Source organism: Plantactinospora sp. B24E8 (assembly GCF_039871735.1).
Lineage (GTDB): Bacteria > Actinomycetota > Actinomycetes > Mycobacteriales > Micromonosporaceae > Plantactinospora.
In genome coordinates, this window is sequence record NZ_JBDPMH010000001.1 from 739,829 (window position 1) to 795,925 (window position 56,097).

Below are 56,097 nucleotides of genomic sequence, written 5' to 3' on the forward strand. Positions count from 1 at the left end.
CGTCGCGTCGAGCACCGACGAGCCGAGCGCCGGCCGCTCGTCGGCCCGGAACGACTCCATGTCCTCCGGCACGGTCGGCATCGGCAGCCCGGCCAGCCGCAGCGAGACGATCGGCGCGACCGTGGTGAGCGTGGTCAGCACCACGACCGCGACCGCCGCCGCGTGCTCCGGCCGTACGTCGAGCAGCAGCACGGTGGCGGTGACCAGCGTGCCCGTCCCGGCGGCGACGACCGTGCCGACGAAAAACGGGTGCCGGTGCACGATCGCCACCGTCAGCATGGCGTGGAAGGTCAGGGTGGCCAGGCCGAGGGCGAGGGGGCCGGCCCCGACCGGCCAGCCGGGGTGCGGCGGCAGCGCGGTCACCCCGGCTGCCAGCGCGGCGACCAGGCCGGCGGCGGAACAGACGGCCGCCGACTCGACGTCGGCGTACGCCCGGGCCAGTGCGCCGGCGGCGAGCAGCAGCGTCACCGCGACAACCCCGGCGGCGATCGCCGACTGCGGCCGCCCGGCCAGCCCGGCGAGCAGCAGCAGGGTGGCCCCGGTCAACAGCAACGCGGCCGTGACCAGGCCGAGCCGGCGGCCCACCCGGGGTCGCCAGGCACCCCGCCGGCTCTGGGCGGCGCTGGCGATCGCGTCGACCACGTCGTCGAAGAGCAGTGGGGCCTGATAGCTCGGGCGGGACGTCAGCTGCAGGATCTCGCCGTCGGCGATGGTGCTGGCGGCGACGGTCAGCCCCGGTGACAGTGCCGGCCCGCCGACGCGGGACAGCACCCAGCCGGTGCCGTCCGTCCCGGACTGCGGTGCCGCGCGGGCCAGCCGGACCAGTTGCGGGATCAGTTCGGCCAGGGTGCAGTGCACCGGCAGTCCGACGTCCATCCGGGCCCGGGGGGCGACGACGGTGACCCGGCGTAGTCCGGATACCGGTGCGGTCGCCGGGCCGGGCGGCGGCGGGTTCACGTCGATCGGGTCAGCCGGTCGGCGGCGGCGATCAGCGGCGCGAACCGTTCCTCGGTCGTCCTGGCCAGTCGCTCCTGGGCGTTGTTGACCGCCTCGGTGACCAGCGCCCCCACCTCCTGCGGACCGTGGCGGCGGAGCACCGCGGGATCGAAGGAGACGTCGGTGACCCGGCCGGTGCCGCGTACGGTCACCACCACCTCGTTGCCCCGGGAGGCGCCCCTGATGAGCAGTTGGCTGACCGCCTGCCGGATCCGGTCCGCCTCGTGCCGCTGCTGCTCCAGCCGGGCCAGGGTGGTCGCGATCTCGTCCGGCAGTCCGGTGTCGCCGGGTGTCCCGTTCATCGACGTGCCTCCGAACTCATCCGACGGGCAGCGGTGTGGCGGCCGCGCTGGTGGTGAACAGCGTGGCCAGGGTGTTGCTGAGCTGGTTACGCGTCGCGTCGGACGCGGACTGGGCCTGCTGTTTGGCCGAGAGGGCCGCCTGGACCGCCTTCAGGATCGCCAGGACCACCATGATCTTGTTCCACGGCGACGGCATCGCCCGGGCCCGGGCGATCTCCTGGGCCATCGTCTGGATGATGGAGTTGGCCTGCTGGGCGAAGCTCTGCCGCTGCTGCTGGACCTGGTTGGTGGCCTGGGTCAGCGCCGCCGCCGCGCCGTTCAGCCGTCGGCTCTCCTGCTCCAGCGCCACCCGCAACACATTGACCAGCAGGTTGTTGAGGTTGGTGGTGTCCTGGTCGGTGCGGGCGTACGCCTGCCCGAACCAGTTCTGGCCCAGTTGGGTCACGGTCCGCCGGGCGTCGTCGGCGGCGGTGGTGATCTGGGTGGCGCACCGGTCGCACTCGGTCGCCCGGTTCCGCAACGCCGCCGGATTTCCCGTGACATCTTTCGTTGCCTCGGCCAGCAAGAGGAAGCCGGCCTGGATTATCGCCGTCACCTGACCTGTGTCCATCGCCCCGCCTCCGTTTCCCGGCGAGCGTAGTGCCGCTCCCGGGATGCGGCCGACGGCAAAATTACCCACCACGACCCGGCGGGGTCCGCCGCAGACTGCGGGGATGGGTTACCCGTCCCTGCCGGCCGGCCGCCGGGTGGTCGCCCCGGAACCGCCGAGCGGCGAGATCGTCCTGGAGTCGCCGCCCGGCCTGGTCAAGGGCAGTGCGCAGGCGATGATGCACCTGCTGTTCATGGTGCCGATGATGCTCGGCATGGGCGCCATGTCGTTCGTCTACATCGGACGGGCCGGCGGGCCGATGACGTACCTGTTCGGCGGGCTGTTCGCACTGGTCATGATCGGCATGATCGTGATGGCGCTGGCCGGCGGCCGGCAGGCCACCAAAACGAAGATCAACGAGGAGCGCCGGGACTACCAGCGCTACCTCACCGGGCTGCGCCGCAAGGTGCGGGACGTGGCGGAACGGCAGCGCGCCGCCCTCGGCTTCGACCACCTCGACCCCACCGACCTCTGGACCCTCGTCGACGGTCCCCGACTCTGGGAACGGCGCCGCTCCGACCCGGAGTTCGGCCAGGTACGGATCGGGGTCGGGCCGCAACGACTGGCCACCCCGCTGCGTTCGCCGCAGACCGTGCCACTGGAGGACCTCGACCCGGTCTCCTCCGCCGCACTGCGACACTTCATCCGGGCGTACTCGACGGTGTCCGACCTGCCGGTGGCGATCTCGCTGCGCGGCTTCGCCCGGATCGGCGTCAGCGGCACCCGGACCCGGACTCGCGACCTGGTCCGCGCGCTGCTCGCCCAGGCGGCGACCCTGCACTCCCCGGCCGACCTGCGGATCGGGTTCTGCCTCGCGGCCGACCGGGTCGCCGACTGGGACTGGGCCAAGTGGCTGCCGCACGCCCAACACGGCACCGACCGCGACGCCGTCGGGCCGGTCCGGCTGGTCGCCGGCGACCTCGACGAACTCGCCGAACGGTTCGGTGCCGACCTCGGCACCCGCCCGGCGTTCACCCGGCAGACCGGGACGGGCTCCGACCAGCCGCACCTGCTGGTCGTGGTCGACGCCGGGCGGACCGCCGGCACCACCCGGCTCGCCCCGGAGAACGGCCTGCACGGCGTCACCCTCGTCGAGATCGTCGACGCCCCGCCCGACGAACCGGTCCCGGACACGCTGCTGCTGCACGTGACCGAGGAGCGGCTCGGCATGCTCGTCGAGGCCGCCGCCGGGCCGAGCCTCAGCTTCCTCGGCCGGCCGGACCGGCTCGACACCGCCGGCGTCGAAGCCCTGGCCCGGGCCCTGGCACCCCGCCACCACAGCACCGCGCCGGCCCAGGAGACCCCGCTGTCCAGCACCTTCGGGCTGGCCGTACTGCTCGGGCTCGGCGACCCGCGCGACACCGACCCGGCGCTCACCTGGCGACCCCGGCCGGCCCGGGACCGGCTGCGGGTGCCGCTCGGCCTCGACCCGTACGGCCGGCCGGTCGAACTCGACCTCAAGGAGTCGGCCGAGGGCGGGATGGGACCGCACGGGCTGGTCATCGGGGCCACCGGCTCCGGCAAGAGCGAACTGCTGCGTACCCTGGTCACCGGGCTGGCGGTGACCCACTCCTCGGAGACCCTGAACCTCGCCCTGATCGACTTCAAGGGCGGCGCGACCTTCGCCGGGATGACCCGACTGCCGCACACCTGCGCGGTGATCACCAACCTCTCCGACGACCTGGCGCTGGTCGACCGGATGGCCGACGCGATCAACGGCGAACTCGTCCGCCGGCAGGAACTGCTCCGCTCCGCCGGCAACTTCGCCTCGGTCCGGGACTACCAGCGGGCCCGGGAGTCCGGCACCGACCTGCCGCCGCTGCCGGTCCTCCTGGTGATCATCGACGAGTTCAGCGAACTGCTGACCAGCCGACCCGAGTTCATCGACCTCTTCGTGCAGATCGGCCGGCTCGGCCGCAGCCTCGCGGTGCACCTGCTGCTCGCCTCGCAGCGGCTGGAGGAGGGCCGGCTGCGCGGGCTGGAGGCGCACCTGTCGTACCGGATCGGGCTGCGGACCTTCTCCGCCTCGGAGAGCCGGGCGGTGCTCGGCGCACCCGACGCGTACCACCTGCCGGCGGTGCCCGGCTCGGCGTACCTGAAGACCGACACCGACACCCTGCGACGGTTCAAGAGCGCGTACGTCTCCGGCGACCTGCCGCCCCGGGTCAGCGGCCTGGCGCCGACCGCCGTACCGGGCCGGCAGGTGCTGCCGTTCACCCTGGTCCGGGTGGCGTCGGTGGCCCCGCCGGTGCCACCGGCCCCGCCCGTACCGCCGCTGCCGGCCGGGGCTCCGGTCTCGCCGGCTCCCGGCGGCACCGGCGAGACCGCGATGGCCGCGATGCTCTCCCGGCTCACCGGCGCCGGGCCGGCCGCGCACCAGATCTGGCTGCCGCCGCTGGCCGAACCGCCGACCCTCGACCAGCTCCTGCCCCCGCTGGCGGTCGACCCGGAACGCGGGCTCTGCCCGTCCGGGTGGGCCGGCAACGGTGGGCTGGTGGTCCCGGTCGGGATCGTGGACAAGCCGTTCGAACAGCGCCGGGACCAGCTCTGGTTCGACCTCACCGGAGCCGGCGGCAACGTCCTGGTGATCGGCGCCCCGCAGAGCGGCAAGAGCACCCTGCTGCGCGGCCTGGTCGGCGCGCTCGCCCTCACCCACACCCCGCGCGAGGTGCAGTTCTTCCTTCTCGACATGGGTGGCGGCGCGCTCGGCCCGGTGGCCGGCCTGCCGCACGTCAGTGGTCACGCGGTACGCCGGGACGCCGAGCGGTGCCGGCGGATGGTCGCCGAGGTCGCCACCCTGCTCGGCGAGCGTGAACAGTTCTTCGCCGAGCACGGCATCGACTCGGCCGCCACCTTCCGGCAACGGCGCGCCGAGTTCACCGAGAGCGCCGACGGGCGGGAGTTCGGGGACGTCTTCCTGGTCGTCGACGACTGGGCCACCCTCAAGCAGGAGTACGAGTACCTCCAGGACCAGATCGTCCGGCTGGCCACCCGGGGGCTCGGCTTCGGCATCCACGTGGTGGTCGCCACCACCTGGTGGCTGAACCTGCCCGCCCCGCTGCGGGACGCCCTCGGCACCCGGGTGGAGCTGCGGCTCGGCGAGCCCGGCGACTCGATGCTGCACCGGCGCGCCGCGCAGAACGTGCCGACCGACCGGCCGGGACGCGGGATCACCCCGGACGGGCTGCACCTGCTCTCCGCACTGCCCCGGATCGACGGCGACCCGCGGGCGGCCACCCTCGGCACCGGAACCCTGGAGCTGGTCGGTCGGGTCCTCGAGGCCTGGCCGTACCCGCCCGCCCCACCGGTACGACTGCTGCCCCGCCTGGTGCCGGTGCAGCGACTCGACCCGGCGTACGCGGCACCGGGCCGGTCCGTGCCGCTCGGTCTCGCCGAGGCGGACCTGGCCCCGGTCAGCCTCGACTTCGACAGCGAACCGCACTTCCTGGCCTTCGCCGACGTGGAGAGCGGCAAGACGGCGCTGCTCCGGGCGATCGCCCACGGCGTGGCCCGGCGCTACACCCCGGCCGAGGCCCGGATCATCCTGGTCGACTACCGGCGCGGACTGCTCGACGTGGTCGGCCCGGAGCACCTGCTCGGCTACGCCGGCTCGGAACCGGTGCTCACGGAAATGGTCAACGACGTGGCGACCGCGATGGGGCAGCGGATGCCGGGGCCGGACGTCACCCCGGAGCGGCTGCGCCGCCGGGACTGGTGGACCGGGCGAGAACTGTTCCTGATCGTCGACGACTACGAGCTGGTCGCGGTGCCGGGACGGCTCACCCACCCGCTCGGGCCGTTGCTGGAGTACCTGCCGCACGCCCGGGACATCGGTCTGCACCTGGTCATCGCGCGGGGCAGCGGCGGCGCGTCCCGGGCGCTGTTCGACCCGATCCTGCAACGGATCAGGGAACTCGGCTCACCGGGACTGGTGATGTCCGGCAGCCGCGACGAGGGGCCGCTGCTCGGCGACATCCGGCCCGGACCACAGCCGCCCGGCCGGGGCGTGCTGGTCCGCCGTCGTACCGGCCCGATGACGGTCCAGGTCGGCTGGACGCCGCCGGTCGAGTGACCCGGCCGGGGCTCCGGCGATGTGGGTAGCGGCGATGTGGGTAAAAGTGCCGTGGGGCGGTGCTCCGGTTTTCCCTAACCTGGCGTACGACGAGGAGGAGCATCGATGGCTAACCAGGGTTTCCAGCTCGACCAGGTGGTCATCAAGACCACTGCCGCCAAGTTCGACGAGACGGCGACGAACATCCGGGGTCTGATGGGCCGGCTCAGCGCCGACCTGAACGGTCTGGTCGGGTCCGCGCAGAACTTCAACGGCGCCGCCCGGCTCGCCTTCGACACCAGCTTCCAGGCGCTGAACGAGCGGATCATGCGGGCCCAGACACAGCTCACCGCGATCGGCGAGGCGTTCAACAAGGTCATGAACGAGCACGACGCGCTCTCCAACACCCAGCAGAGCGACATCATGCGGGTGGCCCAACTCGCGGTGCAGAGCCCGATCATCAGCGGGCTCAACAACAACTGATCCGCCGGTCGAGAGGACGGAACGACGATGACAACGCAGGGCGGGGTGCCGTCGGCCGGCACCGTGGCGATGCGCTTCGAGGCGGTCAACGCCGCCGGCGGCAGCATGTTCACCTACTCGAAGGGGATCGACGAGGCACTTCAGGCGCTGCACACCGCGTTGCAGCCGGTCCGGGAGACCTGGTACCTCTCGGGCAGCGCGTCGGGACTGGAGGCGCAACTGGCCGAGGAGGCGCTGCGCGCCACGCTCGCCGAGATGAGCGAGATCATCACGAACCTCGGTGGTGTGCTGCAGAACGCGGCCGCACAGGCGGCGGCGCTGGACAGGTCCCTCGGGGGGCAGATGCCCGGGGTGGCCGCCGGTGGGGCGAATCGTTGAGCCACGCCCACCTGACCCGGTTCGGGTGTAGGCGCCTACGACACGAGGGGAAACCATGGCCGCCGACTCCTTCGCGGTGGACCTGCGTTCGCTGACCGAATTCGCCGAGGAACTGGCCACCCAGCTCGCCGGCATGGTGCAGCCGCTCGGTCAGCTCGACGCGCTGACCGAGCGGGAACTGCGGCTCGGCGCGTTCGTCGAGGCGCAGTCCCTCGGTCAGCACCATGGCGTCGCGGTCGCCGACCTGCACCACCTGGTCACCCAGGCGCGGGACGCGATCGACTTCGCCAGAGAGGTCACCGCCATGGTCAACGACGCCTACCAGCGGTACGACGCCGGGGTGACCAGCGCCGTGCAGAGCGTGGGCGGCGTGCTCCACACGACCGGCGGCGCCGTCACCGGCACCGTGCACGGGGTGGGCGGCGTGGTGCCGGCGGTGGGCGGGATCATCGCCGGCCTCGCCGCGCCGCTCAGCGGTCCGGGCACCGGGGAGGGGCAGGTCTGACCGGCATGCGACCGAGGACCGACTTCACGCCGTACAGCCACGGGCAGCTCTACCAGATGCTGCACCACGGCGACGAGACGACCGTGCGCACGGTGGCGGAGTCCTGGGACGGTGTCGGCGCCCGGCTGCACGAGCAGGCGACCAGCCTCGAACGCCGGCTCGCCCGGTTCCGCCAGCAGTGGCAGGGCGGGGCCGCCGAGCAGTACCAGACGATGATCGCCGACCTGAGCGCCGGACTGCGGCGGATCGGCGACGCCGCGTTCGCCATGCGCGACGTCGCGTACGACGTGGGTGACGCCCTGAAGCGGGCCAAGGCGCAGATGCCGCCCCCGGTCGAGGTGCCCGAACTCTCCACCGTGACCGTGGCGCTGGCCACCACACCACTGCGGACGGACGCGTTCACCTCCGTGACGCAGGTCGCCGAGCTGCGGCAGCGCCAGACCGACGCCGCCGCCGAACTGCACCGGTACGAGCAGGCGGCCCGCGCCGCGGGGACGGCCCACGCCAGGGCGGTGGCGGTGATGAACGCCCTCGCCGTCGAGTACGTCGCCGCCGGTGACCGGATCCCGGTGCCGCCCGAGGGGGGTGACCAGACCGGAGGACCCGGCGGTGAGCCAGTACCCGGGGAGGCCGCCGGGGTGGCCGGTGGACCGGACTCAGAGAAGGGCGGCGGGCGGCCGGTCTTCGGGGCCATGTTCACCGCCGGGGTCGCCGCCGCCGCGGCGGCCGCCGCCGGTCGGCTCGGCAACCGGGCCACGCCGGCCGTACCCGGCTGGGCGAAGAAGAAGGAGAGTGACGGCGACCGGGCCGGTGCCGGGGCGACACCGTCCGGCTCCGGCGTCGCCGGGCTGGGCCGGAGCCTGGGCGGCATCGGCGGTGGTGGCGGTGTTCCGGTCGGAGGTGGGGGCGGTGGTGGCCCGGCAGCGCCGGCCCCGACGGCGCACGGCGGTCTCTCCGGGGCCGGCGCGGCGGCCGGATCGGCGGCCGCGGCGTTTCGTACGGCGGCCGGCGCGGCAGGGTTGGGCGCCGGCATGACGCCGATGATGCCGATGATGCCCATGATGCCGTTCGCACCGACGGGCGGGGACGCGGGTGCCCGCCGGGTGCCGCCGTGGCTGACCGAGACCGAGGAGGTCTGGGGCGAGTCGGCGGTGGTCACCCCGCCGGTGCTCGGCGCGGACCCGTCGGAGGAGACGCACCCGCCGGTGGACTTCCCGTACTGACCGCGGAACAGCGGATCGTCAGGTGGAGGTGGACGATGAGAGTCGAGGGTGGCACCGAGGTCTTCCAGGTGCGGTCAGCCGAGCTCGGTACGGCGGCGACGAGGGCACTGCCGGAGCAGGTCGCCGTACTCGGGAACGCCCGGCTTACGCTGCTGTCCCAGACGGTGCCGGCGGAGTGGCTCGGCCGGTTGGCAGGCGCCCAGCAGGCTGCCACCGCGCACGCCGGCACCATCGCCACGAGTCTGCGGCAGCTCGCGGCCGCGACGACCGAACTCGAGGGCATCGTCACCCGGATCCAGGCCACCGCCTCCGGTGCCCACCGGTACGACGACGAGCAGGCCAGGAAGCATCAGGAGCAGGGCCAGCGGGTTGCCCAGGCGGGTGGGGTCACCAGTGACGCCACCGGAACGGTCGAGGGTATCGCCGGCCGGGACGCGGACAACCGTACGAGGGTCCGGTCCGTGCTGGAGGCCGCCGAGACGGAGCGGGCCCGGGTCGCCGCGGAGCGGGCGGCGCTGCTGGAGCAGCCGCCGAGGAACCTGGCTCAGCACGACGCGGCCGTCGGCGTGCTCGACGAGGAGCTCAAGCAGCTTGATGGGCGGATCAACGCCTACCAGCGGATGCTCGACAGCGATACGAAGATCCTCGCCTTCGACCCGGCCGGGAACGGGCGGGCGATCGGCCTGGTCGGAGAGATCGGCGAGAACACCCGGGCGGTCGGCGTACTCGTGCCCGGCACCTTCTCGAACATCGAGAACTTCGCCAAGTACGAGAACCTGGCCTCAAGTTTTGTCGTTCCGGGTCGCGCCTCCGGCGAGGTCGCCATGGTCGTCTGGATGGACGGCGCCCTGCCGCAGTCCCTCGTCTCGGCGGGTACCCCGTCGTACTCCCAGGAGCTGGCGCCCCGGCTGCACGACTTCGTCAACGGCGACCTGCGGCCGATGGTCGGTGACCACACCAGGATCACCGTCATCGGCCACAGTTACGGCGGCGCGACCATGGGGCTGGCCGACGCGGCGGGGATGCGGGCGGACCACGGCGTGCACCTCGGCTCCGCCGGCATGGGGCACGGAGTGCCCGAGGACCGGGTGCCGAACGACTACTTCGTCACCCGCTACGCGATCACCTCCCCGTACGACCCGATCCAGATGACCCAGGGCGGCGTCGGGGAGGGGATGGGCCTCAACCACGGGCCGGACCCGGACACGTATCCGGGAGTCATCCAGATCCCGAGCGGCCGGAGCGCCGCTGGCGAGGTGCTGACCGGAGAACTCGCGCACACCGGCCTGCTTGAGCCGTACTCGGACTCGTGGCTGAGCATCTACAACATCATCACCGGGGACGGTCCGGTACCCGCGCCCCCGATCCGCCCCGGCCGGTGACCGGGTGCCAGCACTCCCCGAAGGAGGTACGGCGATGACCGTTGACGCCGCCGGTGGGCACGTCGTCCAGGTGCAGTTCGAAGCCCTGTGGGCGGCGGCCCGGCAGGCGCTGCCGCCGCAGGCCGCGGCGCTCCGGGAGGTGCGGCGGGTGCTGCTCGCCACCCAGGTGCCGACGGAGTGGCTCGGACGGCTGCCCGGTTCCGGCCAGGCGGCCACGGCGCACGCCGGCGCCATCGTCGAGAGCGCCCGACAGCTCGAGGCGGCGGCGACCGAACTCGACCGGATCGGCGGCCACGTCACCACGACCGCGGACCGCAACAAGCAGCTCGACGACGACCACGCCCGGCAGCAGCAGGAGCAGGGCCAGCAGGTCGCCCAGGCGGAGCAGCGGTGGCCGGAGGGCCAGCGGGACAAGGCGATGGCGGTGCTGAGGGAGATCGAGGCACAGCATCCGATCAGCAGCGCGGCGGTCGCCCGCAACATGCTCGACAAGGTGATGTGGTTCGCGGGCAACATGGCGGCCGGCCAGATCGGCGACCACTACGACCAGGAGGTCCGGGAGCTGCTGAGCCAGCCGCCGACCAACGAGAACCTGCGGACGCTGGCCGAGCGGGAGACCGAGTTCTGGAACTCGCCCCGGGGCAGCGACGTCGGGGCGATGATGGGCGCCGACACGCGTTACCAGCTACTGCTGCTGTCCCGGGCGGAGTGGGTCCGGGAGCTGCCCTGGGAGCTGCGACAGCAGGGCATCGACACGATCTTCCCGCCCAAGCCCTGACCTCGACAGGCCCCGACTCCGCCGCCCGTCGCCGTCCGGGTCAGCGTCGCCAGCCCCGGGCCCGGCCGCGGCGGAGTACGGTCACGGCCAGTCCGGCCAGGACCGCGCCGACCAGGCCTAGCAGCGCGAGCACCCCGGGCAGCCGGGGACGGGCGGGCGGTCGGGTCGGGCCGACGGCCGGCTCCACGACCTGCGGCGCCGCCGCGGCGGCCCGACCGGGAGCCGGACCGGCCGGCAGTTCGGCGGTCACCGCCGCCGCGACGTCCAGCCTGCCCCAGCCCAGCCGGGGATCGCGGCCGTACGGCGGCCGGTTCGCGGTGGCGGCCAGCCGCTCCCGTACCTGGGCAGGGGAGAGTTCCGGCCGGTACGCCCTGATCAGTGCCACCGTCCCGGCGACGTACGCGGCGGCGTACGCCGGATCGCCGACCCCCCACCGCTGGCCGATCCGGCCCCTGGTGCCGGCCGCCGTGCTGACCAGGTCCGCACCCGGCGCCGCGAGGGTGACGTGCCCGCCGGCCTCGGTCTGCACCGGCGAGCCGGCCTGGTCGTGCGCGCCGACCCCGAGCACGCCCGGCAGCGCGGCCGGGTACGACCGCAGTCCCGCGCGGGCGGCGACGGCCGGGGCGACGACGACGATCTCCTCGGCCAGCGCCTCCCGGACCGCGCTCTCCAGGGCCCGGCTGCTCCGCACGGCCGGTACGACCACCAGGATCACCCCGGCACCGGCGTCGGTCGCCCGGCGGACCGCCTCGGCCAGGTCGTCCGGATCCGGCCCGTCCCCGGATCCGGCGGCCCCGTCCGTCGTCTCCGTGTAGCGCAGCGCCAGGATCCGGGCGCCGGGCGCCAGACCCGCGAAGGTGGTGGCCGGGTCGGGGCGGGCACCGACGATGCCGGCGGCGAAGGTGCCCCGGCCGTCGCAGTCGGTCCGGTCCGAGGCGCCGGCCACCTGCCCCGGCCCGAACTGCGGGTTGTCGGCGTCGATTCCGGTGCCGAGCACCGCGACGAGTTGACCGGCGCCGTCGGTCAACGGCCAGATCCGGGTCGGGTCGGTGAGCCGCTGCGCCCAGCCGACCGCGTCCTGATAGACCCCGGCCGGGGTGGCGCACGGCGCCGCCGCGTCGGCCGGTACGCCGGGCGCGGCCAGCGGCGTCAGCAGCCCGACCACCGCCGCCACGGCGAACCGCCACCGGGCCCGTGCACCGGGTTCCGGCGTGGTGGCGGTCGTGCGGTGTGGTCGGCCGCGTCCGTTCCGTGCGGGGACGGGCCCCCGGGGCCGCCCGGTGGTCATGGCCGGCTCCGTCGACCCGGCTCAGGCGGAGACCCGGTCGTCGGGTCGTCCGCAGGCGGCCATTCCGTGCTCGATCGCGAACCGGGTGAGCGCCGACCGGCGGCGCAGCCCGGTCTTGTCCCGGATCCGGTCCAGATAGGACCGGACGGTCCGGACGCTGATCCGTAGCGTCCGGGCGATGTCCTCGTCCCGCTCGCCGGCCGCCACCCAGGACAGCACGTCGACCTCGCGGTCCGAGAGTTCGAGCTGGAGGCGGGGGCCGACCCGCCGGTCCGGCAGCACCGAGGCGAGCGAGGCCGAGACGTAGCGGTGTCCGACGGCGACCTGCCGGACCGCCCGGAGGATCTCCTCGGCGTCCGCGCTCTTGGACAGGTAACCTGCCGCCCCGGCGGCCATCGCGCCCCGGACCTCGGTGCGGTCGACCTCGGCGGAGAGCACCAGCACCCGGTGGCCGAGGCCGGCCACGGTCCGGACCGCCGCCGCGTTCCGCGACCCGGGTTCCAGCAGTACGACGCAGTCCGGGCAGCGCCGGGTGGTGACAAACTCGGCGACCGTCGCGGCGGCCACGCAGAGTTCGAGGTCCGGCGCCCCGGTGACGACTCCGGTGACGGCGGTCCGGTAGAGCGGATGACCCTCGACGACCCCGACGACGGTGCTGCCTGCTGCTGCCCTCATCCCGCACCCCTCCCCAGGTCACGCCGGGACGACGTCGCCCGGTCCGGTCGGGGACCCGCCCGGACGGGGTGGGCCGACGCCGGGGCGACAACCTGACGGTATCGACGGGGCGGGGAGAGCGGTGATGGTCGATCGTCCACCAGGGGGTCCGGTGCACGGGACCGAAGGTCAGAGTTCGTCGGCCCCGATCAGGCCGTCCTGGATGGCCCGGGCGACCAGGGCCGCCTTGGTCGGTGCCGGCCGGCCGACGTTCGCGTACTTGATCCGGGCCCGTTCCAGGCAGGCGTTGACCCGGCGTACGGTCAGGCCGAGGCGCTTGGCGACCATCTCCTTGGACTCGCAGCGGAACCACTCCAGCAGCACCTCGGTCTCCCGGGGCGAGAGCCGGGGCCGGTCGGGCCGGATGTCGGTGCCGAACGCGCCGGAGAGCATCGGCGGCAGGTACGGTAGGTTGCTCGCCGCCGCCTGCACCGCCGTGACCAGGTGGTCCTCGCCCTCGGCCTTGGTCAGGTAGGTGAACGCCCCGATGTCGAGGCAGTTCAGCACGGTGTCCCGGTCGGCCCGCATGCTGTAGACGACCACCTGGCGTCCGGCGTCGACCAACCGTTTGAGGTCGCCGTACGCCGGACCGGTCAGGTCCAGTTGCAGGTCGAAGACGACCACGTCGGCGTCGCTGCCCGGCGGCAGCCAGGCGGCGGCGACGGTCGGGCCCGCGTCCAGCACCTCGATCGGCGGGTCGGCGAGCGTGCACCAGGCCCGCACCCCGGCGATCACCACCGGATGGTCGTCGACCACCACCACCGAGGTCACCGCCGCACCTCGCCGCGCTCGGTCATGTCGTCTCCTGCCAACTCGACCGGATCCAGAGTCGTTCGCCCTCCACTGTGGTCGACGTGTGCACCCCGTCGCTGTCCGGGAACGGTACGGCCTCCGGCGCGTTCGCGGCGACCACGCTCACCGTCACCTCCCGGTCGGCGCCGACCACGGTGAGGCGTACCTTGCCGCGGGCGGTGGCCAACGCCCAGACCGACGCCTCGGTCAGCCGGCGCCGCACCTGGGTGGGCAGCGCCGGGCGGTCACCGAACTCCGCGAAGGTCACCGGTACGCCCTGCCGCTCGGCGAGTTCGACGCAGGCGCGCAGTTCGTGCAGCAGCGGGTCGGGCACCGTCTCGTCCTCGGCGAAGAGCCGGCGCATCTTGGCTGCCTCGACCGCGCAGGAGCGGCGTACCGCCTCGTCGCCCGGGTCCAGGCTGCCGTCGGCCAGGCCGGACAGCAGCGGCACCGTGGTCCGGGCCAGGTCGGCGTACCGTTCCACCCGGTCCCGGGCGAGCTGGGCGGCGACCGCGCCGGCGGTGCGTACCTCCTCCTCCGCCCGGGCCACCCGCGCCGTACTGACGGCGAGCTGCCGCAGCACGATCGCGATCATGCCGACGGCGAGTTGGAAGGCGAGCACGATCACGGTGGCGTTCACCGCGGCGGCGAAGGAGAGCGCCGCCGCGCCACCGAACGCGGTCTGGGCGAACGTCAGCAGATAGCTGCCGCCGAGCACCCCGGCGAAGACCGCCGGCCGGGCGTCGAGCAGCAGCAGCACGACCGTCCAGCCGACGTCCCCCTCCGACCAGTGCGTGTAGCCGAGCCGCTGCTCCGGCGGCACACCGGCGGTGGCGAGCACGGAGAGGGCGAGGACCAGGCCGAGCAGCGGCCAGCGCCAGCGGCCGAGGGACCACCCGCGCAGGGTGTGGACCGCGACGATCGCGGTGACCAGGACAAAGCCGCCCATCGTGGCGTACTGGGCGACGGGCGGGTGGTAGCTGTCGTGGGATGCCAGCAGCTTGGGCAGGTCGAGCAGGCCGAGGACGGCCAGGTTGATCACCACGGTCGCCCAGACCAGGCCCCGGTGGAACCGGGTGGAGATGATCGCCACGTTGTCGTCGGTCGGTGGCGGCGCGTGCCGGGGGCACTCCATCCGGACCGTGGTGCCCTGCCCGCGACTGCTGTGCACGGTGGCCCGCCCACCGATCCGGTCCATCCGGTCGACCAGTGAGCGGGCCACTCCGTACCGGTGGCCGGAGACCTCGTCCGGGTCGAAGCCGCGACCCCGGTCGGTCACCTCGACCACGACGGTCTGACCGGCGTCGCCGGTCAGCGAGACGGTCACCTCGGCACGGTCGGTCTCCGCGTGCCGGACCACGTTGGTCAGCGCCTCCCGGGTCCCGTGTCCGAGCATCACCGCGTCCACCGCCCGGATCGACAGCGTCGGCAGCCCGCACAGACGTACCCGCAGTGGGGTGTGCCCGACCACCTCGCGGAGCAGCGCGACCAGGTCGGCCTCGCGTTCGGTGTCGACCGTCGGCCCGCCGAGCACGGTCAGGTCGCGGGCCGCCTGCTCGGCCAGCCACGGCTCCGGCCGGGTCACGACCCCGGCGCCGACCATCAGCAGCGTCGCCGAGGCGGTGTCGTGCAGGGCGGCGAGGTACTCCCGTTCGTCGGCGCGGCGGGCGGCGGTGATCGCGGCGTCCCGGCGGACCTGCGCACCCCGGACCACCAGCAGGTCGGCCCGGCGGGCGTTACGTCGTACCAGGCGGTAGAGGCCCCAGGAGAGGGCGACCTCCGCCACCATCCAGAGGCGGATCGCGACCGCCGCCGGCAGGTCGGTCGCGGCCAGCCAGCTCTCCGGGCTGGCGAGCGCGGTCCCGACGATGTCGGCCACCACCACCGCCGCGGTCAGCGCCACCAGGCCACGGGAGCCGACCTGCCACGGGTACGTCACCACGATGATCGCCGCGGCGAGCGGGACCCAGCCGCTGTTCTCGACGTGCTGGTCGGCCGGAGCCGTCCAGACCTGGAGCAGGCAGAGCGCACAGACCACGGTGACGTCCACCGGCACCAGCCAGCGGGGTGCCACGCGCAGCGTACGCATCGCGTAGTAGCCGTTCCAGGCGAGGAAGAGCAGCACGAGTACGGTGGCCGGCCCTGGCTCGCGGGCGGCGCCGAGCAGCAGCGACACCAGGCCCACCACGGCGACCACGGTGAGCCGGAGGCCGAGGGAGTAGCGCAGGCCCTGCCGCAGCAGCCCCTGCTCGACCGGTCCCATCAGCCGGGTACGGTCTGTCGGGCCGCGGCCGGGTCCAGGGTGGCCCCGGTCGGGAACATCGCGAGCACCGAGGCGGGTACGCCGTACGGGCGGACCCGGCCGAGCCCGAGCGAGGCGATCGCCCCGTCGCCGGTCACCGGGTACTTCCGTCCGGTGTCGGTGATCAGGTAGACGGTGCCGGACGGGGTGCCGGGTACCGGCTCCTCGGCGACCAGCGCCCCGGCTCCACCCGGTACGTAGACCTCGGTCGGGACGCCGGCACCGCCGCCGGCCGGCAGGCTGATCGGCTGCCCGTCGCCCAGCGGCAGGCCGTCGCCGACGGTGATCCGGTCCTCGGCGACGCAGACCGTGGCGTTGCCCGCGACCGGCACCGGTTCCGGGCGGCGGCGCGGATACCCGTCCGCCCTGGTCGGCGACCGTGGCGCGGCGGCGACGTCGGCGGGCCCGACCGGCAGCGGCCGGGGCAGCGCGTCCGGATAGGCGGCGCCGCTGCCCGGCGAGCCGAGTGCCAGCCGGGCCTCGGTGTCGCTGACCACGGCGAGCCCGTCGGCGCGGACCAGGTAGAACTCGTCTCCGCCGGTGGTCAGCACCTGACCGACCCGGGTCGGGCTGCCACCCACCGTCGGCCCCGGCCGCCCGACGCCGTCCACCTGGAAGGTGTCCAGGTCACGTCCGGCCGGGACGGTGTTCAGCCAGGTCGGGGCGACCCGGACGGTGTCGGCGGCGGCGAGGCCGAGGGCGACCACGGCCGGGCCGTCCGGCACCCGGTGTCGGAGCCCGTCGACGATCAGGAACCGTTCGCCGGTCGGGAGCAGTGCCACGATCGCCTGGCCGGCGCCCAGCCGCTCCCCGCCCGGTGGCTGGCCGAGCAGGACGGCGGGGACCGGCGCCTCGCCGCTGGGCCGGTCCGGGGGCTGCCGGGTGCACCGGGTCCACGGGCCGGTGAGCAGCCGGTCGGCCGCCGGCAGCGAGTCCGGGGCGCCGACGATGCCGATTCCGGCGCCCCGGGCGACACCGCCGAGGGTCTTCGCCGGCACGGTGACCGTCCGGGTGCCGTCCCCGCCGGCGAGCAGCCGGGCCGACGTGTAGTTGAGCACCGGGTGCAGCGCGCCGTCGGCACCGAGGACGAACCTCGCCCCGGTCTCCTTCTCGACGATCACCTGCCCGCCCTGGCGCCACGCCTGCTGTCGGCTCGGGGTGAGCAGGCCGATGATCCCGAAGACCGCGGCGACCAGCACGGTGACCGCCAGTCCGATCGCGGTGCCGAGCAGGAGTCGTTTCGACGGCGAGGCCGGGTGGTCGGCGTCGGCGGAGACCAGCGCGGAGACCAGCCGACGGCGGAGGAACTGGTACGCCTGGATCCGGTCCTTCTGCGTCCACACTCGACGGCCCCCGCGCGGTGTTGGCGAAACGTCAGGCAGCCGCGATGATACCGAGGGTATCGATCGTCCTGACCATCGAGCACGCACATCGTGCGTCTGGCGGCATTCGCCGACGTCAGCGCCGCTGGTCCGCCCCGGTGGGCTCGGTGGATGCCGGCTCGGTGGGTGCCGGCTCGGTGGATGCCGGCTCGGTGGGTGCCGGCTCGGGGTGGTCGGCGAGCAGCACCTCCCAGGCTTCCATGGTCCGCTCGGTGACCGTGGTCGGCGCCTCCAGGTGGTACGCCCCGCTCGGCAACACCCCGGCACCCGCGTACCGGCTCATCACCGCGAGCTGGGCGGCCACGTCCTCGCCCTGGTGCCCCGGGTCCAGCTGACGCCAGAAGTCGAAGCCGCCGGCCGCGCGCAGCCGCTCGCGGTGGTAGAGCACACAGCCACCGATCCAGGAGATCTTGTACGCCCGCCACTGCCCCGGCGGCAGTCGACGGGCCGCCGTGACGTGCAGCAGGTTGGCCGCGGAGTGGATCTGCGCGCGGGCCCACTCCGGGGTGCCCGGCCGGGGCAGCTCCGGCACCGGCCGCCCGGGCCACTCCTGGTAGCGCCGGTGCGTCTCCGGCCGGACGTCGTCCAGATACGACAGTCCGTGTACGGCGTTGCCGACAAAACCGCAGTCGAGTTCCTGGACGGCGGTGAGCAGCCGGTCGACGGTGCCCGGTTCGAGCCAGACGTCGTCGTCGAGGAAGAGGACGTACCGGGCGGCCGAGGCGTCGAGCAGGTAGGCGCGGTGCTCGGCGAGTCCACGCCGGGGCAGCCGTCGGGTGAGCAGCACCGGGTGGCCCCGGTGTCGGAGCACCCGGACCATCGCGGCCGCCGCCGGCTCCGCCCAGGCCGGCTCCGGACCGTCGGACTGGTCGCTGACCACCACCCCGAAGCCGCCCCCGCTCTCCTCCGTCCCGGCCGGCGGACCGCCCCCGCTCTCCTCCGTCCCGGCCGGCGGACCGGGCGGGCTCTGCTCGATCCCGGCCGGACCGGTCGACCCGGTCGGGGCGGGGTGCTGGGCGGCCAGGCCGGCCAGGGTCACCGCCAGTTCGGCCGGACGGTCACGGGTCGGGATCAGGATGTCCAGCAGCCGGTCCCGGCGGAACGCCGACGGATCACCCGGCTCGATCGGCCGGGTGATCCGGGCCGGCCGGTTCACGCCCGGTGACTCGGGGCGGCGACGGTTTCCGTGGTCTCCCCGGCCTCGACGGCGAGCTGCCGGTTGTCGCCGTACGACCGGATCCGTTCGATCACCGCCGAGGTGGACCGGTCCGGTACGTAGCCGAGGGTCCGAACCTGACCGCCGAGTCGACGTACCAGGGGTGCCTCGGGAACCATCTCCGGCGGGTAGTCGCCGCCCTTGACGTACACGTCGGGGCGGATCGCCTCGATCAGCCCGGTCGGCGAGTCCTCCTCGAAGACCACCACGTGGTCCACACAGGAGAGCGCGGCGAGTACGGCGATCCGGTCCTCGACCGGGTTCACCGGCCGGTCGTCGCCCTTGAGCCGGCGTACGCTGTCGTCCGAGTTGACCGCGACCACCAGCAGGTCACCGAGCCCACGCGCCTGGTCCAGGTAGCGGACGTGCCCGTGGTGCAGGACGTCGAAGCAACCGTTGGTGAAGACGACGCTGCGCCCCTCCGCCCGGTGCCGCGCGACGACCTCCAGCAGGCTGTCGTGGTCGAGCACGGTCCGGGCCGGTGCCTGCGCGGCGACGCCGAGCGCGGCGAGCAGGTCGTCCCGGTGGCAGACACAGGTGCCGGTGTCCGCGACGGTGGTCGTCGCGGCGAGCTGGGCGAGCTGGGCCGCTGTCGGCAGCGGTGCGTCGGCGGCCAGCGCCAACGTCATCGCCGCCAGGTAGGCGTCGCCGGCCCCGACCGCGTAACTGGCCGGCACCGGCGTGGCGTGGCTGCGCCGGGACCGCCCGTCGGCGCCGCCGACCACCGCGCCCTCGGCATCCAGGGTCACCGCCACGACGTCCGCCCCGGTACGTTCCCGCAGCTCGGCGAGGCGGGCCTGGGCGACGACCGCCCGGCTGGCCCCGCCGGCGGCGACCGGACGACCACCGGCACCGCTCGCCGTCTCGTCGCCGGCCACCACGATGTCGTCCCCGGCGACCCCGATTTCGTCGCTGGTCACCGTCAGACCGTCCCCGCTGACCGAACCGCCCCGGTCGTCGGTCGACGTGCCGCCGTCCCCCTCGGTCGGCGGCGTACCCTCCCCGCCGGTGTTCCCACCGCTGTTGGCGGTGATCGGCACGCCGTTGCCGCCGGCCGTCGGCGTGCTGCCGTCGCTGGCCGTCGACGTGCCGTTGTTGCTGGTGATCGTCGTGCTCGGCGCACCGTCGGTGCGCCGGGTGCCGGTGGCGGTGGTGGTGCCGTCCGCGGCGACGCTCACCCGGGTGCCGGCGACCGCCGTCGAGCGCGGATCCGCCCCCGCCGGCGACGGGGCGCTGAGCAGCCGGGCCGCCTCGGCGAAACTCGGGGTCACCACGGTCGGCGCCAGGCCGCGCCAGTACGCCAGGTCGTGGGCGTCCAGCGCCACCGTCGCGTACCGGTCGCGGTTGTGCACCAGCCAGCGGCGTACCGGCTCGGGCAGCGCGCCCAAGCCGTAGTCACAGACCACCAGGGTCGGCGCCTGACCACCGCGGTCGGCACGCAACTCCTCGGTCGTGTGCGCGAGCGCCTGCAGCATCCGCTGCACTCCCTCGTCCGGCAGTGTCTCGTCCGCGTCGCCCTCGTCCTCCCGGAGCAGGATCTGGTCGGCGGCGAGCAGCCGGCGCTTGACCGGTGTCGGCCGACCCGGCTGGCTGATCGTCCGGTCCCAGACTCCGGCCCGGTCCAGGCAGTCGTGCAGTTCGTCTCCGGCGACGTCGGCACCGACCGGCGAGACCAGCGCGGCCACCCCGCCGAGCGCGGTCAGGTTGACAGCGGTGTTCGCAGCCCCACCAGCCGCGCAGAGTCGACGACGCAAGGTGAGGACCGGTGCCGGTGCCTCCCGGCAGAGCCGGTCGGACTCGGCGAACCGCCACTCGTCGAGCATCGCGTCACCGACCACCAGTACGCCCCGCCCCAGCCAGCTCTCCACCACCGCGGCCAGGCGGCGCTGTTCCGCTGCGTCTCTCACCATGTAGCGCGGGTCCCCGGTGCCGGCCAGGACAAACGTGGTCCTTCGGCGACCGCGAAGGGGATGTGACGCGGGCCGCGCCGGACGGGCCGGGGTGTTTCGGCGTCCCCGTACCGGGAAGGACTTTTTCCGGGAGGTGGTGAATCGGAAAACCGCCACAGAGCCCACTTCCACCCCTCGGAAAGGAGATACGAGATGGCAGCCGAGTTGCAGGGCAAGCGGTTCGCGTTCCTGGCCACCGACGGCGTGGAGGAGGTCGAGTACGTCCGACCCCGGGAGGCCGTCGAGGCCGCCGGCGGCCGGGCCGAGCTGGTCTCGCTGAAGCCGGGCACGATCCAGGCCTTCAACCACCTGGACAAATCCCAGCGGTACGACGTCGACGTCACCGTCGCCGGAGCCGACCCGTCCGGGTACGACGGTCTGGTGCTGCCCGGTGGGGTGGCGAACCCGGACGCGCTACGGACCGATCCGGACGTGCTCCGGTTCGTCCGGGCGTTCTTCGACGCGGGCAAGCCGGTCGGGGCGATCTGCCACGCGCCGTGGACGATGATCGACGCGGACGTGGTGAAGGGACGGACCCTGACCTCGTGGCCGAGTCTCCGTACGGACCTGGCGAACGCCGGGGCGCACTGGGTCGACGAGGAGTGTCACGTCGACAACGGCCTGGTGACGAGTCGCAGGCCGGACGACCTGCCGGCGTTCTGCGCCAAACTCGTCGAGGAGTTCGCCGAGGGCCGGCACTGACGGTCTCGCCGGCCGCGCCGGGTGGGGTGAGCCGGGTGCCCCGCGACGGGATCAAGCCTGACCGCCCAGGACGGGATCATGCCTGACCGTCGGGAGCGGGGGACCCGGCCCCACCCCGGACCGGGTGCCCAGACCCGGCGCCCCGGCCCGGTCCGCGCAGCCGGCAATCAGCAGTCGTACTGGTGTTCGCGGAGCAGTCGCCGCACGGTGTCCGGGTTGGGGCTGCCGGCTCCCCAGCCGTTGACGTCCTGGCCGTTGACCTCGTCGATGTGCCAGTGGTTGCCGCGCAGTTCACCGGAGTCGCCGGGATGCTCCAACTCGACCGTGCAGGTCTGCGGGTCGTTGTCGGTGTTCACCACCCAGTCGAAGTCGTACGCGACGACCCGCTTCTTCCGCTTCTTCCTGGTGCCGGTGCTCTCCTCGTCGGCCTCCACGGTGACCGAGGTGAAGCCGGCCCTGGTCAGCTTGTCCCGGTACGCCTGCGCGGGGTCACCTCCGCCGCACCCGCCGACCGCCAGGGTGGCGGAGACCGCCGCGACCGCGAGCAGTGCGACTCTCCCCGTGTTCACGTGTCCTCCTTCGCGCCGATCCGTACGCCGGACGGCCATCTGCCTCAGGAGCGTCGACGGTAGGAGGCCCGGTCAACCCGTGGTTCGGATGAGCAGGGCCGACGTCCGGCGCATCATTCGGGCCGGCGTGGGGAGAAAACACCATGAGCACCGCTGAGGACGACCGACCGCAGTTGGGCCGCCGACAGATCAGGCTCCTGATGGTCGGGCTGATGACCGGCATGCTGTTGGCCGCGCTGGACCAGACCATCGTCGGCACCGCGCTGCCGACCATCGTCGGCGAGTTGGGTGGTATCAACCACTACTCGTGGGTGGTCACCGCGTACCTGCTGGCCTCGACCGCCTCGACGCCGCTCTACGGCAAGATGGCCGACCTGCTCGGCCGCCGCCCGGTTTTCCTCTTCTCGATCGGGACCTTCCTGGTCGGCTCGCTGCTGGCCGGACTGTCCCAGAACATGACCCAGCTGATCATCACGCGGGGCATCCAGGGAATCGGTGCCGGTGGTCTGATGACGCTGGCCTTCACCATCATCTCGGACGTGGTGACCCCCCGGGAGCGGGGCCGCTACCAGGGGCTCTTCGGTGCGGTCTTCGGGGTCTCCTCGGTGGCCGGGCCGCTGGTCGGCGGGTACTTCGCCGAGCACGACTGGCGGTGGATCTTCTTCATCAACGTCCCGCTGGCGATCGTCGCGATCATCGTCTGCTACCACGTGATGCGGCTGATCCCGTTCAAGCGTCGCAAGCATGCGATCGACTGGCTCGGCGCGGCGCTGCTGGTCGCCGGGGTGAGCGCGCTGCTGCTCGCGCTGAGCTGGGGCGGCAACGAGTACGCCTGGGGTTCCGGTGTGATCATCGGGCTGTTCGTGGCCGGCGTCGTCCTCGGTGTGGTCTTCCTGCTCCAGGAAGCCCGGGTCGCCGAGCCGATCCTGCCGCTGAGGCTGTTCCGCCGACCCACCTTCGCGCTGGCGAACACCGCCGGCTTTGTCCTCGGTCTGGTGATGTTCGGCTCGATCATCTTCATCCCGCTCTACCTGCAGATCGTCAAGGGCGCCTCCCCGACCAACAGCGGTCTGCTGATGCTGCCGATGATGGCCGGCGTGATCGTCACCTCGGTGCTCTCCGGGCAGGCGATCAGCCGGATCGGCCGGTACAAGTGGTTCCCGGTCGCCGGGGCGGCCGTCCTGGTGCTCGGCATGCTGCTCTTCACCCGGCTGCAGGTCGACTCCCCGCTCTGGGAGGCCTTCATCTACATGGTGTTCATCGGTATCGGGCTCGGCCTCTGCATGCAGCCGCTGGTGCTCGCCGTACAAAACGCGGTGGAGATCCGGGACCTGGGCGCTGGTACGTCCACCGCCACCTTCTTCCGGTCCCTGGGCGGCTCGTTCGGGGTGGCGATCCTCGGCGCGGTCCTCTCCGCCCGGCTCGCCAGCGGGCTCGGTGACCGGCTGCCGGCGGCGGTCGCCCAGCTGCCGCCGGAACAGCGGGGCCAGTTCGCCGACGCCAGCCACGAGATCTCGATCAACGAGCCGGCGAAGATCCTGGCGCTGCCCGCGCCGATCCGCGACGCCATCCAGGAGTCGTTCGTCGGCGCGCTGCACGTCGTCTTCCTGGTCGCCGGTCTGATCGCGATCCTGGCGGTGGCGGTGGCCCTGGCCATGCCGAACCGGGAACTGCGCGGCGCCCCGGGGTCGGCCACCAGCGACCGGTACTCCCGGGAGGGGCACGACGACGCCGCCGCCGACATGGAGGCGAACGCCCAGACGCTGCTCTGACCGGTGGGAATGGGGTCCTTCCTCAGCTCACTTGAGGATGAACTGGTTGGTGCGTTCGAAGGCGGCCAGGTCGGCCAGGATCTCCGACACGTTGGGGGAGAGCGGTTCGGGCAGTTCCCCGTCCGGGAGGAAGAAGCCGGCGTTGGTGGTCTCGTCGGTGGCGGTCAGCAGTTCGCCCGCCCAGGCGTCGACCCGGAAGGCGACCACGAAGAGTTGGTACGTGTCGCCGTACATGTTGGTGAAGGTGCGGTCCGGGCCGGTGTACATGGCGAACGGGGTGACTGCGGTCGCGGTCAGCCCGGTCTCCTCCCACACCTCACGAACCGCGCACTCGGCGATCGACTCGCCCAGTTCCATCGCGCCGGCCGGCAGCGCCCAGTAGCTGTTGTCGGACCGTTCGATCAGCAGCACCCGGCCGGCGGTGTCCCGGACCACCGCCCGGGCGCCGACGAACATCAACGTCCGGTCTCCGGCGAGGGCACGGAGTTGGCCGAGGTACGACTCGGCCCACGGGACACTGCTCATCGTTCTGCTCCCGGGTCGGCGCTTGATCGGGTCACAGACCACGATCGCGCGATCTGATCTCAGCCGTCGAGTCTTTCCCGCAACCACGACACCGGCGCATCGGCGCGGACACCTGGATCGTTTCCCGTACCTTGAGAGACATGTACCACTATACGGGAAGGGGGGTAGCTTCGGATGAGGTCGCCGGAGCCGGGAGGGGTACGACGTGGAGCTGCTGGACTGGGACGCGCGGACCTACGACACGCTGCCGCTGCCGCACCGACGCTGGGGAGCGGACCTGCTGGCCGAGCTGCCGCTGGTCGGCACCGAGACCGTACTCGACCTGGGGTGCGGAACCGGCCGGGACACCGAGCGACTGCTCGCCCGGCTGCCCGTCGGCCGGGTGGTCGCGATCGACGGCTCCGCCCGGATGCTCGCCGAACTGCGCGTCCGGCTGCCGCACGCCGGCGACCGGCTGACCGTGCGGGAGGCCGACCTGCGGGAGCCGTTGCCGCTGGCCGAGCCGGTCGACGCGGCGTTCAGCGTGGCGACCCTGCACTGGCTGCCCGACCACGACACGCTGTTCCGCAGCGTCGCGGCCGCGCTGCGTCCCGGCGGGCGGTTCGTCGCCGAGGGCGGCGGCCGGGGCAACGTGGCCGGCGTACTGCGGGCCCTCGCCGAGGTGACCGGCCGGGACGACGAGGACCGGTTCTGGAATTTCCCGGGGGTCGACGAGACGGTTCGCCGGCTGCGCCGGGCTGGCTTCCCGGACCCCGAGGTGGAGCTGGTCGCGGATCCGGCCCGGCTGCCCGCGGGCGAGCCGCTGGAGGCGTTCCTCGGCACGGTGGTCCTCGGCGCGCACCTGCGGGAGCTGCCGGCGCAACGGCGTCGCCGGTTCGTCCGGGCCGTCGCCGAGCGGCTGCCCGAGCCGGTCGTCGACTACGTACGCCTGCGGATCCACGCCGTCCGTAGCTGAAATCCCTTGTGCCACAGTCGATCCACGCCGTACCCGTCGGCAGGTCCGTTGCGGCGGACCCTTTTCCGGGAGGCGTCCGGCGGCGAGGATGTGGGGCGACACGGGAGGAGTGATCACGTGCGGGTGGTTGCGGCAACGGCTACGGGTGGGCCCGAGGTGCTGCGGGTGGTCGAGTGGCCGGATCCGGTCGCCGGACCGGGACAGGTGCTGGTGCGGGTGGGCGGGGCCGGCGTCAACCCCGCCGACCTGGGGGCCCGCGCCGGGTTCATCCCCGGTGGGCCGATCCCGCCGCCGATCGTGCTCGGCTGGGACTTCGCCGGGGAGGTCGTCGCCGTCGGCGACGAGGTGACGGATCTGCGGCCCGGCGACCGGATCGCCGGGATGATCCCGTGGTACCTGACCCGGGGCGCTGGCGGCGCGTACGCCGAACTCGTCGCCGCCGACCGGGACTGGGTGGTCCCGATTCCCGACACGCTCGACCTGGCCGCCGCCGCGACGATCGGCCTGAACGCGCTCACCGCGCGGCAGGCCCTGGAGCTGATGACCCTCGAACCGGGCACGACGGTGCTGGTGACCGGGGCGAGTGGTGGGGTGGGCGGGTTCGCCGCCGAGTTGGCCGTCCGGGCCGGGCACCGGGTGGTCGCGGTCGCCAGCCACGACGACGAGGAGTGGGTGCGCGGACTCGGGGTCGCCGAGGTGCTGCCCCGCTCCGCCGACCTGGCCGGGGTGGGCCCGTTCCCCGCCGTACTCGACGCGGTCCCACTCGGCCCGCCGGCCACGGTCGCGGTCGCCGACGGGGGCACGCTGGTGACGACCCGGCCGACCCCGCCGCTGGATCCGGCCCGTGGGGTACGACAGCACGTGATCATGATCCAACTGCGGCAGCCGATGCTGACCGAACTGGTGGCCGAGGTGGCCGCCGGCCGGCTGCGTACCCGGGTGGCGAAGACGCTGCCGCTGACCGAGGCGGAGCAGGCGCACCGGCTGGCCGAGGCCGGCGGGACGCGCGGCAAGATCGTGCTGGTGCCGTAGCGGAACGGCCGGCGCCGCCGACAACTGTGGAGCCGGCCGGATCCGTCCCCGATCCGGATGTCACCGGAGACCCCTGCCGCCGGTCGTACCGGTGAGAACCATCAGCGGGCAGGGGACGGTGTGGACGGACAGCAGGCAGTTCGAGAGGTGTACGCCGCCTCGGCGGCGCGCCTGGTGGCGCAGCTCTACGGAGTGACCGGCGACTACGCCGAGGCCCAGGACGCGGTGCACGAGGCGTTCGTCCGGGCGTTGGCCCGACCGGGCCGGTTCCGGCAGGTGGCGAACCCGGAGGCATGGCTGCGGACGGTCGCGCTGAACGTGGCCCGCTCCCGGTACCGGCGGCGGATGGTCTTCGACCGTCTGCTCCGGTCCGGGCGGCTGGCCAACCCGGATTCGGGTCCGGCCGAGTTGTCACCGGACCATGTCGCCCTGGTCGCCGCCCTGCAACGGCTGCCCCGGACGACCCGGGAGTCGGTGGTGCTGTACCACATCGGCGACCTGTCGGTGGCCGAGGTCGCCGCCACTCAGAACTGCTCGGTGGAGGCCGTCAAGACCCGACTGGTCCGCGGGCGGCAGGCGCTCGCCGCCCACCTCGGCGAACCGGACGGCACCCCGACCGGTCCCACGTCCGACCGCGCTGCCGGTCCCGCGTCCGCCGCCGTTGGATCCGGCGCCGCCGGCCGACCGCCGGTGAGGCGGCGATGACCGCTCCGCAGCCGCCCTCGACCGATCCGCGCCACCACCGGAGGAGCAGCATGTCGACACTCGACTTTTCCAGCCTCGACCGTGCTGCCCGGGCCGCCTACAAGCCGCAGTTCGCGGCACTGGAGCGCCGGGCCCGGCACCGGCGACGTACCCGGATGGCGGGGGCGGCACTGCTGGTCGTGGCCGTCACGGTCGGGTCCGGTACGGCGCTGGAACTCGCCTCGGGCGGCGGTACGCCGTACGGCGGGACGATTCCCGGCGTCCGGCTGGAGACCACGCCCGAGTTCATCCCGACGCCAAACCCGAGCGGCAGCCCGGAGGCAGGTCCGCCGAGCGGCCAGATCAGCGGGGCGATGGTCGCCGGCGACCTGCACCACCTCTACATCCGTTACCGCCACTGCCAGGACGGGGACTGCCAGATCCGGGTGGCGGCTACGACCGACCAGGGCGGGAGTTGGCGGACCTGGCCGATGTCGGTCCCGCCGGACAGCATGGTCGACCTGCGCGCGGCCGGCCCGGAGACGCTGGTGGCCTGGGTCCAGGATGCCTCCGGCGACGAGGCGTTTCCCCGGCAGTACTGGTTGTCCAGCCTCGACGGCGGTCGGACCTGGCGGGAGGTGACGGTCCGGGAGGTGCCGGTCCTGCCGGCGGACGCCCGCCCGCTGATGCCGGATCCCGGGACGAACCTGTTCTCGATCGTGGCCGTCGACCCGGCCACCGGAGAACTGCTCCGACTGGCCCGGCCGGTCCGGCTGGGTGCGGCCGAACTGCTCGCCGGTGTCCCGGTCGACGACGGGCTCTGGACGGCCGGCTACACGGACCAGGTCGTCGGCCAGGTCCGTGAACTCGACGGCAGCATCTCGGAGAACAAGGTCACCTTCACCGACCCTGCCATCGAGGTCAGCCACGACGGCGGGCGTACCTGGCGGCGGAACGTGCTGCCGGAGCAGGTCCGGGCCGAGGGGTTCAGCGAGCTCGCGATGGCGGTGCACGGCGACACCGCGTACGTCGTCCTCCGGGACGAGGGCGAGCTGCGGATCTTCCGCAGCACCGACCAGGGCCGCAGTTGGCGGCGTGCGGCGGGTACGGCCCCGGTCGGCGAGCGGATCGTCGAAGCCGGGGTACGCCCCGACGGGACGCTGCTGATCCAGGCCGGGGTGCTGGCCGGCGAGGACCCGGTGATGTACACCAGCGCCGACGGGGGCGAGACCCTCCGTCCGGTCCGGGTCGGCCCGGGCGCCTCGGCGGTCGCCGTACCCGGCGGCTACGCCCAGGCCGACGAGCAGGACCGGACCGGCACCTGGCTCTCCACCGACGGCACCACCTGGTCGTACGTGCCGGCGCCGACGATCTCCTGATCGGCTCGGGACGCGGGGGTGACCGGCCGCCCGGTGCGGCGGTCGGTCACTGGTCGCTGGTGACCACCAGCACCTTGCCGACCGCGGAGTTCTGCACCGCCGTGTGTGCCTCGGCGACGTCCGCCAGCGGGTAGTAGTGCAGGGGCAGGCCGGCGTCGATGCCGACCCGGAGCACGCCGGCCGCCGCGCCGGCGGCCACGTCCTCGACGGCCTGGGCCTTGGCCACCGCCGGCAGGGTGTAGACCAGGACCCCCTGCCACCGCACGTTCGAGATCATTATCGGGCGTACCGGCAGGGTGAGCGGCTTCCCGTCGTCGTCGGCGTACACCGCGACCGCGCCGGCGGGACCGATCACCTGGGCGTCGATCTCGGCGTTGCGCGCGGCGGCCACCTCGACGATCGCGTCCACGCCGTGCGGGGCGATCTTTCGGACCTCGGCCACCACGTCCTCGTCCCGGTAGTTGATCACGTACGAGGCCCCGGCCGCGACCGCGAGCTGGGCCTTCTCGGCGCTGCTGACCGTGGTGATGACGGTGGCGTCGGCCCACCGGGCCAGCTGGATCGCCGCGTTGCCGACCGCGCCGGCCCCGCCCTGCACCAGAACCGTGCGTCCGGTGAGCGCGCCGACGTCGATCCGGTCCGGCATGGTCTCGCCGACGGTGAGGCAGCGGTGCGCGGTCAGGAACGGGATGCCGAGGCTCGCCCCCAGGTCGAACGAGGCCGCGCCGAGGCGTACCACCTGGCGGACCGGGACCAGGGTGTACTCGGTAGCCGTCCCCCAGGGACGCTGCCAGGCCGCCTCCCAGATCCACACCCGCTCGCCGAGCAGCTTGGCGTCGACCCCGGTGCCGACCGCCTCGATCACGCCGGCGCCGTCCTGGTTCGGGATCTGCCAGCCTCCCTTCGGCGCGGCCCCGGACCCGTCACCCTGGCGGGACTTCCAGTCGGTGGGGTTGACCCCGGAGACGGCCACCCGGACCAGCACCTCACCCGGTCCGGGTTCGGGTACCTCCCGGTCGACCACCTCCAGCACCGACGGATCACCGGTACGGCGGTAGACGGCTGCCCTCATCCTCGACTCCTCACCCGGTGCGGCCGATCCGGATCACCTTCTCATCCCTGTCCGCTCATCCCCGCCCCGCTCCCGCTCCATCCTGCTCCCGGACCGGGGCCCCTGCGCCCGGACGGGCGACAAAGAACACGGATCGGAAACCCGGCCAGGGATTGTTCAGGTTTGTCGGGTAGGACTGACGGGCAAGGGTCGTTCGGGGCGAACCGCCCGGAGAGCGTGGAGAGAGGCCGATGACACCGTCACCCGACACCGCGGCCACGGCTCCGGCCCGGTCCGCGGAGGGGGTCGACGTGCCCGGTACGCCCCCGACCGGCCACACACCCCCGGCCGGCGGTATGCCCCCGACCGGCGCCACACCTCCGGCCGCCGCCCGCCCTCCGGCCGGTGGGCGGGAGCGTTATCTCGACATGTGGCGGGCGGCCGCGCTCGTCCGGGTGGTGACGTACCACGTCCTCGGCTGGATCTGGCTGACCGTGCTGTTCCCCGCGATGGGCCTGATGTTCGCCCTCGCCGGGTCGCTGATGGCCAACTCGCTGGACCGGACCGGTACCAGCGCGGTACGCCGCCGGCTGCGCCGGCTGCTCCCACCGCTGTGGGGCTTCGCCACGGTGGCGGTGACCCTGCTGCTGGTGGCCGGCTGGCACACCGCTCCGGCGGCCCGGCTCGGCTGGGGTGAACTCGTCTGGTGGATCTTCCCCGCCCGTACGCCACCGGTCAGTGACCAGCCCTGGGCGTGGGCGTACAACACCGTGCTCTGGTACATCGTCACGTACCTGTGGCTGGTGCTGCTCTCGCCGCTGCTGCGGCCGGCGTTCCGGCGTTGGCCCTGGCAGATCCTGGCGGCGGCGGCCGCCCTGCCGATCGCCTTCCGGTTCGACATCGTGAACGTCGGCGGCTACTTCAACGAACAGGCCACGAACGTCAGCTCGTACCTGGCCTGCTGGCTGCTCGGCTTCGCCCACCACGACGGGCTGCTGCGCCGGATCCCGGCCCGGCGGTACGCGCTCGCCGTCCTCGGGCTCGCGGTGACCGGCGCCACCTGGGTGCTGTACCTCGGCTGGTCGACCGGCAACTACGACCTGAACCGGATGCAGGGCGCCAACACCCTCTGGTCGTTGGCCTTCATCGCGGCGGTGTTCCGGTTCCGTCCCCGGCTCGACTGGCTGGGGCGGATCCGTCCGCTGGACCGCCTCGTCGAGCTGCTGAACGCCCGCGCGGTGACGATCTACCTGTGGCACCTGCCGGCCGGCGTGCTCGCCGGATCGCTGATCGCCCCGGTCGCGCTCTCCGGCGGGTGGCTGACGAACATCGTCTTCCGGCTGGCCGTCGTCTGGGCGCTGGTCGCCGTCGCGGTGGCGCTGTTCGGCTGGATCGAGGACCTGGCGGCCCGGCGCCGGCCGGCGCTGATTCCGGCCCGGGTCAGCCCGGCCCGCCCCCGGCCGTCCCGGGGTGCCGTTCCGGCTCCGGTGGTCGCCGCGAGCGCGGTCAGCCCGGCTCCGGCCGTCACGGCCGCCGAGGTCGGCCCGGCTCCGGGCGCGGCCGTTCCGGCGGTACGCCGTCCGGTCCGGCCCGCCACCTCGGGCGTCCGCTGGCACGGGGCGATGGTCTCCACGGTGGGCCTGCTGGCCGCCGGCCTCGGGATCATGGCCGTCAACCTCTGGCCGGGGGTGACGACCCGTACTCCGCAGGCGGTCCGGCAGGAGGTCACCTATCCCCTGTCGGATCTTCCGATGCTGGTCGACGGGCTCTCCGCGGAGGCGAAGTCGGTGCCGCTGGTGACCGCGGAATCCCCGACCACGACAGACCGTCCGACCGTACCGCCGGGCGGGGTGACCCTGCACGGCGAAGTCTTTCCGCGGGCGGTCCTCACCGCCGCACCCAGCCGGCTGCGGGTCCAACCGCCGGCCGGTTGCGAGCGCCTCCAGGCGGTGATCGACGTCAAGGCCGACGACGCGCAGGTCACCTTCGCGGTCCGGGCCGACGACGTGACCGTCTTCGAGTCCGGGGTACGCGGTCCGGCGGACGGCGCGGAGCGGATCGACGTCGACGTCACCCGGGCCAGCTACGTCGACCTGGTCACCAGCAGCACGTCCGGCGGCGCCGTCGGTGTCTGGGCCGACCCACGTTTCGTCTGCGCCACCTGACCGTCGCCGGGTGACCGGTCGCCCCCGCCTGTCGCCCGAGCGGTGGTGGCCGGCGCCGGCCGCCGTTGTCCTGGCGGTGGTGGCCGGCGCCGGCCGCCGTTGTCCGAGCGGCGGGCGGGCCGGCTCAGCGGGACCGGAGCACCACGTCCTTGCCGAGATCACCCCAGCCGGTCTCGCGGGCCCGCGCCACGGCGTCCCGGAGTTGTGCCTCGTCCACCGGCTGTTCGACGCCACCGCGTTGCAGCGCCACGGCGAAGCGCGTGGCCAGGTAACCCAGCAGGTCGTCGTCGGCGTGCAGCACCTCGCAGATGCCGGCGACCCGGCGGCCGTGGAACAGGCCGGTCATCCCCTCCAGCGCGGCCTGCTCGTGCCCCTCCACGTCGATCTTGAACAGTACGGTGTCGTCGGTGTGCAGCCGGATCCGTTCGTCCAACCGGAAGCACTCCACCTCCACACCCCGGCTGTTCGGCACCCGCAGGGACGCCACCCCGGTGTGTTCGTGCAGGTAGAGCTGGGCGGTCCCGGGGCGGTCGCTGGCCGCCCCGGCGTGCAGTACGGTGCCCGGGTAGTCGGCCGAGGCCATCGCGACGGTCTTGCGCAGCCACGGCAGCACGGCCGGATTCGGTTCGACCAGGTGCAGTTCCCGCAGCCCGTAGTACGACGTGCTGAAGGCCACCTCGCCGTAGTTGGCGCCGACGTCGATGGCGACGGTCGGGCGTACCTCGGTCACCAGGCGGCGCCAGGCGGCGACCGCGTTGCGGTCCAGGTTCCCCTTGTAGACGGCGAGTTCGGTGCCGCGGCTGTCGGTGTGGTCGGCGTGCAGGACGACGCCGATCTCGTTGCGGAAGGCTCCGTCCCGGGTGCGGAGGGCGATTCGATGGGCGGCTCGACGGACGTGGTGCGCGCCGGACTGGTGGAAGGCGCGGCGGAGCGTCGATCGAAAAGTTGGCATACCGTTTTACCGTTCTCGTTGCTCGTGAAGGTGTTGACGGACTGGTGGCCGGCGGGCCGGCTGCGTCAGCTACCTCCTCCGGTAGGTCTGCTCCGACCGGCATCGTAAGCAGATAACTACCTAGAGCAACAGATTTGATGCCGTGGCAAGTGATATGCGGAAATGTCTCGGATTAGCCGTAGGCCGGATGTGCTCGCCGGGCCGGTACCCCGAAACGCGCTGTCCCGGACGGCGACCGGCCTGCCTGGAGCACCTGCCGACCATTCGTAGCCGGATCACCGAACGGGGCCGACGCGCGCGGGATACCCACGACGGGCCGGCGCGACCCTGACGGATAGCCGACACGCCGGAACGGCCGGCGGTCGCCCGAGCCTGATCCGGTCCTGATTGACGGAAAGCCGGTGTGGTGAGGGGCCCGGCGGCGAGAATGGGGCCATGCGGGCGGTGCTGATGCGGCGCAACGGTGGACCCGAGGTCCTGGAGGTCGTCGACACGGCCGATCCGGAACCCGCCACCGATCAGCTCCTCGTCGAGGTCACCGCCGCCGGGGTCAACTTCGCCGACGTCTACCAGCGTCAGGGGACCCCACCGTACGGCGGCGAACTGCCGGCGGTACCCGGCCAGGAGGGGGCCGGCACGGTCCTGGCGGTCGGGCCGGACGTGGAGGGCTTCGCGGCGGGGGACCGGGTCGCCTGGACCGGCGTACCGGGCAGTTACGCCGCCCGGGTCGCGGTGCCGGCCGCCCGGGCGGTGCCGGTGCCGGCGCAGGTCGACCTCAAGGTCGCGGCGGCGGTGCTGCTGCAGGGGATGACCGCGCACTATCTGTCGCACACCACCTATCCGGTGGCGACCGCCGATCCGGTGGTGGTGCACGCCGCCGCCGGCGGGGTCGGGCTGCTGCTGACCCAGTTGGTCAAGCTGCGCGGCGGCACGGTGGTCGGCACCACCTCGACCGAGCAGAAGGCGGACCTGGCCCGCGAGGCCGGCGCCGACCACGTCGCCCGGTACGACACCTTTGTCGACGTGGTCCACGAGGTCACCGGGGGCGCCGGCGCGGCCGTGGTCTACGACGGTGTCGGCCGGGCCACCTTCGATCAGAGTCTCGCCGCGTTGCGCCGCCGGGGCCTGCTGGTCCTCTACGGCGCGTCCAGCGGTGACGTGCCACCGCTGGACACCGCCCGGCTCGCCGCCGGCGGGTCGCTCTACCTGACCCGGCCGAGCCTGCCGACGCACATCGCCACCCGGGACGAGCTGCTGAAACGGGCCGCCGACGTCTTCGGCTGGATCGCCGAGGGGCGGTTGACGGTGCGGATCGGCGGGACGTACCCGCTCACCGACGCCTCCCGGGCGCACGCCGACCTGGAGGGGCGGCGGACCAGCGGCAAGGTACTGCTGTTGCCGAGCTGAGGCCGGGCGGCCCCGGCAGGTGGCGCGGACGGGTGTCAGCAGGTGGAGTGGATGAGCGCGCCGACGGGTTCCGCGGCGGCGGCGAGCGCGTTGTAGCGCTCGACCGCCTCGTCGGTCCGGGCGACGTGTACCTCGACGCCGCGTTCGGCGAGGAAGCCCAGGGTGGCCGGGGCGACCCGGAGCTGCCCGTCGAAGCCCTCGGCGAGTACCAGCCGGGTGGCCCCGTTGGCGAGCAGTTCCTCGACGTCGGCGGGCTGGATGCCCGGCTCGTGCCGGGTGCCGGTCTCGGTCCAGTCCCAGGGCCGGCCGCCGCCGGGCCAGAGCTTGAAGTCCTTGCCCTCGCCGACCCCGTCGACCACCATCCGACCCCGGGTGATCTCGACGATCCGTGGCGACCGGGCCGGCGGCACGGTCTCCTCGGTCAGTTCGGTGATGTCGCCGAGGATCACCGCGGCGAGCTGTTCGGCGTCCGGGTCCAGGGGGTACGACCCGTGCGGCACCGCCACCACCCGCATCCCGGCCGCGGCGGCCGACCGTACGCCGTTGCTGGAGTCCTCGATCGCGACGCACCGACCGGCCGGTACGCCGAGCCGCTCGGCGACCGTGCGGTAGACGTCCGGTGCCGGTTTGCCCCGGGCTACCTCCTCGGTGGAGAGGGTGACCCGGAACGCGTCGGTCAGTCCGGTGGTGGCCAGGGTGACCTCGATCAGCCGGGTCGGTGCGGAGCTGGCCAGGCCGAGCGGCCAGTGTCCGGCGAGTCGGCGGACCACCTCGACGGCACCGTCGATCACCGGCAGGTGCTGCCGGTACTCGGCGGCCATCTCCTCGACGACGTCGCCGGCGATCCGCTCCGGCGGGCCGGTCACGCCGAGTTCGTCGTGCAGGTAGGCGGCCCATTCGCCGGTGCTCATCCCCATCAGCCGGCGCTGGGTGTCGGGCTGCCACCGGCCGCCCCGGGTCTCGACGTACCGCCGTCGGACCCGTTCCCAGACCGGCTCGGAGTCCACCAGTACGCCGTCCAGGTCGAAGATCACCGCGTCCACCACGGTTCCATCCTGCCGCATCCGCCGGGGTGGTTCAGGACTCCGGCAGCAGGCGGTTCACCATGACCTCGATCAGCTCGTCGAGCGGGTACGGCGTCAGCAGGTCGGGCACGGTGAGGTCGTCGATGATCAGCCCGAGCATGGCGAGGTAGAGCAGCACCACCCCGGTACGGCCACCGGGCAGCCCGGCGTCGAGGTGGAACCGTACGTTGCCCTCCAGTTCCTCGCCGGAGAAGCGGGCCAGCTCGGTGTGCAGTTCGGGGCGGCGGGTCGCCTCCAGGCGCAGTTCCAGCATGGCCAGGTGGACGCTGCGTTCCCGGCGCATCCGCTCGACGAGCTGCCGCATCAGCGTACGGACGAGGTCATGGCCGGGCGGGGCGGCCATGGTGTCGGCCAGGTCGGCCGGGTCCGGGGTGAGTCGTTCACGGGTCCGGCGTAGGACCTGACCCAGCAACTGGGTCCGGTTGGCGAAGTAGTTGGAGGCGGTGCCGGTGGGCACGCCCGCCTCGGTGTCGACGGCCCGCAGGGTCAGCCCGCGTGACCCCTCCCGGGCGAGGACCTCGATGGCGGCGTCGAGCAGTGCGGTACGGCGGGCGGGGTTCTGTCGCATGGCGCTCTCCAGGTAGGTCACTTGACACCACTGCAGTCACAGTACTAATTTCAGATCACTGCAACCACAGTACTTTGACTAAAGTGCTCAAGTCGACGATGGGACAACCGGATGCGCAAACTGACCTACTACGTGGCGGTCACCCTGGACGGTTTCATCGCTGGCCCGGGCGGGGAGTTCGACTTCTTCCCGTTCGAGGGGGAGTTCGCGGCGGAGATCCTCACCGAGTTTCCCGAGACCATTCCCGGGCACGCCCGGGAGCCGTTGGGCCTGACCGGGGTCCAGAACAAGCGGTTCGACACCGTGGTGATGGGGCGCGGGACGTACGAGCCCGCGTTGCGGATCGGCGTCACCAGCCCGTACCCGCAACTGCGCCAGTACGTCGTCTCCACCACCCTGACCTCCACCGATCCCGAGGTGCGGATCGTCTCCGGCGACCCCGTCGAGTTCGTCCGCGACCTGAAGCGGGGCGAGGGTGGCGGCATCTGGTTGGCCGGTGGCGGAAAACTGGCCGGTGCGCTGCTCGACGAGATCGACGAGCTGATCGTCAAGCGGAGCCCGATCGTCGCCGGCGCGGGCATTCCGATGTTCGACGCCGCCTTCGGGCCGGTCCGGTTCGCACCGGTCGACACCCGAGGCTTTGCCGAGGGCGTCACCATCAGCACCTACACCCGGATGTGAAACGGGGTTCCGCCGAGACGGTCGGCGGCGGGTGTCGGGTTCAGTCGGGGCGGCCGGCGGTCGCGGGCGTCCCGTTCGTCTCGGGGCGGGCGGCGAGCAGTCCGAGTTCGCTGGCGCGTACCCCGGCCTGGAAGCGGGACCCGGCGCCGAGCAGGGACATCAGCTCGGCGACCCGCCGTCGGTACGTACGCAGCGGCAGATCGAGCTGTCGGGCCGCCGTCTCGTCCTTGAGACCGGCCCGGAGCCGACGCAGGATCTCCCGGCTCTGCTCCGAGATCTCCGGCGGCTGGTCACGCGCGAAGTCGGCCAACTCCGTCGCCGCCTCCCAGGCGGCCCAGAACAGCGCGGCGACGCTCCGGATCACCTCCGGCGCCTGGACGACGGTGAAGGTGCGGTCCCGGGTCGAGGGCTCGCCGGCCAGGATCAACACCCGGCGGTCGATCATGATGACCTCGTGCGGCAGCGGCGGGACCGAGATCCGCACCTCGACCCCGGAACCGGCCACCGCCCGGAGGTGACCCGCACTCTCCTCGTCGGCCAGCGCAGACGGGCGGAACAGTTTGCAGATCCGCAGGCCGGCGGGGCGACGTTCACGTACCGCCCGGCCGATCGCCCGCCCGATCTCCCGGCCGGACCAGGTGCTCAGATCGGTGGCCGCGCAGGCGAACTCGGTCCGGGCCCGGCGAAGAGGTGCCCGGCCAGTCGATCACCTCGGACCGGATGACCCGGGTCGCGGCCCGGCACGGGGCCACCCCGGCCCAGGTCGCGCTGGCCTGGCTGCTCGACCTTTCGCCGGCCACCCTCGCGATCCCGGGCACCTCCTCGCCGAGTCACCTGGACGAGAACATCGCCGCCGCCGCGCTGCGGCTGAGCCCGGCCGACCGGACCGAGTTGGCCGGCGAGGGCTGAGCCGGGCCGGCGACGGCTCAGCTGCTACGCCGCCGTGCGGCTGAGCCCGACTGACGGCCGCCAGCCGACAGTCGGGTATCGGACCGAGGTTACTGACTGTTCACTCAGCTCCGAGATGATGTTCGACATTGGTGTCGATCATTGTTTTCAGGGGGCTGGGATGCGAAGACTGATCAGGTTCCGAGCTCTGGTGGCGGCCGCGTCGGCGACCGTCGGCGTCGTCGCGGCCGCCCCGCCCGGGTACGCGGCCCCGGCCCCGGCGCCGTCGGCGGTGGTCCGGGCGGCCGCGATACCGGAGCCCTGCCCGGAGGGCGGGGCCGACTGCGTGGACGACACCATCGCCGAGCTGGGCCGCCGGTTCGCCGGCCTCGGGCGGGCCTGCGCCCACCACACCACCTTCACCCTCGCCTACCTGCGTACCACCCAGGGCTTCAAGTGGGGCCGCGACCAGGGGCTCTTCACCGACAACCGGTGGGTCAACCGGGAAGGCGCGCTCTTCGCCGAGTACTACTACCGGGCGTACGACGACTGGGCCGGCGGCCGGCGTTCGGCGGTGCCGGCGGCCTGGCTCGCCGCCCTCGACGCGGCCCGGGACCGGCGGCTCACCGGCGCCGGTGACCTGATGCTGGGAATGAGCGCGCACATCAACCGGGACCTGCCGTACGTCCTCGAACAGGTCGGACTGACCAGGCCGGACGGCAGCAGTCGCAAGCCCGACCACGACCGGGTCAACGAGATCCTCGCCCAACTGGTGGACCCGCTGCTCGCCGAACTGATCGCCCGGTACGACCGGGCGGGCTTCGACGTCGGCATCCCGCCGGACCTGGTCCTCGGAATGCTCGTCGGCTGGCGCGAACAGGCCTGGCGCAACGCGGTACGGCTGACCAACGCCCGTAACCCGTTCACCCGGGCGATCGTCGAGTTCGACATCGAGTCCAGCGCGGTGGCGACCGCCGCCGGACTGGCGACGTTGACCAGCTACCTGCCACCGGTGACCGGGCCGGGGCCCCGGGCCGCGTACTGCGCGGCGCACCACGCCGACCCGCCGCCGGTCGCGTACCCGTTCGGGCTGCCGCCGGCCTACTGAGCCGGCCGACCAGATCGTCGTCGCCGGGTCCCGTACCGCCGGCCCGGCGACGACCCCACGCAGCGGTGGGTCAGGCGGACTTGCGGGTGGTGGACTTCTTGGCGGCGGTCTTCTTCGCCGGGGTCACCTTCTTCGCGCCCGACTTCGCCGCGCCGGTCTTCTTCGCGGCCGTCTTCTTCGCCCCGCCGCCGCCCGCCCCGCCGCCGGACTCGCCGACCGCCTTCTTCGCCGGCGCCTTCTTCGCACCGGCCTTCTTGGCGGCCGCCGCCTTCTGCGCCGACTTCGCCGCCGAGATCGGGGTCGGCTTGCCGGCACCGCCGCCGGCCGGTGCCTCGCCCCGGGCCGCCCGGGCCCGGTCCACCGAGGCGCGCAGCGCGGCCATCAGGTCGATCGCGGCGGCCGGCGCCTCCTCGACCTCCTCCGGCTGCACCACCTGCCGTCCCTCCACCTTGGCGTCGATGACCTCCTGCAACGCCGCCCGGTAGTCGTCGGTGAAGACATCCGGCTCGAACTCCCCGGCCATCGAGTCGATCAGCGAACTCGCCATCGCCAGCTCCGGCGGCCGTACCTTGATGTCCTCGTCCAGGAAGCCGAAACCCGGCTGCCGGATCTCGTCGGGCCAGAGCATCGTGTTGAGCAGCAGCACACCCTCGCGGACCCGCAGGGTGGCGAGCTGTTCCCGCTGCCGCAGCGCCACCTTGACGATCGCCACCCGCTCCGAGTCGGTCAGCGCGTCCCGCAGCAGCACGTACGGCTTGGTCGCGGCGCTCTCCGGCTCCAGGAAGTACGCCTTGTTGTAGAGGATCGGATCGACCTGCTCCGCCGGCACGAACTCCAGTACGTCGATCGCGTGCGAGGTGCTCAACGGCAGCTCGGCGAAGTCGTCGTCGGTGAGGATGACCATCTCGCCGCCGCCGATGTCGTACCCCTTGGCGATGTCGTCGTAGCTGACCTCCTCGCCGTCGATCGAGCAGACCCGCTTGTACCGGATCCGGCCGCCGTCGGTGCGGTGCACCTGGTGGAAGCGGATGTCCTTCTCCTCGGTCGCCGAATAGACCCGGACCCCGATGGAGACCAGGCCGAACGAGACCGCGCCGCGCCAGATAGCCCGCATGACCCGCACCTACCCCATCCGGGCGCCAGATTCACCCGACCGAGTGAAAGAACCCCCGTGACCAGTCGGTACCACCCGTCCGCGTCGTACCGAACACTGCTGCTCAGGACCAGAATCGCATCGATCGAATCAGCCCGCGAGGCTTTCGGCGCGGTCCTAGAGTGAGGATCGTGCCCGGCCCGCCGGTCAAGCCGATGCTCGCCAGCACCGGGGAGCTGCCCACAGGCCCCGGCTGGGGGCATGAGTTCAAGTGGGACGGGGTCCGGGCGGTCGCCGACTACGCCGGCCCGGACGCGCTCCGGCTGTACGCCCGCTCCGGGGTCGAGATCACCGCCGCCTACCCGGAACTCGCGCCGCTCGGTGCCCAGCTCGCCGAACGTGGACTGGTCGGGGCGGTGCTCGACGGCGAGGTGGTGGTGCTGACCGAGACCGGTCAGCCGTCGTTCACCGCCCTCGCCGAGCGGATGCACGTCCGCGAGCCGAACCGGGCCGCCCGGCTGGCGGCGAGCCTGCCGGTGACGTACATGATCTTCGACCTGCTGCGGCGGGACGGCGAGGACCTGACCGGGTGGCCGTACCGGCGCCGCCGGGCGGCGCTGGAGGAACTCGGGCTCGCCGGCAACCGCTGGGCGGTGCCGCCGGTCTTCCCGGACGGCGTCGCGACCTACCAGGCCGCCAGCGAGCACGGCCTGGAGGGGGTGGTCGCCAAACGGCTCGACTCGGTCTACCGTCCCGGCGTCCGATCCCCGGACTGGGTGAAGGTGAAACTCGAGGTCACCGCCGACTTCGTGGTCGGCGGCTGGCGTCCCGGCGTACGCCGGATCGGTGGCCTGCTGGTCGGGGTGCCGGCGCCGGACGGTGGCCTGGTCTACCGGGGCCGGGTCGGCGGCGGGATCGGCGCGGCGATCGAGCGGGCGCTGCTGGGCGTCCTGGAGCCGCTGCGGGCCGGAGTGTCCCCGTTCGTCGATCGCGTGCCCCGGGAGGATGCCCGGGGCGCGATCTGGGTACGTCCCGAGATCGTGGTGGAGGTGAAGTACGGCCAGCGCACCCCGGACGGCCGGCTGCGGTTTCCCCGGATCCGCCGGCTGCGTCCGGACCGGACGGCGGCGGAGGTGAGCGATGCCGGCTGAGCGGCGGGTGGTCCGGGTCGAGGTCGACGGCCGGGAGCTGGAGCTGTCCAATCTGGACAAGGTGCTGTACCCGGCGTCCGGGTTCACCAAGGGCGAGGTGATCGACTACTACACCCGGATCTCGAACGCGCTCCTGCCGCACCTGCGGGACCGGCCGCTGACCCGGATCCGCTACCCGAACGGGGTCGACGGCAACTCGTTCTTCGAGAAGAACGCCCCGGCCGGCACCCCCGACTGGGTACGCCTGGAGACCCTGCCCGCGCCCGGCTCCAGCAAGGGCCGGGAGATGCTCGACTACGTCGTCTGCGACGACCTGCCGACCCTGGTCTGGCTGGCCAACCTGGCCGCCCTGGAACTACACACCCCGCAGTGGCAGGTCGGCGCCGACCCGGACCTGATGGTGATGGACCTCGACCCGGGCGCCCCGGCCGGGCTGGTCGAGTGCTGCGGGGTGGCGCTGCTGCTCCGGGAACGCCTCGCCGCCGACGGCATCGCCAGCTATCCGAAGACCTCCGGCAAGAAGGGCATGCAGCTCTGCTGCCCGGTCTCCGGCCGGCAGTCCGCCGACGTCGTCTCCGGCTACGCCCGCCGGATCGCCGAGGAACTCTCCCGCGAGGCCCCGAAGTTGATCACCGCCCAGATGGCGAAACGGCTCCGGCCCGGCAAGATCTTCATCGACTGGAGTCAGAACAACGCGGCGAAGACCACGGTGACCGCGTACTCGCTGCGGGCCCAGCCGAACCCGTCGGTCTCCACCCCGGTGACCTGGGACGAGGTGGAGAGCGCCGCCGACGGGGAGGCCGGCGCCGTCCGCCAGTTCCCCGCCGTCGAGGTGCTGGACCGGATCGAGGAGTACGGCGACCTGCTGATCCCCCTCCTCGACCGCGGCCCGAAGCTCCCGACCCGCTGACCCGGTCCCCGTCCGCGTCGGGAGATTCCTGGAACTCGCCGTACCGGTCGCTACGTGTCTCATCTGACGGAGGGAGCCGGACTGATGGGGCTGTACCTGTTTGGCGGTGGTGACGACCGGGACCGGGAGTTCGCCGCCTACTACTCGGCGACCGGAGCCCGGATGCGGACGACCGCTTTCCTGCTCTGCGGCGACTGGCACCTGGCCGAGGACCTGACCCAGATCGCCTTCACCAAGCTCTACCGCTCCTGGCGGCGGGTCAACCACCACGAGGTCCTGGACCAGTACGTCCGGCGCATCGTGGTCCGGGCGTTCCTCGACGAGCGGCGACGTCCCTGGCGTCGGGAGTTCACCGCCGGACCCGCGGACGCCGGTCTGGACCGGGCTGTCGAGGGACCGGACGTGGCGGAACGTCTGGCGCTGTCGGCGGCACTGGCGGACCTGCCGGCCCGGGAACGTGCCGTCCTGGTCCTGCGGTTCTGGGAGGACCTCTCGATCGAGCAGGTCGCCGAGATGCTCGCCCTGCCGGCCGGCACCGTCAAGAGTCAGACCGCCCGAGGGCTGGCGCGGTTACGTGCCCGTCTCGACCGGGAGTCCACCGACAGGAGTCGGCCGATGGGAGAGAAGCGATGAGAGACGTACGCGAGATATTCGCCGAGGTGGCCGCCGGGCCGACGCCTCCGATGGCCTCCTCGGAGGTGATGGTGGCGGCGGCCCGCCGTGCCGAGCGGCGCCGCCGGCTCGGCCTGACGACCGGGAGTGCCGGTGTGCTGGTCCTGGCGCTGACCGCCGGCGTCGCCGTCGGCGTCGCCCGGCCACGTCCCGAACCGGAGGCGGCGGCCGGCGCACCGGTCTCCCCGTCGTCCGGCCCCGGAATCCGCGACGGTGCCGACCTGCTCGACGCGGTCGCCGCGGTCCTGCCGGCCGAGCTCGCCATCCGACGTGACCCGGCGGGCCGGGACGTCCGTACCCGCGACGTGGCCGACGTCGATACCGTGCGGCCTGGGACGGGCCTGGCCGGTGTCCGGCTGATCGCCGCCGACGCGGTGGTGTACGCGAGCTGGGGTGCGGGGGAACTCGGGGTCTCGATCCGCGACGCCCGGACGGCGCGGGACCCTGCTCTGCGGTCGGTGGAGCCGGCCGCCGGCGAGTTCTGTTCGAGGCCCGCCGGACCGCCCGGAAACTGGCCCGACAGCACCGCGGCCGGGGGGTCGGACGCCGGTGGCGGAGCGGCCGACTGTCGGTCCCTCGCGGTCGGCGACAAGGTGGTGCGGGTGCGGACCGAGCAAGTCTCCGGGGACGACCCCGGCTCCGCCGCGCCCGGGGTCACCTGCTGGACCGCCACCCGGTTCCTGCCCGGCCTGGAGATCAACGTGCGGTGGTGCCCAGCCGCGACGACGATCGCCCTGCCCGCCCCGGTGCCCCAGGCCCTCCTCGAACTCACCGCCGAGCAACTGGCCGCCCTCGCCGTCGAACCGGTCCTTGTACCCGCGGTCGTGACCGGTCGGTGAACCCGCCGGTCAGGTCCTGCCGCCGAGCGCCGTCACCGGGCTGATCCGGGACGCCCGCCGGGTGTCCCGGATCAGTCGACGCTGGGCAGCGGCGGCCCGAGTACGTCGTCGGCGTCGACGATCGTGTACGCGTACCCCTGCTCGGCGAGGAAACGCTGCCGGTGGGCGGCGTACTCGGTGTCGATGGTGTCCCGGGAGACCACGGTGTAGAAGTGCGCCTGTCGCCGGTCCGCCTTCGGTCGCAGCACCCGGCCGAGCCGCTGCGCCTCCTCCTGCCGGGAGCCGAAGGTGCCGGAGACCTGGATCGCCACCGCCGCCTCCGGCAGGTCGATGGAGAAGTTGCCGACCTTGGAGATGACCAGGGTACGCAGCTCACCGGCGCGGAAGGCGTCGAAGAGCCGTTCCCGTTCCTTGTTCGTCGTCGACCCCTGCACGATCGGCGCGTCCAGGGTCTCGCCGAGTTGGTGCAGCTGGTCGATGTAGCCGCCGATCACCAGCACCTGCTCGCCGGCGTGCCGCCGCACCAGGGCCCGGACCACCGGCAGTTTGGTCCGGGCGGTCGCCGCCACCCGGTAGCGCTCCTCCGGCTCGGCGACCGCGTACGTCATCCGTTCGGCGTCGGTCAGGGTGACCCGTACCTCGACACACTCGGCCGGGGCGATCCAGCCCTGCGCCTCGATGTCCTTCCACGGCGCGTCGTAGCGCTTCGGGCCGATCAGCGAGAAGACGTCGCCCTCCCGGCCGTCCTCCCGGACCAGGGTGGCGGTCAGGCCGAGCCGGCGTCGGGCCTGCAGGTCGGCGGTGAACCGGAAGATCGGCGCCGGCAGCAGGTGCACCTCGTCGTAGATGACCAGGCCCCAGTCCCGGGCGTTGAACAGGTCCAGGTGGGTGAAGGCGCCGCCGCGCCGGGCGGTCAGCACCTGGTACGTGGCGATGGTGACCGGCCGGATCTCCTTGCGTTCGCCGGAGTACTCGCCGATCTCGTCCTCGGTCAGCGAGGTGCGGGCGACCAGTTCCCGCTTCCACTGCCGGCCGGCGACGGTGTTGGTGACCAGGATCAGCGTGGTCGCCTTCGCCTCGGCCATCGCGGCCGCCCCGACCAGGGTCTTGCCGGCGCCACAGGGGAGCACCACCACACCCGACCCGCCGGCCCAGAACTGCTCCACCGCCTCCCGCTGGTACGACCGCAGCTCCCAGCCGGGTCGGCCGTCGGCGGCGGCGGTGTCGAGGTCGATCTGGTGGGCCTCGCCGTCGACGTACCCGGCCAGGTCCTCGGCCGGCCAGCCGAGTTTGAGCAGCGCCTGCTTGAGCCGGCCACGCTCGGAGGGATGCACGATCATCGTGTCGTCGTCGACCCTGCCGCCGAGCATGCCGGCGAGCTTCTTGCTCTTGGCGACCTCGATCAGCACCATCCGGTCCAGGGCGTGCAGCACCAGGCCGTGGGTGGGGTGGGCGACGAGCTGCAGTCGGCCGTACCGGTCCATGGTCTCGGCGACGTCGACCAGCAGCGCGTGCGGCACCGGGTAGCGGGAGTACTTCAGCAGGGCGTCGACCACGCCCTCGGCGTCGTGCCCGGCCGCCCGGGCGTTCCAGAGCCCGAGCGGGGTGAGCCGGTAGGTGTGCACGTGCTCGGGTGAGCGTTCCAACTCGGCGAAGGGGGCGATGGCCATCCGGCAGGCCTGGGCGTCGGGGTGGTCGATCTCCAGCAGCAGGGTCTTGTCTGATTGCACGATCAGTGGTCCGCCGCTCACGTCGACACCCTTCCGTCGCAGGTCGGGCGCGTCCGCGCCGACCCTCCAGTGTTGCACTCGGAAAACGGGGCGGAAAAATTCTTCACCCGGCGCAACCGAACCGGCACTCCCGTGCGTCTAGCTCTCGACGGCTTCCCGGGGACGACCGGACGGTATCCGTACATCTTGGCACCCCGTCCGGTTGCTCCGGTGGCGGTCACCCTGTTCGGCGTCGGTGCGGGCGCGTTTGATCCGCGACCGGCCGCCCGGGCCCCGGCGGGCTCCGGACGGGTCGGTGACGTGGAGGAGACAACGGGGGCGAGCGCGCCGCCCACGCCGGACCAGGAGGAGAACGGGTCGGACCAGCGGGACCGGCTCCGGGCGCACTATTCCCCGCCATGCCCTGTCGCAACCGGCGGGTGGATGCGAGTCTGGACGGGGGACGTTACCGGTGGGAGGGCGCCAGATGACGGTTGATCGCGAGGTGCGACCCGAGACAGATCCCCCGGCCGCCCCTCCGGCCGATCCGTCGACCTCCGGGCCGGTTCCCCCGGCCGCCGTCCCGCCCGACGATCCCGCCCCCCCGCCGGAACCGGTCTCCCTGGCCACCGTGCTGGCGTACGCCACGGTCGCGGTGCTGCTGGCGATCTGGGTGCTCTTCGGCTGGCTGGTGCAGCAGCAGGGCTTCGTCGAGTCACTCGGTGAGGGCCTCGGTGCTGCCTTCACCCTGCTGCTGATCGTCTCCGTAATCGGCACCGTACGGCGGAACCGCCGCCGCTGACGGGGTCAGTCCCCGTCGCGGACGGCGGCGGTGATCCGGTGCAGGGCGAAGGTGTGCAGCATCTCGGTGCGTTCGTCCTCGGCCCGCAGGTAACCGGCCCCGATCGAGACCGGCCGGACCAGCCGGGACGCGGTCGCCCCGTGCGCGTCGACGTAGCCGACCCAGACCAGGGCCTTGTCCCGGACCGCCTGTTGCAGCACGGCCAGCGCCTGGGTGTGGGCGTGGGCCGAGGGCAGCGCCGGACCGGTGCCACCCGGCCGGCCGGCCCCCCGGACCGTGGTCGGGGCCCGCCGGGCGGCCCTCGCGGCGGCGTCGCCCCGACGGATCTGCTCGACGATGCCGAGCAGCCGGGGCGTGGTCAGCCGGGGGGCGGCGAGCGGATCGGTGACCCGGTTCGCGACCGAGCCCCGGGCCGGCGCCCGGCGCACCTTCGGCCGGGTCAGTACGGTCGCCCCGCTGGCGTCCTCGGAGACCGGGGCGTACCCGGCCTCGCGCAGCGCGGTCAGCAGCCGGCCCACCAGGTGCGGGGTGGTGAGCACGGTCGGCGCCAGCCGACGCAGTCCCATGACCACGAGCCGCCGGTCGGCGAGCACCTCGGTCAGCAGCGCCTCGTCGTCGCTGCGCAGGTACGCCCCGGCGGAACCGACCCGCAGCCCACCGTGCCGGCGGGCGATGTCGTCGATCAGGTACGTCAACCCCTGCGGGACAGGTGTGCGGGACCGGTGCCGGAACAGCGCGTGCAGGTCCTCGCCGGCGTACCCGGCGTCGAGGGCGCGCCGGACACTCGCCGCGGTGACCCGGTGCACACTCGCCCCGCCGGCCGACTCCGGTTCGGCGACCACCGCGAGTTCGGCGGCCAGGGCGGGTTCCGGTGGGCCGGGCACCACCACGGTCAGGTCCGCCTGGACCAGGAAGTGGTCGACCGGGGCCGGCAGCAGCGCGTCCAACGCCCGGACCGCCGGCGACCCGCCCCCGGCCGCGCCGTCGGCGTCGGGACGTACCCCGAGCGGGTCGTCGCCGGCCTCGGTGAGCCGGGTGTCCCCGGCCGCCCACTGGGCGAGCAGCAGCTTGCCGTACGAGGTGAGGGCACCGAGCCCGGTTACCCCGAGCAGTGCCGCCTCGGCCAGTACCTCCCGTTGTCCCGCCTCGCGGCCGAGGCTGCGGCGTGGAGCCCGCCAGGCGAGCAGCGCGACCACGTCGTCCGGGGTGGGTGCGGTCCCGGGAGGCAGGTCGTCGAGGATCCCGAGCACCGCCCGCCGGACGGCGGGCGCGCCGGCCCGTTCCGCCTCGGGGGAGAGCAGGGTGATCGCCCGGTCCCGGTCGTCGCGCTGGCCGACCAGTCCCACCTGGCGGGTCATGGTCAGCCAGGCCCGGGCCAGGTGTTCCCAGCGGTGCGCCAGCGAGGCGTCCCGCCAGCCCTCGTAGCCGGCGGTGGGAAGGATCTGCTGGTCGGCGCCGGTGCGGGTGGTGGCGGCGCCGGGCAGGTCGACCTCGCCGAGCAGCCCGGCGGCGTACGCCACCTCCAGCAGCAGCGCGGTGGTCGACTCGTCCAGTCCGCCGGCCTTGGTGAGCCGGCGCAGGTCGCGTACCCCGAGTCCGCCGGAGCGCAGCAGCGGGGCGGGTTCGTCGGCGAGCTGTTCCAGCAGCGCCTCGGTGTGCCGTACCGCCTCCATCGCCTGCCCGGCGCCGGCCGAGTCGACGGCCTTCGGTTCCCGGTCCGCGCCGGTGACCGTCGGCGGCTGGGGCCGCAGCGGCCCGAGCGGGCCGGCGTCGCGGCGCAGCAGCAGGCCGACCTCCCGGGGCAGTTCGACCGCGGCCGGCCGGTTCGGGGCGCCGCCGGTCTCCGGGACCGGTACCAGCAGTTTCTGTTCGACCAGCCAGCTGACCGGGCTGGCCGGCTCGGCCCCGGGCGCCGGGGCGGCGGCGGGCAGGGTGCCGACCGGTGGTCCGGCGGCGAGCCGGTCCAGGATCGCCCGGGCCGGCGGCGGGGCGGCGAGCAGGGTGCGGCGCAGCCGGGCCGGGTCCGCGACCAGGGCCGCCGTCTCCGGGTCCAGCTCCGCCGCCGGTCGGCCCAATCCGGCCGGGTACGGCGAGCAGACCTCGTCCACCCCGGCGCTGACCCGCAGGCTCTGCTCCAGCCCGTACAGCAGGAAGAGGGCGCGGAGCCGGTCGACCGCGGTCCGGGCGGCGGTCCGCCCGGTACGCCGGCGGCTGCCGCCGCCCTCGCCGACCGCGAGCGTGACGATCGCCTCGGTCGAGGTCTCGGCGTCGTCCCCGGTGCGGGTCAGCCGGGCCGCGTCGAGGATCCGCAGGGTGAACTCGTCGAGCCCGTCCAGGGCACGGGCGACCGAGACCCGGGACTGGGCCCGGGCCGCCAGGGCGGACAGATCGGTCGGTACCGGGACGACGAGGTCCGGACGCAGCCGGAACAGGGCGGCGAGCGCCTCGTCGGGCAGGGCCCGCAGATGGTCGGCGAGTGTGGTCATCGTCTTCCCACGCTATCCGGCCGGGTGCCGGTGATGCTCGTCGGTCGTCCGGCTCGATCCACCTGTTTGATCAGCGTGGTACGCGGTCCGGCCGGGCCGGCCGGCCCCCGTGACAGCATGATCGGCATGAACACCCCCGCCGCCGTCGGCTTCGATCTTGACATGACCCTGCTCGACACCCGTCCCGGCATCGCCGCCGCCTTCCGGAAGCTCACCGAGCTGACCGGGGTGCACGTCGACGCTGACCTGGTGGTGAGCCGGCTCGGCCCGCCGCTGCGGGAGGAGATTCGGCACTGGTTCCCGCCGGAGCAGGTCGAGGAGGCGGTCCGAACCTATCGGGCGCTCTATCCGGAGTACGCGGTCACCACCGCCGTGCCGTTGCCCGGCGCCCTCGACGCGGTGGCGGCGGTCCGGGAGCACGGGCTGCGGGTCGTGGTGGTGACCTCGAAACTCGGCCGACTCGCCCGGTTGCACCTGGCGCACGCCGGGCTGGAGGTCGACGAGCTGGCCGGTGACCTCTTCGCCGAGGGCAAGGCGGCCGCGTTGACCGAGCACGGCGTCCGTCTCTACGTCGGTGACCACATCGGCGACATGGTGGCGGCGCGGACCGCGGGCGTACCCGGGATCGGGGTCACCACCGGCCCCTGCGACGCCGACGAGCTGCGGACCGCCGGAGCGGAGCTGGTCCTCGCCGACCTGACCGGATTCCCACAGGCGCTCCGGCGGTTGATGCCGCTAGCCTTGTGAGGACAGTTTTCTCAGGGGAGTCGAGGTCTACAGGTGCCGACGGGTCGAGTGAAGTGGTACGACGCGGCCAAGGGATACGGGTTCGTCACCAGTGACGAGGGTGGCGACGTGTTCCTGCCGAAGGGCGCGCTGCCCGCTGGTGTCACCGACCTGAAGGGCGGCCAGCGGGTCGAGTTCGGTGTGGTCGACAGCCGGCGCGGCGCGCAGGCACTCGGGGTGAAGCTGCTGGACGCCCCACCGTCCATCGCGGAGCTTCGCCGTCGTCCGGCCGAGGAACTGCACGGCCTGGTCGAAGACATGATCAAGGTGCTCGAGGCGAAGGTGCAGCCGGCGCTCTCCCGGGGCCGGTTCCCCGACAAGAAGACCGCCCAGACCGTGGCCCAACTGGTCCACGCGGTCGCCCGCGAACTGGAGATCTGAGCGCCCCCGCGCGTCAGTCTGGTGGCCGGTCAGCCGAGCGCGCCGGCCACCGACGGGGTCAGTCCGGCGGCGGCGGCCCGACCGAGCAGCGCCTCGATCGCCGCCCGCCCGTCGTCGCCCAGCTCGGCGGTGAACTCGTTGACGTAGAGCCCGATGTGCTGGTCCACCACGTCGGGCTCCATCTCCTGCGCGTGCGCGAGGACGTACTCGCGGCTCGCCGCCGGGTCGGCCCAGGCCCGGCGTACCGAGTCCCGGATCCAGCCGGCCGCCGCCTCCGGGTCGACCACGCCCTTGCGGGCCAGGATGGCGCCGAGCGGGATCGGCAGCCCGGTGTCGGCCTCCCACCACTCGCCGAGGTCGACGAGGGCGGTCAGCCCGTGCCGGTGGTACGTGAACCGGGCCTCGTGGATGACCAGGCCGGCGTCGTAGCGGCCGGCGGCCACCCCGGGCATGATCTCGTGGAACGGCACGACCTCGATCCTGGCCGGCGGGTGTTCCGCCGACCAGAGTCGGAACAGCAGGTACGCCGTGGTCCGGTCACCCGGTACCGCGACGGTCGCCCCGGTCAGGTCGGCCGGGTCGCCGCCGTGCCCCGCCCAGTCGCCCCGGGTGAGGACCAGCGGCCCGCAGCCCCGCCCGAGGGCGCCGCCACAGGGCAGCAGGTGGTAGTCGTCCAGCAGCCAGGGCAGCGCCGCGTAACTCACCTTCACCAGGTCGTACGCCCCCTGCTCGGCGGCGGTGTTGGTGACGTCCACGTCGGCGAAGGTCACCTCGACCGGCGGCGCGTCGGGCACCAGGCCGTGCACCAGGGCGTGGAAGACGAAGGTGTCGTTCGGGCAGGGCGAGATCGCCAGGGAGAGCGCCACGATCTCACCGTAGACCTCGGGTCCGCCCCGGTCGGCACCCCGTCCCCGCGCCGGTTGGCTGGGTCACTGTTGCTCGATCGTCGGTTCCGGTGTGGGCCGGCGCCAACCGCATTCCGGTGTCCGCCAGGCCGGGATCCGGGCGGGTGGGGGAAGTCTCGCGTTGCAGACGGCGGACAGCGCGATCGCCGAGGCGACCGCGAGGCGGGCTTGGACATCGCCTGCGGCCAACGCCCGGGCGGCCGCGGTCGGCTCGTCGTCTCTTCCGCGGTCCGTCGGCCCGGCGAGGCTCTCCCTGACGTGTTCCTCGGCGGAGCGGGCGTACCGGACGAAGTCCGCCAGCAGTTCGACGATCAGGTCACCGCGAGCTTGTCCGTCCAGGTCCGGCATTGTCGTCTCCCACCCCACGGCTCATGGGCGCCAGTCTAGAAGCCACAGGGACAAATAGCTCAGGTCTGACGAAACTTCCCAAATCGACAGGAGTCCCCGTGCTCGGCTGATCACCGTTCGGCTAGGGTGGGTGACGGTGTGCCGGGAAGTCTGGTCGGCGGTGTATTTGTCGACCCCTCCGGAGGAACTGATGGCCGCACCCCCCAACGGACGTACCCCGCTGTTCGGGCGGGGCAGTTGGCCCGAGGTGCGCCGGATCGGCGACATCCTCCGTACCGAGACCGTCGGCGGGGTACTGCTGCTCGTCGCCGCCGTACTCGCCCTCGCCTGGGCGAACTCGCCGTGGGGTGCGGCGTACCGGTCGCTGGGCGCCTTCGAGATCGGTCCGGCCGCGTTGCACCTGGACCTGTCGCTGGCCCAGTGGGCCGCCGACGGCCTGCTGGCGATCTTCTTCTTCGTCGCCGGCCTCGAGCTCAAACGCGAGTTCGTCGCCGGTGACCTGCGGGAACCCCGCCGGGCCATGCTGCCGGTCGCCGCCGCGCTCGGCGGCATGACGGTGCCGGCGTTGATCTATGTCGCCTTCAACCTGGGTGCCGGAGACGGCGCGTTGGCCGGCTGGGCGATCCCGACCGCCACCGACATCGCGTTCGCGCTCGCCGTGCTCGGGGTGATCAACACCCATCTGCCGGCCGCGATGCGGACCTTCCTGCTGACCCTGGCGGTGGTCGACGACCTGCTGGCCATCGTCATCATCGCGGTCTTCTACACCGGCTCGCTGCACTTCGGGCCACTGCTGCTGGCGTTGCTGCCACTCGCCCTGTTCGGGTTGCTGGTGCAGCGCCGGGTCCGCTCCTGGTGGCTGCTGCTGCCGCTCGCGGCGCTGACCTGGGCGCTGGTACACGCCTCCGGGGTGCACGCCACGGTCGCCGGCGTGCTGCTCGCCTTCACCGTTCCGGTGATCCGGCGCAAGCCGGGACCCGGCCCCGGGCTGGCCGAACACTTCGAGCACCGGATCCGGCCGTTGTCAGCCGGCGTCGCGGTACCGGTGTTCGCCTTCTTCGCCGCCGGGGTGTCGGTCGCCGGGGCCGGCGGACTCGGGGCGAGCCTCACCGACTCGGTCGCGTTGGGGGTCATCGTCGGGCTGGTCGCCGGCAAGGCGGCCGGGGTGTTCGGCGCCACCTGGCTGGTGCAGCGGTTCACCCGGGCCCGGCTCGGCGAAGGGCTCGGCTGGTGGGACGTCTTCGGGCTGGCCCTGCTGGCCGGGATCGGCTTCACCGTCTCGCTGCTCATCGGCGAACTGGCGTTCGGCCCGGGCAGCGCCCGGGACGAGCACACCAAGCTCGGCGTACTGCTCGGGTCGCTGCTCGCGGCGCTGCTGGCCACCGTCGTCCTGCGCATCCGCAACCGCCATTACCAGCGGATGTGTGCCGTCGAGGAGCGGGACACCGACGCCGACGGCGTGCCGGACGTCTACCAGGGGCCCGAAGCGGTCCGGTAGGCCGTTGGGACGCGGGCCTTCCACCCGTCGATCCCGGACGCGTAAGCTCCGAACCGGTGCGCCGGGAAGTCTGGTCGGCAGTCGTGTCCGTTGCTGACCCGGGAGGCTCCGGTGGACGTGTCCGCCATTCGTGCTGTCGGTCTGACCAAACACTACGGATCCGTGTGCGCGTTGGACGCGCTGGATTTCGCGGTACGGACCGGTGAGGTCTTCGGCTTCCTGGGGCCGAACGGCGCCGGCAAGTCGACCACGATCCGGCTTCTGCTCGGCCTCGCCCGCCCGACCGCCGGCCAGGCGTGGATCTTCGGTACGGACGCCGCCGACGTCGGCACGGCGCACCGGTCCGTCGCGTACGTACCCGCCGACGTGGCGCTCTGGCCCGGACTGACCGGCGCGGAGACACTGGAGTTGCTCGGCCGGATCGGGCCGGGGGTCGACCGGGCGTACCGGGACGAGCTGGTGGAGCGTTTCGCGCTCGACCTGTCGAAGCCGGGGCGGGCGTACTCCACCGGCAACCGGCAGAAGGTGGCCCTGGTCGCGGCGTTCGCCACCCGGGCACCGCTGCTGATCCTCGACGAGCCGACCAGCGGCCTGGATCCGCTGATGGAACGCGAGTTCCAGGCGGTGGTCTCGCAGGCCCGCCAGCGCGGGCAGACGGTGTTCCTCAGCTCCCACCAGTTGGCCGAGGTCGAGGCGGTGTGCGACCGGGTGGGGATCCTGCGGGCCGGCCGCCTGGTCGAGGTCGCCAGGGTTCCCGAACTGCGCCGTCTGCACCGCAGCCAGGTCGAGGTGACCTACCGCGGACCGGCCCCCACCCTGACCGGGGTGGCCGGGATCGAGACGGTGGAGGAACTGGACCCCGAACGACTGCGGTTCACCCTCACCGGACCACCGGGCCCGGCGTTGCGGGCGCTGGCGGCGGCGGACGTGACCGGGGTACGGATCCACGAACCCACCCTGGAGGAGATCTTCCTCGACTACTACACCCGGGTGTCCCGGTGACCGCCGTCGCCGCCCGGCCCGGCCGGGCCTCGGCGGACAGCGGGACGGATCCGGACGGACGTGCGATCACCTGGCTCGCCTTCCGGCAGGTCCGGCGCGGGGGGCTGATCGTCGTCGGACTGCTGGCCGGCATGTCGGCGACGGTCGCCGCCAGCTATGCCAGCACCGTCGGCGACGCGTTGGACGCCGCCGCCCTCGCCGCCCTGGCCGAGAACCCGGCGATCCGGACGCTGTTCGGCGCGCCGGTCGCCCTGGACGACCCCGGCGGATTCACGGTCTGGCGTACCGGAACCGTGCTCGGCGTGCTCGCCGGGGTCTGGGGACTGCTCGCCGCGACCCGGATCACCAGGGGCGAGGAGGACGCCGGCCGCTGGGACCTGCTGGCCGCCGGCCGGGTGCCGCTCCGGGCGATCGTGCGCCGGCACGCCGTGGTGGTGGTCGGCATGTTGCTGGCCGCCGGATTCGTCGCCTCGGCCGCGCTCGCCGCCGTCGGCACCGCACCCGCCGGAGCCCTGCTGCACGGTGCCGGACTCGCGCTGGTCGGGATCTTCTTCGCCGCCGCCGGTGTGCTGACCGGGCAACTCCTGCCCTCCCGGGGCAGGGCCACCGGCGCCGCCGTGGCCCTGCTCGGGACCGGGCTGCTTCTCCGGATGGTCGGCGACGGGGTGGCGGCACTCGGTTGGCTGCGGTGGCTGTCGCCGTTCGGGCTGGTCGCGCTGAGCCAGCCGTACGCGGCCAACCGTGTCCTGCCGGTGGCCGTCCTGCTGGTCGCCGCCGTGGCTCTGCTCGGCGCGGCGCTGCTGGTGGCCGGTCGGCGTGACGTACGCGGCGGCCTGTTCGGCGTACCGGCGGGCCGTCCGCCCCGGCTGCGCCTGCTCGGCTCGGTGCCCGGATTCGCGCTCCGCCGACTCGTGGGCCCGCTCGGCGGATGGGCCCTCGGACTGGTCGGTTACTACCTGCTGATCGGTCTGCTCGCGGTATCGATGACCAGCTTCCTCGCCGAGAACCCACGGTTCGCCTCGCTCGCCGCGCAGGCCGGGTTCGGTGGACTCGGCTCGGTCGAGGGGTACGTCGCCGCGCTGTTCACGTTGCTGGCGATCCCGGTGGGTATCTTCGCCGCGACCCGGATCGCCGTCGTCGCCGGTGACGAGGCCGACCGGCGGCTGACCCTGCTCTACGCCCAACCGGTGACCCGGGTACGACTGCTCACCGCCGAGGTCGCGGTCACTGCGGGCGGCGGGGCACTGCTCTGCCTCGCCGCGGGTGCCGCCACCTGGGCCGGCACCACGATCGTCGACGCCCCGCTCGGGCCCGGCGCCGCCCTCGCCGGCGGATTGAACGTGCTGCCGGTCGTGTTGCTGTGCCTGGGCGCGGCCGTGTTCGCGCTCGGCTGGCTGCCCCGGACGGTCGCGCCGGTCGGCGCGCTGCCCGCGGCCGGCGGATTCCTGCTCCAGGTGACCGCGGACAGCACCGGAGCACCGGCCTGGGTGGGGCGGCTGTCACCCTTCGCGCACGTCGCGCCGGTTCCGGATCTGCCCCCGCACTGGTTCGCCAGCCTCACCATGGTGATCGTCGCCGTCGGGCTCACCATCTTCGGTGCGCTCGGCTACCAGCGGCGTGACCTGCGCGGCTGACCGCCTCGTCGACCGGTACCGACCGGGGAACCGTCGGGCTAGAGCTTCGGGCCGACGGTGGCGAATGCGGCGGTGAGCGCGGCGAAGGCGTCGCCGATCCGCCAGGCTGCCCGGTCACGCGGGCCGATCGGGTTGGAGATGGTCCGCACCTCGACGAAGGGCAGCCCGGCGGCGCCGGCGGCGACCGCGACGCCGTACCCCTCCATTGCCTCGGCCACGGCGTCGGGATAGCGGCCCAGCAGGGCGGCCGTGGTCGTCGCGGTGCCGGTCACCGTGCCGAGGGTGAGCACGGTGCCGGTGACGGCGTACGGCAGGCAGGTGCGGAGCAGTTCGAACAGGGCCGGGTCGGCCGGGGCGGTGGTGGCCCCGAAACCCAACTCGTCCAGGGGGAGGAAACCGTCCGGTGACTCGGCACCGAGGTCGGCGGCGACACTGCGGGTGGCGAGCACGGTCCCGCCGACCGGGGCCCGACCGGGGAAGCCGCCCCCGATCCCGGCGCTGACCACCGCCCGGTACGGCGTACCGGCCGCCTCGGCCAGGGCGACGAGTCGCGCCGTACCGGCGGCCGCCACGGCCGGACCCACCCCGACCGCCGCCACCGTCACCGAATCGCCGACCAGCCCGGCCCGGACCGCCTCCGCCTCGGCCTCGACGGCGGTGACGACCAGGATGCCGCCGTTCATCACTGACCTCCCCGGGGGTCCCGACGGGAGCCGTCGTCGCCCGGTCCCGGCGCCGGCACCGCCGACGACGGCCGGTAGATGTGGTAACCCCGCGGGGCCAGCCCCTCGTCGTCGGAATCGTCCGACGGGTCGACCGGCTGACTGGTCGCCGCCGACGAGGCGGGTCGGCCCGGGGCCGTCGACGGTGCGGGTCGGCCACCGGCCGTCGACGGGACGGCGGGGGCGGGGGAGGTCGGGGCGTCGGCAGACCTGCCCACCGCCGTCCTGTCGCTCCGCTGCTCATCGCCTCGGCGGTCGTCGGTGGACCGGTCGCCGTCGGGCAGGTCGGTGTCGGGCATGGCCCGGCCGGAGAGCCGCTCGTTACGCAGCCGGGTGGCGACGATCGTGGTCCAGACCATGGCGACCACGGCGAGGCCGGCCAGGAGACCGATGCCGAGTCGACCGTCGAGCGGGATCAGGCCGAGAGCGCCGCCGGCCACGAAGGCCAGCATCAGGATCGTCTCGGAGTGCGCGAACGCGGTCGCCCGGAGCCGTTCCCGGACCCGTTCCTGGATGGTGGCGTCCACGGCGAGCTTGGCGATGCCGCTGATCATGGCGGTGACCAGGCAGAGCAGGGCGACAAGTTGCAGCGAGAACCAGAGCGTGGCGACGATCCCGATCCCGGCGACCAGCACCAGGCCGATCGCCTGCAGCACCACCGGGCGGTGGATGCGCAGCCGGGTGCCGAGCGCGGTGGCCAGGAAGGTGCCGATGCCGAGCCCGGCGCCGACCACGCCGAGGGCGAGTTCGTCGCCGAGTTCCCGACCGAAGAGGGTGCTGTCCAGGTCCCCGGCCTTGATCGCGAAGGCGAGGAAGAGCAGCAGGAAGCCGTACAGGGCGCGTAGCGTGGCGCTGCCGACGAGGCTGGAGATCACCAGCCGGCCGGCCGGGCCACCCCGGCTGAGCGCCCGTTCCCGGTTGCCACGCAGCCGGAACGCCTGGAAGGCGCGGGGGACCGTCTCCGGCGGGTCGGAGTCCGCCCGGGGCGGCAGCCGCAGGGCGATCACCATGCCGACCAGGAAGATCACCGAGGCGACCCGCAGTGGCCACTGTGGGCCGAACCAGAACGCGGCCAGGCCGATCGGCAGCACCAGACCACCGGCGATCGAGCCGTACACGCTGGCCCGGGCGCCGGCCTGGGAGAGTCCGATCCCCTCCGGCAACAGCCGGGGCACCGCCGCCGACCGGGCCACCCCGTACGCCCGGGAGAGCGCCAGCACCCCGAAGGCGGCCGGGTAGAGGCCGA

Annotated in this window: 51 protein-coding genes and 2 pseudogenes (2 of these 53 only partly in view); 28 read left to right on the top strand and 25 right to left on the bottom strand. The window is 73.3% G+C overall.

Going from position 1 to position 56,097, the window contains the following annotated elements; translation table 11 throughout:
• The 3 genes in view from eccD to ABGB21_RS03460 are tightly spaced (at most 16 nt apart) and all read right to left on the bottom strand, a layout consistent with a single transcriptional unit that may run on beyond the window.
• Positions 1-957, bottom strand: partial view of a type VII secretion integral membrane protein EccD gene (gene eccD / locus ABGB21_RS03450; RefSeq protein ID WP_347652798.1) — the 5' portion only. 447 nt of this gene lie to the left of the window's left edge; only the first 957 of its 1,404 coding nucleotides appear in the window; it begins with the start codon at positions 955-957; the stop codon falls past the left edge of the window.
• Positions 954-1,298 (bottom strand): YbaB/EbfC family nucleoid-associated protein, encoded by a 345-nt coding sequence (locus ABGB21_RS03455; protein ID WP_347652797.1) that lies wholly within the window; start codon positions 1,296-1,298, stop codon positions 954-956. Before ABGB21_RS03455 ends, eccD begins: the two co-directional genes overlap by 4 nt.
• 16 nt (positions 1,299-1,314) lie before the next feature.
• Complete coding sequence (locus ABGB21_RS03460; RefSeq protein ID WP_347652796.1) at positions 1,315-1,908, bottom strand: hypothetical protein; 594 nt, start codon at positions 1,906-1,908, stop codon at positions 1,315-1,317.
• A gap of 103 nt (positions 1,909-2,011) precedes the next feature.
• On the opposite strand from ABGB21_RS03460, the gene eccCa reads away from it, so the two are divergent.
• The 7 genes from eccCa to ABGB21_RS03495 all read left to right on the top strand — a co-directional run bounded on the left by eccCa (position 2,012) and on the right by ABGB21_RS03495 (position 10,747).
• Positions 2,012-6,019 (top strand): type VII secretion protein EccCa, encoded by a 4,008-nt coding sequence (gene eccCa / locus ABGB21_RS03465; RefSeq protein WP_347676299.1) that lies wholly within the window; start codon positions 2,012-2,014, stop codon positions 6,017-6,019.
• A gap of 105 nt (positions 6,020-6,124) precedes the next feature.
• Positions 6,125-6,481 carry a WXG100 family type VII secretion target gene (locus ABGB21_RS03470; RefSeq protein WP_347652794.1) on the top strand — a complete coding sequence of 119 codons (357 nt, stop codon included), beginning with the start codon at positions 6,125-6,127 and terminating at the stop codon, positions 6,479-6,481.
• 27 nt (positions 6,482-6,508) lie between these two features.
• Complete coding sequence (locus ABGB21_RS03475) at positions 6,509-6,859, top strand: hypothetical protein (protein ID WP_347676301.1); 351 nt, start codon at positions 6,509-6,511, stop codon at positions 6,857-6,859.
• A 55-nt stretch (positions 6,860-6,914) separates the two neighbouring features.
• Positions 6,915-7,364: a hypothetical protein gene (locus ABGB21_RS03480; RefSeq protein WP_347652792.1), complete on the top strand. Its 450-nt coding sequence runs from the start codon at positions 6,915-6,917 to the stop codon at positions 7,362-7,364.
• Positions 7,365-7,369: 5 nt separating this feature from the next.
• Entirely contained in the window at positions 7,370-8,587 is a 1,218-nt protein-coding gene (locus ABGB21_RS03485) for a PPE domain-containing protein (protein ID WP_347676303.1), read from the top strand.
• A 35-nt stretch (positions 8,588-8,622) separates the two neighbouring features.
• On the top strand, positions 8,623-9,969 hold the full coding sequence (locus tag ABGB21_RS03490) for an alpha/beta hydrolase (protein WP_347652790.1): 1,347 nt from the start codon (positions 8,623-8,625) through the stop codon (positions 9,967-9,969).
• A 34-nt stretch (positions 9,970-10,003) separates the two neighbouring features.
• The gene (locus tag ABGB21_RS03495; protein ID WP_347652789.1) at positions 10,004-10,747 is read left to right on the top strand and encodes a hypothetical protein; all 744 of its coding nucleotides are present in this window, start codon (positions 10,004-10,006) and stop codon (positions 10,745-10,747) included.
• 40 nt (positions 10,748-10,787) lie between these two features.
• Here the strand turns inward: ABGB21_RS03495 and ABGB21_RS03500 are convergent, their stop codons facing one another.
• The 7 genes and pseudogenes from ABGB21_RS03500 to rfaE2 form a co-directional block, all read right to left on the bottom strand.
• Positions 10,788-12,035 (bottom strand): S8 family serine peptidase, encoded by a 1,248-nt coding sequence (locus ABGB21_RS03500; protein ID WP_347652788.1) that lies wholly within the window; start codon positions 12,033-12,035, stop codon positions 10,788-10,790.
• Positions 12,036-12,056: 21 nt separating this feature from the next.
• Positions 12,057-12,710 (bottom strand): response regulator transcription factor, encoded by a 654-nt coding sequence (locus ABGB21_RS03505; RefSeq protein WP_347652787.1) that lies wholly within the window; start codon positions 12,708-12,710, stop codon positions 12,057-12,059.
• 168 nt (positions 12,711-12,878) lie between these two features.
• A complete protein-coding gene (locus tag ABGB21_RS03510; protein WP_347652786.1) occupies positions 12,879-13,520 on the bottom strand; it encodes a response regulator in 642 nt (213 codons plus the stop codon).
• Between the two features lie 22 nt (positions 13,521-13,542).
• A complete protein-coding gene (locus tag ABGB21_RS03515) occupies positions 13,543-15,804 on the bottom strand; it encodes an ATP-binding protein (RefSeq protein ID WP_347676305.1) in 2,262 nt (753 codons plus the stop codon).
• Positions 15,804-17,186: a type VII secretion protein EccB gene (eccB, locus tag ABGB21_RS03520; RefSeq protein ID WP_347676307.1), complete on the bottom strand. Its 1,383-nt coding sequence runs from the start codon at positions 17,184-17,186 to the stop codon at positions 15,804-15,806. Before eccB ends, ABGB21_RS03515 begins: the two co-directional genes overlap by 1 nt.
• Before the next feature lie 217 nt (positions 17,187-17,403).
• A pseudogene (locus ABGB21_RS03525) lies at positions 17,404-18,363 on the bottom strand (glycosyltransferase); the annotation flags it as partial.
• A gap of 14 nt (positions 18,364-18,377) precedes the next feature.
• A complete protein-coding gene (gene rfaE2 / locus ABGB21_RS03530) occupies positions 18,378-20,351 on the bottom strand; it encodes a D-glycero-beta-D-manno-heptose 1-phosphate adenylyltransferase (protein WP_347676309.1) in 1,974 nt (657 codons plus the stop codon).
• A gap of 192 nt (positions 20,352-20,543) precedes the next feature.
• Here rfaE2 and ABGB21_RS03535 point away from each other — a divergent pair, with 192 nt between their 5' ends.
• Positions 20,544-21,092 (top strand): type 1 glutamine amidotransferase domain-containing protein, encoded by a 549-nt coding sequence (locus ABGB21_RS03535; protein ID WP_347652782.1) that lies wholly within the window; start codon positions 20,544-20,546, stop codon positions 21,090-21,092.
• Positions 21,093-21,259: 167 nt separating this feature from the next.
• On the opposite strand, the gene ABGB21_RS03540 is transcribed toward ABGB21_RS03535, so the two are convergent.
• Positions 21,260-21,661, bottom strand: a complete 402-nt coding sequence (locus ABGB21_RS03540) for a hypothetical protein (protein WP_347652781.1) — start codon at positions 21,659-21,661, stop codon at positions 21,260-21,262.
• Between the two features lie 143 nt (positions 21,662-21,804).
• On the opposite strand from ABGB21_RS03540, the gene ABGB21_RS03545 reads away from it, so the two are divergent.
• Positions 21,805-23,433 carry an MDR family MFS transporter gene (locus ABGB21_RS03545; protein WP_347676311.1) on the top strand — a complete coding sequence of 543 codons (1,629 nt, stop codon included), beginning with the start codon at positions 21,805-21,807 and terminating at the stop codon, positions 23,431-23,433.
• A gap of 27 nt (positions 23,434-23,460) precedes the next feature.
• On the opposite strand, the gene ABGB21_RS03550 is transcribed toward ABGB21_RS03545, so the two are convergent.
• Positions 23,461-23,958: an NUDIX domain-containing protein gene (locus ABGB21_RS03550; protein ID WP_347652779.1), complete on the bottom strand. Its 498-nt coding sequence runs from the start codon at positions 23,956-23,958 to the stop codon at positions 23,461-23,463.
• Positions 23,959-24,163: 205 nt separating this feature from the next.
• Between ABGB21_RS03550 and ABGB21_RS03555 the strand changes: the two genes are divergently transcribed.
• The 4 genes from ABGB21_RS03555 (at position 24,164) to ABGB21_RS03570 (ending at position 28,008) form a co-directional block, all read left to right on the top strand.
• Positions 24,164-24,913 (top strand): methyltransferase domain-containing protein, encoded by a 750-nt coding sequence (locus ABGB21_RS03555; protein WP_347652778.1) that lies wholly within the window; start codon positions 24,164-24,166, stop codon positions 24,911-24,913.
• A 117-nt stretch (positions 24,914-25,030) separates the two neighbouring features.
• On the top strand, positions 25,031-25,945 hold the full coding sequence (locus ABGB21_RS03560) for an NADP-dependent oxidoreductase (protein ID WP_347676313.1): 915 nt from the start codon (positions 25,031-25,033) through the stop codon (positions 25,943-25,945).
• 120 nt (positions 25,946-26,065) lie between these two features.
• Positions 26,066-26,650: an RNA polymerase sigma factor gene (locus tag ABGB21_RS03565; RefSeq protein WP_347652776.1), complete on the top strand. Its 585-nt coding sequence runs from the start codon at positions 26,066-26,068 to the stop codon at positions 26,648-26,650.
• A 50-nt stretch (positions 26,651-26,700) separates the two neighbouring features.
• Positions 26,701-28,008: a sialidase family protein gene (locus tag ABGB21_RS03570; RefSeq protein ID WP_347676315.1), complete on the top strand. Its 1,308-nt coding sequence runs from the start codon at positions 26,701-26,703 to the stop codon at positions 28,006-28,008.
• A gap of 46 nt (positions 28,009-28,054) precedes the next feature.
• Here the strand turns inward: ABGB21_RS03570 and ABGB21_RS03575 are convergent, their stop codons facing one another.
• Positions 28,055-29,080, bottom strand: coding sequence for an NADPH:quinone reductase (locus ABGB21_RS03575; protein WP_347652774.1), 1,026 nt, complete (start codon positions 29,078-29,080; stop codon positions 28,055-28,057).
• A gap of 230 nt (positions 29,081-29,310) precedes the next feature.
• Between ABGB21_RS03575 and ABGB21_RS03580 the strand changes: the two genes are divergently transcribed.
• Complete coding sequence (locus ABGB21_RS03580; RefSeq protein WP_347676317.1) at positions 29,311-31,224, top strand: acyltransferase family protein; 1,914 nt, start codon at positions 29,311-29,313, stop codon at positions 31,222-31,224.
• 124 nt (positions 31,225-31,348) lie between these two features.
• Here ABGB21_RS03580 and ABGB21_RS03585 read toward each other — a convergent pair whose 3' ends face one another.
• Positions 31,349-32,176: an FkbM family methyltransferase gene (locus ABGB21_RS03585; RefSeq protein WP_347676319.1), complete on the bottom strand. Its 828-nt coding sequence runs from the start codon at positions 32,174-32,176 to the stop codon at positions 31,349-31,351.
• 435 nt (positions 32,177-32,611) lie between these two features.
• Between ABGB21_RS03585 and ABGB21_RS03590 the strand changes: the two genes are divergently transcribed.
• Positions 32,612-33,583: a quinone oxidoreductase gene (locus tag ABGB21_RS03590; protein ID WP_347652771.1), complete on the top strand. Its 972-nt coding sequence runs from the start codon at positions 32,612-32,614 to the stop codon at positions 33,581-33,583.
• 35 nt (positions 33,584-33,618) lie between these two features.
• On the opposite strand, the gene ABGB21_RS03595 is transcribed toward ABGB21_RS03590, so the two are convergent.
• The 3 genes and pseudogenes from ABGB21_RS03595 to ABGB21_RS03605 all read right to left on the bottom strand — a co-directional run bounded on the left by ABGB21_RS03595 (position 33,619) and on the right by ABGB21_RS03605 (position 35,236).
• Positions 33,619-33,993, bottom strand: a complete 375-nt coding sequence (locus ABGB21_RS03595; protein WP_347652868.1) for an Mth938-like domain-containing protein — start codon at positions 33,991-33,993, stop codon at positions 33,619-33,621.
• Positions 33,991-34,647 (bottom strand): annotated as a pseudogene (locus ABGB21_RS03600) (HAD family phosphatase); the annotation flags it as partial. The gene ABGB21_RS03595 and the pseudogene ABGB21_RS03600, both read right to left, overlap by 3 nt.
• A 13-nt stretch (positions 34,648-34,660) precedes the next feature.
• Positions 34,661-35,236, bottom strand: coding sequence for a TetR family transcriptional regulator (locus tag ABGB21_RS03605; protein ID WP_347652770.1), 576 nt, complete (start codon positions 35,234-35,236; stop codon positions 34,661-34,663).
• 111 nt (positions 35,237-35,347) lie between these two features.
• Between ABGB21_RS03605 and ABGB21_RS03610 the strand changes: the two genes are divergently transcribed.
• A complete protein-coding gene (locus ABGB21_RS03610) occupies positions 35,348-35,917 on the top strand; it encodes a dihydrofolate reductase family protein (protein ID WP_347652769.1) in 570 nt (189 codons plus the stop codon).
• 40 nt (positions 35,918-35,957) lie between these two features.
• Here ABGB21_RS03610 and ABGB21_RS03615 read toward each other — a convergent pair whose 3' ends face one another.
• The gene (locus ABGB21_RS03615) at positions 35,958-36,422 is read right to left on the bottom strand and encodes a hypothetical protein (protein ID WP_347652768.1); all 465 of its coding nucleotides are present in this window, start codon (positions 36,420-36,422) and stop codon (positions 35,958-35,960) included.
• A 185-nt stretch (positions 36,423-36,607) separates the two neighbouring features.
• Between ABGB21_RS03615 and ABGB21_RS03620 the strand changes: the two genes are divergently transcribed.
• The gene (locus tag ABGB21_RS03620; protein WP_347652767.1) at positions 36,608-36,826 is read left to right on the top strand and encodes an aldo/keto reductase; all 219 of its coding nucleotides are present in this window, start codon (positions 36,608-36,610) and stop codon (positions 36,824-36,826) included.
• A 160-nt stretch (positions 36,827-36,986) separates the two neighbouring features.
• Positions 36,987-37,913: a DUF5995 family protein gene (locus ABGB21_RS03625; RefSeq protein WP_347652766.1), complete on the top strand. Its 927-nt coding sequence runs from the start codon at positions 36,987-36,989 to the stop codon at positions 37,911-37,913.
• A gap of 70 nt (positions 37,914-37,983) precedes the next feature.
• Here ABGB21_RS03625 and ABGB21_RS03630 read toward each other — a convergent pair whose 3' ends face one another.
• Positions 37,984-39,027: a Ku protein gene (locus tag ABGB21_RS03630; RefSeq protein ID WP_347652765.1), complete on the bottom strand. Its 1,044-nt coding sequence runs from the start codon at positions 39,025-39,027 to the stop codon at positions 37,984-37,986.
• A gap of 170 nt (positions 39,028-39,197) precedes the next feature.
• Here ABGB21_RS03630 and ligD (ABGB21_RS03635) point away from each other — a divergent pair, with 170 nt between their 5' ends.
• The 4 genes from ligD (ABGB21_RS03635) (at position 39,198) to ABGB21_RS03650 (ending at position 42,578) form a co-directional block, all read left to right on the top strand.
• Positions 39,198-40,157 carry a non-homologous end-joining DNA ligase gene (ligD, locus tag ABGB21_RS03635; protein ID WP_347652764.1) on the top strand — a complete coding sequence of 320 codons (960 nt, stop codon included), beginning with the start codon at positions 39,198-39,200 and terminating at the stop codon, positions 40,155-40,157.
• Positions 40,147-41,067 carry a non-homologous end-joining DNA ligase gene (gene ligD / locus ABGB21_RS03640; protein ID WP_347652763.1) on the top strand — a complete coding sequence of 307 codons (921 nt, stop codon included), beginning with the start codon at positions 40,147-40,149 and terminating at the stop codon, positions 41,065-41,067. Before ligD (ABGB21_RS03635) ends, ligD (ABGB21_RS03640) begins: the two co-directional genes overlap by 11 nt.
• Before the next feature lie 84 nt (positions 41,068-41,151).
• Positions 41,152-41,700 (top strand): SigE family RNA polymerase sigma factor, encoded by a 549-nt coding sequence (locus ABGB21_RS03645; RefSeq protein WP_347652762.1) that lies wholly within the window; start codon positions 41,152-41,154, stop codon positions 41,698-41,700.
• On the top strand, positions 41,697-42,578 hold the full coding sequence (locus tag ABGB21_RS03650; RefSeq protein ID WP_347652761.1) for a hypothetical protein: 882 nt from the start codon (positions 41,697-41,699) through the stop codon (positions 42,576-42,578). The genes ABGB21_RS03645 and ABGB21_RS03650 overlap by 4 nt, the downstream gene beginning before the upstream one ends.
• Positions 42,579-42,649: 71 nt before the next feature.
• On the opposite strand, the gene ABGB21_RS03655 is transcribed toward ABGB21_RS03650, so the two are convergent.
• A complete protein-coding gene (locus tag ABGB21_RS03655) occupies positions 42,650-44,329 on the bottom strand; it encodes a DNA repair helicase XPB (protein WP_347652760.1) in 1,680 nt (559 codons plus the stop codon).
• A gap of 580 nt (positions 44,330-44,909) precedes the next feature.
• On the opposite strand from ABGB21_RS03655, the gene ABGB21_RS03660 reads away from it, so the two are divergent.
• Positions 44,910-45,089 (top strand): hypothetical protein, encoded by a 180-nt coding sequence (locus ABGB21_RS03660; RefSeq protein WP_347676385.1) that lies wholly within the window; start codon positions 44,910-44,912, stop codon positions 45,087-45,089.
• 5 nt (positions 45,090-45,094) lie between these two features.
• Here ABGB21_RS03660 and ABGB21_RS03665 read toward each other — a convergent pair whose 3' ends face one another.
• On the bottom strand, positions 45,095-47,575 hold the full coding sequence (locus ABGB21_RS03665; RefSeq protein ID WP_347652759.1) for a helicase-associated domain-containing protein: 2,481 nt from the start codon (positions 47,573-47,575) through the stop codon (positions 45,095-45,097).
• A gap of 126 nt (positions 47,576-47,701) precedes the next feature.
• Here ABGB21_RS03665 and ABGB21_RS03670 point away from each other — a divergent pair, with 126 nt between their 5' ends.
• Complete coding sequence (locus ABGB21_RS03670) at positions 47,702-48,322, top strand: HAD hydrolase-like protein (protein ID WP_347652758.1); 621 nt, start codon at positions 47,702-47,704, stop codon at positions 48,320-48,322.
• A gap of 33 nt (positions 48,323-48,355) precedes the next feature.
• Complete coding sequence (locus ABGB21_RS03675) at positions 48,356-48,742, top strand: cold shock domain-containing protein (RefSeq protein ID WP_347652757.1); 387 nt, start codon at positions 48,356-48,358, stop codon at positions 48,740-48,742.
• Positions 48,743-48,771: 29 nt separating this feature from the next.
• Here the strand turns inward: ABGB21_RS03675 and ABGB21_RS03680 are convergent, their stop codons facing one another.
• Both ABGB21_RS03680 and ABGB21_RS03685 read right to left on the bottom strand, forming a co-directional pair.
• Entirely contained in the window at positions 48,772-49,608 is an 837-nt protein-coding gene (locus ABGB21_RS03680; protein ID WP_347676321.1) for a 1,4-dihydroxy-6-naphthoate synthase, read from the bottom strand.
• A 63-nt stretch (positions 49,609-49,671) separates the two neighbouring features.
• Complete coding sequence (locus ABGB21_RS03685) at positions 49,672-49,995, bottom strand: hypothetical protein (RefSeq protein ID WP_347652755.1); 324 nt, start codon at positions 49,993-49,995, stop codon at positions 49,672-49,674.
• Positions 49,996-50,185: 190 nt separating this feature from the next.
• On the opposite strand from ABGB21_RS03685, the gene nhaA reads away from it, so the two are divergent.
• From nhaA to ABGB21_RS03700, 3 genes are all read left to right on the top strand, one after another.
• The gene (gene nhaA / locus ABGB21_RS03690; protein ID WP_347652754.1) at positions 50,186-51,493 is read left to right on the top strand and encodes a Na+/H+ antiporter NhaA; all 1,308 of its coding nucleotides are present in this window, start codon (positions 50,186-50,188) and stop codon (positions 51,491-51,493) included.
• Between the two features lie 162 nt (positions 51,494-51,655).
• Complete coding sequence (locus ABGB21_RS03695; protein WP_347676323.1) at positions 51,656-52,495, top strand: ABC transporter ATP-binding protein; 840 nt, start codon at positions 51,656-51,658, stop codon at positions 52,493-52,495.
• The gene (locus tag ABGB21_RS03700; RefSeq protein ID WP_347676325.1) at positions 52,492-54,129 is read left to right on the top strand and encodes a hypothetical protein; all 1,638 of its coding nucleotides are present in this window, start codon (positions 52,492-52,494) and stop codon (positions 54,127-54,129) included. Before ABGB21_RS03695 ends, ABGB21_RS03700 begins: the two co-directional genes overlap by 4 nt.
• A 38-nt stretch (positions 54,130-54,167) precedes the next feature.
• Here ABGB21_RS03700 and ABGB21_RS03705 read toward each other — a convergent pair whose 3' ends face one another.
• A complete protein-coding gene (locus ABGB21_RS03705; RefSeq protein WP_347676327.1) occupies positions 54,168-54,812 on the bottom strand; it encodes a futalosine hydrolase in 645 nt (214 codons plus the stop codon).
• Positions 54,812-56,097, bottom strand: partial view of an MFS transporter gene (locus ABGB21_RS03710; RefSeq protein WP_347652750.1) — the 3' portion only. The gene runs 439 nt beyond the window's last position; only the last 1,286 of its 1,725 coding nucleotides appear in the window; its start codon lies beyond the right edge, outside the window — the gene reads right to left on this strand; the stop codon is at positions 54,812-54,814. Before ABGB21_RS03710 ends, ABGB21_RS03705 begins: the two co-directional genes overlap by 1 nt.

Bases quoted from the DNA above. Each gene is read 5' to 3' on its own strand.
- ABGB21_RS03455 (WP_347652797.1), bottom strand. From the start codon at position 1,298: ATGAACGGGACACCCGGCGACACCGGACTGCCGGACGAGATCGCGACC.
- ABGB21_RS03460 (WP_347652796.1), bottom strand. From the start codon at position 1,908: ATGGACACAGGTCAGGTGACGGCGATAATCCAGGCCGGCTTCCTCTTG.
- eccCa (WP_347676299.1), top strand. From the start codon at position 2,012: ATGGGTTACCCGTCCCTGCCGGCCGGCCGCCGGGTGGTCGCCCCGGAA.
- ABGB21_RS03470 (WP_347652794.1), top strand. From the start codon at position 6,125: ATGGCTAACCAGGGTTTCCAGCTCGACCAGGTGGTCATCAAGACCACT.
- ABGB21_RS03475 (WP_347676301.1), top strand. From the start codon at position 6,509: ATGACAACGCAGGGCGGGGTGCCGTCGGCCGGCACCGTGGCGATGCGC.
- ABGB21_RS03480 (WP_347652792.1), top strand. From the start codon at position 6,915: ATGGCCGCCGACTCCTTCGCGGTGGACCTGCGTTCGCTGACCGAATTC.
- ABGB21_RS03485 (WP_347676303.1), top strand. From the start codon at position 7,370: ATGCGACCGAGGACCGACTTCACGCCGTACAGCCACGGGCAGCTCTAC.
- ABGB21_RS03490 (WP_347652790.1), top strand. From the start codon at position 8,623: ATGAGAGTCGAGGGTGGCACCGAGGTCTTCCAGGTGCGGTCAGCCGAG.
- ABGB21_RS03495 (WP_347652789.1), top strand. From the start codon at position 10,004: ATGACCGTTGACGCCGCCGGTGGGCACGTCGTCCAGGTGCAGTTCGAA.
- ABGB21_RS03500 (WP_347652788.1), bottom strand. From the start codon at position 12,035: ATGACCACCGGGCGGCCCCGGGGGCCCGTCCCCGCACGGAACGGACGC.
- ABGB21_RS03505 (WP_347652787.1), bottom strand. From the start codon at position 12,710: ATGAGGGCAGCAGCAGGCAGCACCGTCGTCGGGGTCGTCGAGGGTCAT.
- ABGB21_RS03515 (WP_347676305.1), bottom strand. From the start codon at position 15,804: ATGGGACCGGTCGAGCAGGGGCTGCTGCGGCAGGGCCTGCGCTACTCC.
- rfaE2 (WP_347676309.1), bottom strand. From the start codon at position 20,351: ATGGTGAGAGACGCAGCGGAACAGCGCCGCCTGGCCGCGGTGGTGGAG.
- ABGB21_RS03535 (WP_347652782.1), top strand. From the start codon at position 20,544: ATGGCAGCCGAGTTGCAGGGCAAGCGGTTCGCGTTCCTGGCCACCGAC.
- ABGB21_RS03545 (WP_347676311.1), top strand. From the start codon at position 21,805: ATGAGCACCGCTGAGGACGACCGACCGCAGTTGGGCCGCCGACAGATC.
- ABGB21_RS03550 (WP_347652779.1), bottom strand. From the start codon at position 23,958: ATGAGCAGTGTCCCGTGGGCCGAGTCGTACCTCGGCCAACTCCGTGCC.
- ABGB21_RS03570 (WP_347676315.1), top strand. From the start codon at position 26,701: ATGTCGACACTCGACTTTTCCAGCCTCGACCGTGCTGCCCGGGCCGCC.
- ABGB21_RS03575 (WP_347652774.1), bottom strand. From the start codon at position 29,080: ATGAGGGCAGCCGTCTACCGCCGTACCGGTGATCCGTCGGTGCTGGAG.
- ABGB21_RS03580 (WP_347676317.1), top strand. From the start codon at position 29,311: ATGACACCGTCACCCGACACCGCGGCCACGGCTCCGGCCCGGTCCGCG.
- ABGB21_RS03585 (WP_347676319.1), bottom strand. From the start codon at position 32,176: ATGCCAACTTTTCGATCGACGCTCCGCCGCGCCTTCCACCAGTCCGGC.
- ABGB21_RS03590 (WP_347652771.1), top strand. From the start codon at position 32,612: ATGCGGGCGGTGCTGATGCGGCGCAACGGTGGACCCGAGGTCCTGGAG.
- ABGB21_RS03605 (WP_347652770.1), bottom strand. From the start codon at position 35,236: ATGCGACAGAACCCCGCCCGCCGTACCGCACTGCTCGACGCCGCCATC.
- ABGB21_RS03610 (WP_347652769.1), top strand. From the start codon at position 35,348: ATGCGCAAACTGACCTACTACGTGGCGGTCACCCTGGACGGTTTCATC.
- ABGB21_RS03625 (WP_347652766.1), top strand. From the start codon at position 36,987: ATGCGAAGACTGATCAGGTTCCGAGCTCTGGTGGCGGCCGCGTCGGCG.
- ABGB21_RS03630 (WP_347652765.1), bottom strand. From the start codon at position 39,027: ATGCGGGCTATCTGGCGCGGCGCGGTCTCGTTCGGCCTGGTCTCCATC.
- ligD (WP_347652763.1), top strand. From the start codon at position 40,147: ATGCCGGCTGAGCGGCGGGTGGTCCGGGTCGAGGTCGACGGCCGGGAG.
- ABGB21_RS03645 (WP_347652762.1), top strand. From the start codon at position 41,152: ATGGGGCTGTACCTGTTTGGCGGTGGTGACGACCGGGACCGGGAGTTC.
- ABGB21_RS03650 (WP_347652761.1), top strand. From the start codon at position 41,697: ATGAGAGACGTACGCGAGATATTCGCCGAGGTGGCCGCCGGGCCGACG.
- ABGB21_RS03665 (WP_347652759.1), bottom strand. From the start codon at position 47,575: ATGACCACACTCGCCGACCATCTGCGGGCCCTGCCCGACGAGGCGCTC.
- ABGB21_RS03670 (WP_347652758.1), top strand. From the start codon at position 47,702: ATGAACACCCCCGCCGCCGTCGGCTTCGATCTTGACATGACCCTGCTC.
- ABGB21_RS03685 (WP_347652755.1), bottom strand. From the start codon at position 49,995: ATGCCGGACCTGGACGGACAAGCTCGCGGTGACCTGATCGTCGAACTG.
- nhaA (WP_347652754.1), top strand. From the start codon at position 50,186: ATGGCCGCACCCCCCAACGGACGTACCCCGCTGTTCGGGCGGGGCAGT.
- ABGB21_RS03705 (WP_347676327.1), bottom strand. From the start codon at position 54,812: ATGAACGGCGGCATCCTGGTCGTCACCGCCGTCGAGGCCGAGGCGGAG.